Annotated in this window: 57 protein-coding genes (1 of these 57 cut by a window edge); 18 read left to right on the top strand and 39 right to left on the bottom strand. The window is 53.7% G+C overall.

All coding sequences use genetic code 11. The features are described 5' to 3' along the window. Together IDSA_RS00285 and IDSA_RS00280 are read left to right on the top strand one after the other, a co-directional pair. Positions 1–156, top strand: the final stretch of a protein-coding gene (locus tag IDSA_RS00285) for a DegQ family serine endoprotease (protein ID WP_415752589.1). The gene continues 1,191 nt to the left of window position 1, outside the view; the window shows 156 of its 1,347 coding nt (coding positions 1,192–1,347); its start codon lies off the left edge, out of view; the stop codon is at positions 154–156. Positions 157–265: 109 nt separating this feature from the next. Beyond that, positions 266–1,312, top strand: coding sequence for a trypsin-like peptidase domain-containing protein (locus IDSA_RS00280; RefSeq protein ID WP_034773351.1), 1,047 nt, complete (start codon positions 266–268; stop codon positions 1,310–1,312). A 13-nt stretch (positions 1,313–1,325) separates the two neighbouring features. On the opposite strand, the gene murA is transcribed toward IDSA_RS00280, so the two are convergent. Genes murA through IDSA_RS00245 form a run of 7 tightly spaced genes read right to left on the bottom strand, consistent with a single transcriptional unit; the run spans position 1,326 to position 5,984 of the window. Further along, complete coding sequence (gene murA / locus IDSA_RS00275) at positions 1,326–2,582, bottom strand: UDP-N-acetylglucosamine 1-carboxyvinyltransferase (RefSeq protein ID WP_034773349.1); 1,257 nt, start codon at positions 2,580–2,582, stop codon at positions 1,326–1,328. A gap of 54 nt (positions 2,583–2,636) precedes the next feature. Further along, complete coding sequence (locus IDSA_RS00270; RefSeq protein WP_034773347.1) at positions 2,637–2,894, bottom strand: BolA family protein; 258 nt, start codon at positions 2,892–2,894, stop codon at positions 2,637–2,639. 12 nt (positions 2,895–2,906) lie between these two features. Then, positions 2,907–3,212 (bottom strand): STAS domain-containing protein, encoded by a 306-nt coding sequence (locus IDSA_RS00265; RefSeq protein WP_034773345.1) that lies wholly within the window; start codon positions 3,210–3,212, stop codon positions 2,907–2,909. Beyond that, on the bottom strand, positions 3,209–3,895 hold the full coding sequence (locus IDSA_RS00260; RefSeq protein ID WP_034773342.1) for an MlaC/ttg2D family ABC transporter substrate-binding protein: 687 nt from the start codon (positions 3,893–3,895) through the stop codon (positions 3,209–3,211). Before IDSA_RS00260 ends, IDSA_RS00265 begins: the two co-directional genes overlap by 4 nt. A gap of 9 nt (positions 3,896–3,904) precedes the next feature. Then, the gene (gene mlaD / locus IDSA_RS00255; protein ID WP_034773340.1) at positions 3,905–4,372 is read right to left on the bottom strand and encodes an outer membrane lipid asymmetry maintenance protein MlaD; all 468 of its coding nucleotides are present in this window, start codon (positions 4,370–4,372) and stop codon (positions 3,905–3,907) included. A gap of 6 nt (positions 4,373–4,378) precedes the next feature. Continuing rightward, a complete protein-coding gene (gene mlaE, locus IDSA_RS00250) occupies positions 4,379–5,155 on the bottom strand; it encodes a lipid asymmetry maintenance ABC transporter permease subunit MlaE (RefSeq protein ID WP_034773337.1) in 777 nt (258 codons plus the stop codon). Beyond that, positions 5,148–5,984 (bottom strand): ATP-binding cassette domain-containing protein, encoded by an 837-nt coding sequence (locus IDSA_RS00245; protein WP_034773335.1) that lies wholly within the window; start codon positions 5,982–5,984, stop codon positions 5,148–5,150. The genes mlaE and IDSA_RS00245 overlap by 8 nt, the downstream gene beginning before the upstream one ends. A gap of 188 nt (positions 5,985–6,172) precedes the next feature. On the opposite strand from IDSA_RS00245, the gene IDSA_RS00240 reads away from it, so the two are divergent. The 11 genes from IDSA_RS00240 to mgtE all read left to right on the top strand — a co-directional run bounded on the left by IDSA_RS00240 (position 6,173) and on the right by mgtE (position 14,241). Next, positions 6,173–7,153: a KpsF/GutQ family sugar-phosphate isomerase gene (locus tag IDSA_RS00240; RefSeq protein WP_034773333.1), complete on the top strand. Its 981-nt coding sequence runs from the start codon at positions 6,173–6,175 to the stop codon at positions 7,151–7,153. Between the two features lie 2 nt (positions 7,154–7,155). After that, complete coding sequence (gene kdsC, locus IDSA_RS00235) at positions 7,156–7,719, top strand: 3-deoxy-manno-octulosonate-8-phosphatase KdsC (protein ID WP_034773330.1); 564 nt, start codon at positions 7,156–7,158, stop codon at positions 7,717–7,719. Further along, entirely contained in the window at positions 7,716–8,291 is a 576-nt protein-coding gene (lptC, locus tag IDSA_RS00230; RefSeq protein ID WP_034773328.1) for an LPS export ABC transporter periplasmic protein LptC, read from the top strand. Before kdsC ends, lptC begins: the two co-directional genes overlap by 4 nt. Continuing rightward, positions 8,248–8,778, top strand: coding sequence for a lipopolysaccharide transport periplasmic protein LptA (gene lptA / locus IDSA_RS00225; protein WP_034773326.1), 531 nt, complete (start codon positions 8,248–8,250; stop codon positions 8,776–8,778). The genes lptC and lptA overlap by 44 nt, the downstream gene beginning before the upstream one ends. Beyond that, on the top strand, positions 8,759–9,484 hold the full coding sequence (gene lptB / locus IDSA_RS00220) for an LPS export ABC transporter ATP-binding protein (RefSeq protein WP_034773324.1): 726 nt from the start codon (positions 8,759–8,761) through the stop codon (positions 9,482–9,484). The genes lptA and lptB overlap by 20 nt, the downstream gene beginning before the upstream one ends. A gap of 32 nt (positions 9,485–9,516) precedes the next feature. Beyond that, positions 9,517–10,890, top strand: coding sequence for an RNA polymerase factor sigma-54 (locus IDSA_RS00215; RefSeq protein ID WP_034773321.1), 1,374 nt, complete (start codon positions 9,517–9,519; stop codon positions 10,888–10,890). Between the two features lie 26 nt (positions 10,891–10,916). Next, positions 10,917–11,204: a ribosome hibernation promoting factor gene (hpf, locus tag IDSA_RS00210; RefSeq protein WP_034773317.1), complete on the top strand. Its 288-nt coding sequence runs from the start codon at positions 10,917–10,919 to the stop codon at positions 11,202–11,204. Between the two features lie 2 nt (positions 11,205–11,206). Then, a complete protein-coding gene (gene ptsN / locus IDSA_RS00205) occupies positions 11,207–11,665 on the top strand; it encodes a PTS IIA-like nitrogen regulatory protein PtsN (protein WP_034773314.1) in 459 nt (152 codons plus the stop codon). 9 nt (positions 11,666–11,674) lie between these two features. Next, on the top strand, positions 11,675–12,526 hold the full coding sequence (gene rapZ, locus IDSA_RS00200) for an RNase adapter RapZ (RefSeq protein ID WP_034773312.1): 852 nt from the start codon (positions 11,675–11,677) through the stop codon (positions 12,524–12,526). Then, positions 12,523–12,801 carry an HPr family phosphocarrier protein gene (locus IDSA_RS00195; RefSeq protein ID WP_034773311.1) on the top strand — a complete coding sequence of 93 codons (279 nt, stop codon included), beginning with the start codon at positions 12,523–12,525 and terminating at the stop codon, positions 12,799–12,801. The genes rapZ and IDSA_RS00195 overlap by 4 nt, the downstream gene beginning before the upstream one ends. Positions 12,802–12,879: 78 nt before the next feature. Further along, positions 12,880–14,241, top strand: coding sequence for a magnesium transporter (gene mgtE, locus IDSA_RS00190; RefSeq protein ID WP_034773308.1), 1,362 nt, complete (start codon positions 12,880–12,882; stop codon positions 14,239–14,241). Between the two features lie 23 nt (positions 14,242–14,264). Here the strand turns inward: mgtE and pmbA are convergent, their stop codons facing one another. Next, positions 14,265–15,614: a metalloprotease PmbA gene (gene pmbA / locus IDSA_RS00185; RefSeq protein WP_034773306.1), complete on the bottom strand. Its 1,350-nt coding sequence runs from the start codon at positions 15,612–15,614 to the stop codon at positions 14,265–14,267. Between the two features lie 130 nt (positions 15,615–15,744). On the opposite strand from pmbA, the gene yjgA reads away from it, so the two are divergent. After that, positions 15,745–16,251 carry a ribosome biogenesis factor YjgA gene (yjgA, locus tag IDSA_RS00180; RefSeq protein ID WP_034773304.1) on the top strand — a complete coding sequence of 169 codons (507 nt, stop codon included), beginning with the start codon at positions 15,745–15,747 and terminating at the stop codon, positions 16,249–16,251. On the opposite strand, the gene tldD is transcribed toward yjgA, so the two are convergent. From tldD to IDSA_RS00040, 28 genes are all read right to left on the bottom strand, one after another. Further along, positions 16,248–17,720, bottom strand: a complete 1,473-nt coding sequence (gene tldD / locus IDSA_RS00175) for a metalloprotease TldD (RefSeq protein WP_051985958.1) — start codon at positions 17,718–17,720, stop codon at positions 16,248–16,250. The two genes, yjgA and tldD, sit on opposite strands and share 4 nt — an antisense overlap. After that, on the bottom strand, positions 17,710–18,582 hold the full coding sequence (locus tag IDSA_RS00170; RefSeq protein WP_198024024.1) for a carbon-nitrogen hydrolase family protein: 873 nt from the start codon (positions 18,580–18,582) through the stop codon (positions 17,710–17,712). Before IDSA_RS00170 ends, tldD begins: the two co-directional genes overlap by 11 nt. Beyond that, positions 18,467–22,435, bottom strand: a complete 3,969-nt coding sequence (locus tag IDSA_RS00165) for a YhdP family protein (protein ID WP_034773300.1) — start codon at positions 22,433–22,435, stop codon at positions 18,467–18,469. Before IDSA_RS00165 ends, IDSA_RS00170 begins: the two co-directional genes overlap by 116 nt. Position 22,436: 1 nt before the next feature. Next, positions 22,437–23,906, bottom strand: a complete 1,470-nt coding sequence (gene rng / locus IDSA_RS00160; protein ID WP_034773298.1) for a ribonuclease G — start codon at positions 23,904–23,906, stop codon at positions 22,437–22,439. Continuing rightward, positions 23,896–24,474 (bottom strand): Maf family protein, encoded by a 579-nt coding sequence (locus tag IDSA_RS00155; protein WP_034773295.1) that lies wholly within the window; start codon positions 24,472–24,474, stop codon positions 23,896–23,898. Before IDSA_RS00155 ends, rng begins: the two co-directional genes overlap by 11 nt. A gap of 10 nt (positions 24,475–24,484) precedes the next feature. Continuing rightward, on the bottom strand, positions 24,485–24,967 hold the full coding sequence (mreD, locus tag IDSA_RS00150; protein ID WP_034773293.1) for a rod shape-determining protein MreD: 483 nt from the start codon (positions 24,965–24,967) through the stop codon (positions 24,485–24,487). Then, a complete protein-coding gene (gene mreC, locus IDSA_RS00145; protein ID WP_034773291.1) occupies positions 24,957–25,823 on the bottom strand; it encodes a rod shape-determining protein MreC in 867 nt (288 codons plus the stop codon). The genes mreD and mreC overlap by 11 nt, the downstream gene beginning before the upstream one ends. A gap of 8 nt (positions 25,824–25,831) precedes the next feature. Then, positions 25,832–26,875 (bottom strand): rod shape-determining protein, encoded by a 1,044-nt coding sequence (locus IDSA_RS00140; protein ID WP_034773288.1) that lies wholly within the window; start codon positions 26,873–26,875, stop codon positions 25,832–25,834. 138 nt (positions 26,876–27,013) lie between these two features. Beyond that, positions 27,014–29,971, bottom strand: a complete 2,958-nt coding sequence (locus tag IDSA_RS00135; protein WP_034773285.1) for a DUF6701 domain-containing protein — start codon at positions 29,969–29,971, stop codon at positions 27,014–27,016. Further along, positions 29,958–30,392, bottom strand: coding sequence for a hypothetical protein (locus IDSA_RS00130; protein ID WP_034773282.1), 435 nt, complete (start codon positions 30,390–30,392; stop codon positions 29,958–29,960). The genes IDSA_RS00135 and IDSA_RS00130 overlap by 14 nt, the downstream gene beginning before the upstream one ends. After that, the gene (locus tag IDSA_RS00125) at positions 30,376–31,188 is read right to left on the bottom strand and encodes a PilW family protein (protein WP_034773280.1); all 813 of its coding nucleotides are present in this window, start codon (positions 31,186–31,188) and stop codon (positions 30,376–30,378) included. Before IDSA_RS00125 ends, IDSA_RS00130 begins: the two co-directional genes overlap by 17 nt. Next, positions 31,188–31,715 (bottom strand): prepilin-type N-terminal cleavage/methylation domain-containing protein, encoded by a 528-nt coding sequence (locus tag IDSA_RS00120; RefSeq protein ID WP_034773278.1) that lies wholly within the window; start codon positions 31,713–31,715, stop codon positions 31,188–31,190. The genes IDSA_RS00125 and IDSA_RS00120 overlap by 1 nt, the downstream gene beginning before the upstream one ends. After that, positions 31,712–32,224: a type II secretion system protein gene (locus tag IDSA_RS12225; protein ID WP_051985957.1), complete on the bottom strand. Its 513-nt coding sequence runs from the start codon at positions 32,222–32,224 to the stop codon at positions 31,712–31,714. Before IDSA_RS12225 ends, IDSA_RS00120 begins: the two co-directional genes overlap by 4 nt. A 118-nt stretch (positions 32,225–32,342) precedes the next feature. Next, on the bottom strand, positions 32,343–32,837 hold the full coding sequence (locus IDSA_RS12220) for a type II secretion system protein (RefSeq protein ID WP_034773276.1): 495 nt from the start codon (positions 32,835–32,837) through the stop codon (positions 32,343–32,345). Positions 32,838–32,968: 131 nt separating this feature from the next. Beyond that, positions 32,969–33,484 (bottom strand): type II secretion system protein, encoded by a 516-nt coding sequence (locus tag IDSA_RS12215; protein ID WP_034773274.1) that lies wholly within the window; start codon positions 33,482–33,484, stop codon positions 32,969–32,971. 65 nt (positions 33,485–33,549) lie between these two features. Further along, positions 33,550–34,155 (bottom strand): prepilin-type N-terminal cleavage/methylation domain-containing protein, encoded by a 606-nt coding sequence (locus IDSA_RS00100; protein WP_034773272.1) that lies wholly within the window; start codon positions 34,153–34,155, stop codon positions 33,550–33,552. Positions 34,156–34,238: 83 nt separating this feature from the next. Further along, a complete protein-coding gene (locus IDSA_RS00095) occupies positions 34,239–35,459 on the bottom strand; it encodes a type II secretion system F family protein (RefSeq protein ID WP_034773270.1) in 1,221 nt (406 codons plus the stop codon). After that, entirely contained in the window at positions 35,452–37,227 is a 1,776-nt protein-coding gene (locus IDSA_RS00090; RefSeq protein ID WP_034773268.1) for a GspE/PulE family protein, read from the bottom strand. Before IDSA_RS00090 ends, IDSA_RS00095 begins: the two co-directional genes overlap by 8 nt. 1 nt (position 37,228) lies before the next feature. After that, entirely contained in the window at positions 37,229–38,356 is a 1,128-nt protein-coding gene (locus IDSA_RS00085; RefSeq protein ID WP_034773266.1) for a tetratricopeptide repeat protein, read from the bottom strand. Next, a complete protein-coding gene (locus IDSA_RS00080; protein WP_034773264.1) occupies positions 38,353–39,270 on the bottom strand; it encodes an ExeA family protein in 918 nt (305 codons plus the stop codon). The genes IDSA_RS00085 and IDSA_RS00080 overlap by 4 nt, the downstream gene beginning before the upstream one ends. Before the next feature lie 9 nt (positions 39,271–39,279). Beyond that, complete coding sequence (gene mshL, locus IDSA_RS00075) at positions 39,280–40,920, bottom strand: pilus (MSHA type) biogenesis protein MshL (protein WP_034773262.1); 1,641 nt, start codon at positions 40,918–40,920, stop codon at positions 39,280–39,282. Next, on the bottom strand, positions 40,917–41,261 hold the full coding sequence (locus tag IDSA_RS00070) for a hypothetical protein (protein ID WP_034773259.1): 345 nt from the start codon (positions 41,259–41,261) through the stop codon (positions 40,917–40,919). Before IDSA_RS00070 ends, mshL begins: the two co-directional genes overlap by 4 nt. Continuing rightward, positions 41,248–41,898 carry a hypothetical protein gene (locus IDSA_RS00065; RefSeq protein ID WP_034773257.1) on the bottom strand — a complete coding sequence of 217 codons (651 nt, stop codon included), beginning with the start codon at positions 41,896–41,898 and terminating at the stop codon, positions 41,248–41,250. Before IDSA_RS00065 ends, IDSA_RS00070 begins: the two co-directional genes overlap by 14 nt. Then, positions 41,898–42,509: a PilN domain-containing protein gene (locus IDSA_RS00060; RefSeq protein WP_034773254.1), complete on the bottom strand. Its 612-nt coding sequence runs from the start codon at positions 42,507–42,509 to the stop codon at positions 41,898–41,900. The genes IDSA_RS00065 and IDSA_RS00060 overlap by 1 nt, the downstream gene beginning before the upstream one ends. Next, entirely contained in the window at positions 42,506–43,438 is a 933-nt protein-coding gene (locus IDSA_RS00055; RefSeq protein WP_034773251.1) for a hypothetical protein, read from the bottom strand. Before IDSA_RS00055 ends, IDSA_RS00060 begins: the two co-directional genes overlap by 4 nt. A gap of 118 nt (positions 43,439–43,556) precedes the next feature. Next, positions 43,557–44,603: a dihydroorotase gene (gene pyrC / locus IDSA_RS00050; RefSeq protein WP_034773248.1), complete on the bottom strand. Its 1,047-nt coding sequence runs from the start codon at positions 44,601–44,603 to the stop codon at positions 43,557–43,559. A 61-nt stretch (positions 44,604–44,664) separates the two neighbouring features. Beyond that, positions 44,665–46,986, bottom strand: coding sequence for a sensor domain-containing diguanylate cyclase (locus IDSA_RS11770; protein ID WP_051985956.1), 2,322 nt, complete (start codon positions 46,984–46,986; stop codon positions 44,665–44,667). A gap of 101 nt (positions 46,987–47,087) precedes the next feature. After that, positions 47,088–47,669, bottom strand: a complete 582-nt coding sequence (locus IDSA_RS00040; protein WP_034773245.1) for a thymidine kinase — start codon at positions 47,667–47,669, stop codon at positions 47,088–47,090. A 116-nt stretch (positions 47,670–47,785) separates the two neighbouring features. Here IDSA_RS00040 and IDSA_RS00035 point away from each other — a divergent pair, with 116 nt between their 5' ends. Together IDSA_RS00035 and IDSA_RS00030 are read left to right on the top strand one after the other, a co-directional pair. Then, positions 47,786–49,018 carry an adenosine deaminase family protein gene (locus tag IDSA_RS00035; protein ID WP_034774857.1) on the top strand — a complete coding sequence of 411 codons (1,233 nt, stop codon included), beginning with the start codon at positions 47,786–47,788 and terminating at the stop codon, positions 49,016–49,018. Positions 49,019–49,086: 68 nt separating this feature from the next. Further along, positions 49,087–50,991: a S9 family peptidase gene (locus tag IDSA_RS00030; protein ID WP_034773244.1), complete on the top strand. Its 1,905-nt coding sequence runs from the start codon at positions 49,087–49,089 to the stop codon at positions 50,989–50,991. 54 nt (positions 50,992–51,045) lie between these two features. Here the strand turns inward: IDSA_RS00030 and IDSA_RS00025 are convergent, their stop codons facing one another. The 3 genes from IDSA_RS00025 to IDSA_RS00015 form a co-directional block, all read right to left on the bottom strand. After that, entirely contained in the window at positions 51,046–51,390 is a 345-nt protein-coding gene (locus IDSA_RS00025; protein ID WP_232221241.1) for a hexameric tyrosine-coordinated heme protein, read from the bottom strand. A 101-nt stretch (positions 51,391–51,491) separates the two neighbouring features. After that, entirely contained in the window at positions 51,492–52,025 is a 534-nt protein-coding gene (ssb, locus tag IDSA_RS00020; protein WP_034773242.1) for a single-stranded DNA-binding protein, read from the bottom strand. An 11-nt stretch (positions 52,026–52,036) separates the two neighbouring features. Continuing rightward, positions 52,037–53,428, bottom strand: coding sequence for an MFS transporter (locus IDSA_RS00015; RefSeq protein WP_034773240.1), 1,392 nt, complete (start codon positions 53,426–53,428; stop codon positions 52,037–52,039). A 115-nt stretch (positions 53,429–53,543) separates the two neighbouring features. Here IDSA_RS00015 and uvrA point away from each other — a divergent pair, with 115 nt between their 5' ends. Further along, positions 53,544–56,381, top strand: a complete 2,838-nt coding sequence (gene uvrA, locus IDSA_RS00010) for an excinuclease ABC subunit UvrA (protein WP_034773238.1) — start codon at positions 53,544–53,546, stop codon at positions 56,379–56,381. A 17-nt stretch (positions 56,382–56,398) separates the two neighbouring features. Further along, on the top strand, positions 56,399–57,355 hold the full coding sequence (glsA, locus tag IDSA_RS00005; protein WP_034773235.1) for a glutaminase A: 957 nt from the start codon (positions 56,399–56,401) through the stop codon (positions 57,353–57,355). The last annotated feature ends 24 nt before the right edge of the window (positions 57,356–57,379 follow it).

The following is a 57,379-nucleotide window of genomic DNA, read 5'->3' as shown; positions in this document are numbered from 1 at the left end:
GGCCTGCGGCAGGAGGATGTCATCCTTGCGGTTAACCGCCAGCCGGTAAATAATTTGACCGAGCTGCGCCAGGCACTGGATAACGCCGGCAATGTTATTGCACTGAATATCCGCCGCGGTAATTCATCCCTGTATCTGGTATTGCGGGGCAATTAATTTAGCCCGGCCGACGATACCGTACAAAGGCAGCCCAAGGGCTGCCTTCTTTTTTTAATCGGTGATATGCTTTAACCTATTCTTAAATCAACTCATTAACGGAATACTCATGACAATGCGCAGCTGGTTCTGGTTTATCGTCCGCTCAGCGCTGCTGGGGCTGATTGTTGCTGCTATCGTTATCTGGGTATTGCCACGTATTAACTTTCTTAACTTTCCCGCCATGAGCCCGGATGAACCTGTCAGTTTCGCGACAGCAGTTAACCGGGCGGCACCTGCAGTAGTCAACATCTACAGTATCGGCGAAGCACGCGGTTCCTATTACTCACGGCGCCCGAGTTCGGTATTCCGGCTCGGCTCCGGCGTTATCATGGACAACAACGGGCATATTCTTACGGCCTATCATGTGGTTTCAGATGTCAGCCAGATTCAGGTAGCCCTGCAGGATGGCCGTCAGTACAGCGGACAAGTGATCGGCCATGACCGGGTTACTGACCTCGCCGTGGTGCGTATTGAAGCGACAAACCTGCCGGTTATCCCACAAAATAACGACATGCGGACCCGCGCCGGGGACGTAGTATTAGCTATTGGCAATCCACTGAACCTCGGTCAGACCATCACTCAGGGTATTGTCAGTGCGACCGGCGGACGCATGGGCGTTATTCACTCCCATGCCGATTTAATCCAAATGGATGCGGTCATTAATGAAGGGGCCTCAGGCGGTGCGCTGGTCAACAGCGAGGGTTTTCTCATTGGCATCAATAATGCCCAGTTCCGCGGTCCGTCGGGCCAGGGTGTGGAAGGCATTTATTTTGCCGTGCCCTACCCACTGGCCAAACGCATCATGGACACCCTGATTCGTGAAGGCGAAGTAGTACGGGGTTATCTGGGGATTAATGTCAGCGACGGCCCGAATGCCAATCCCTATCAGCAACCTGGCATATTTATTTCGGCCGTGGATAACAATAGCCCGGCAGAAGAAGCCGGGCTGCAGGCAGATGATTATATTATTGAAATTGGCGGTCAGCCGGTATCGTCGGCGGCGGAAGGTTTGTCGCTGGTGGCTGAAACCCGGCCGGGTACTGAGCTGGAAATCCGGTTTTTCCGGGACTCGCAGGAACTCACTACCACAGTGACTATTGACAAGCTGCCATGAACAGCCAGCCTGGCTAGCCGACGCGGGTAATATCAGCGCCTAAGTCGCGAAGCTTCTGCTCAATCCGTTCGTAACCACGATCGATATGATAAATCCGCTCAATGGTTGTTTCACCAGCAGCAACCAGCCCCGCGATCACCAGCGACGCGGACGCACGCAAGTCGGTACACATCACCTGTGCACCCGTCAGTTGCTTCACACCTTTGCAAATTGCCGTATTGCCTTCCAGTTCGATCAAAGCGCCCATGCGATGCAATTCGGGCACATGCATAAAGCGATTTTCAAAGATGGTTTCACGGATCCAGCCAGTACCATCAGCGATGGCATTCAAGGCGCAGAACTGTGCCTGCATATCCGTGGGAAAAGCCGGGTGCGGTGCAGTAATCACGTTAACCGGGCGAGGCCGGCCATTGGCCTGCAGACGGATCCAGTCATCGCCGCGGGTGATGCTGGCCCCGGCTTCCGTAAGTTTTTTCAGCACCGCATCAAGCATTGCCGGATCAGTTTCGCGGCACGTCACATCACCGCCGGTAGCCAGGGCCGCGACCAGAAAGGTACCGGTTTCAATGCGGTCGGGCTGCACCCGGTAACGCCCACCTTGTAAGGTCTCAACGCCATGGATTTCAATTTTGTCACTGCCAGCGCCGCGTACATCTGCGCCCATGGCATTCAGAAATCTCGCCAGGTCAACCACTTCGGGTTCACGGGCAGCATTTTCAATAACGGTTATGCCATCAGCCAGGGTCGCCGCCGCCATCAGATTCTCGGTACCGGTAACGCTCACCATATCCATCAGGATATGCGTGCCTTTCAGGCGGCCGTTCACCTCGGCATTAATATAGCCGTTTTCCACAGTGATCTGGGCGCCCATCTGGCGCAGCCCTTCAATGTGCAGATTTACCGGGCGGGCGCCAATGGCGCAACCTCCGGGCAGGGAAACCTGCGCTTTTCCGTAACGCGCCAGCAACGGACCCAGCACCAGAATCGAAGCGCGCATGGTTTTAACCAGCTCGTAGCTGGCAATATGATGATGCAGTCCCTGCGGCTGAATACGGTAGCTGTTGCTATCCAGTTGTTCGGAGGTGACGCCAAGTTCAGCGAGCAATTTGAGGGTAGTACGAACATCCTGTAACGCAGGCACGTTATCAACAATGACATCATTTTGCGGCAGAATAGCGCCCATCAAAATAGGCAGGGCGGCGTTTTTTGCGCCGGATATTGTGACTTCACCCCGAAGCTTATTACCGCCTTTGATGACCAGTTTTTGCATGCGTAACTCGTTGTTATTTATTGAAGGAGATAGTACTACTTATCGGCTTGATGGTTAGCTTAACATACCCAGCTTTTTCTGCCGCTGCCACTCGACCGGCGTGTAGGTCTTAATCGATACGGCATGAAGTTCACCGCTGGTAATCATGGGCTTTAACGGCCCGTAGACAAGTTGTTGCTTCTTGACTCTGCTCATATCGGCAAAGCGCTCACTGACTGCGATAACAGACGCATGGCCGCCTTCCAGGCTGACGCGAACCTCAGCTAAATCAAGGGAATCTTGCACTAGTTGTTCGATCTCTTCAGAAGTCATATCCCAACCATTTTATTCAGAAAAATTCAGCAGCTCGGTCGCGCCACTGACATCGGCAATAGCCCGGAGTTGCTCGCTTGGGCTTTTAAGCTCAAGTTTCCGGTCCTTTTGCATCAGTTGCCGCTTGGTCTGCAAGAGCATGGCCACACCAGCCGAGTCAACATGGTCGAGACCAGACAGGTCGACCACCAATGCGTCGTCTGCCGATAACCAGTCCGCTCGTGACGCCCATAAACCCGGCACGGTATCACGGTTTAGTACGCCGGACAGAACTAAGGCATCGTCGCTGGTCTGCCAGTTAATCTCCGGCTTACTCATGACGAACTACTATCCGTTTTCAGATCCCCTGCACCTTCTTCGTATGGCTGCATAGGTTCGTTAGCTTTCTCACGTAACAGTTCAATGGTGCCGTCAATACCACGACTTCGGATCACGGACGAAATCTCTGCTTGCTTGCTGCTCAGCAGGCTGACGCCTTCTACCACCATGTCGTAGGCCTTCCAGAGGTTCTCATCGTCGTCATAACGCATTTTAAATTCAATGCGGATGGGCTCCCGGCCTTGCTCGATCAGACGGGTTTTAACTTCCACCATCTTGCTGTCGCCCTCAAAGCGACGCGCATCACCAAACTCAACGGTATGTTTGTCTTCATCATAGCGCGTAAAGGCGCGACCATAAGTAGCGATCAGATAATCGCGAAACACATTGTAAAACTCCTGCCGCTGCTCTTCGGTGGTATCTTTGAGATTGCGACCAAGCACACGTTTAGCGGCGTAGACATTGTCCACATAAGGCAGTAACTCTTCCCGGATGATTACCCGCAGGTAATCAAGATCTTTGTCAATCTTCTCGCGGTCAGCTTCGATCCGCTCAAAAGTATTCTTGGCGACTTTTTCCAGCAGAAAATAAGGGTTTTCTTCCCGGACAATTTCGGCCCGGGCTGTCGCCATCGTAGTCATCGCAAGCACTGCAACTACCAGCAGGCTGATCCAATTTTTCATAATGGCTCCTTAATCATTACCCTGACTAAACAGGAACTGACCGATTAAATCTTCCAGCACCAGTGCTGATTTCGTATCCTGGATATGATCGCCTTCATCGAGCATTTCGACGGTATCGTCAACAAATCCGGGGTTCAGCCCCAGATATTGCTCACCGAGTAATCCGGATGTCAGTACTGAGACCGACGATGTGTTAGGAAATTCATCATATTTTTTGCTAATTTGCATTTCTACCAGCGGTTCGTAGTATTCGCCGGACAAAGTGATTTTACTCACCCGGCCAACGACCACCCCACCAACTTTAACCGGCGAGCGTTCTTTTAAGCCGCCAATATTGTCAAATTTGGCATAGAGCTTATAGGTTTCACCAGCGGTAGCCCCGCCCATATTGGCGGCCTGCAGCGCGAGAAATACCAGAGCAATGAAGCCAATAATGACAAAGGCGCCTACTGCAAGTTGTACGTTTCTTGATTCCATAGTGAGTTACCCAAACATTAATGCTGTAAGAACAAAATCCAGACCCAGCACAGCCAGTGATGCGGTCACCACTGTCGATGTGGTGGCGCGGCTGATACCGACCGAGGTTGGTGTGCAACTGTAACCTTTATGCAAGGCAATCCAGGTGACGACAAAAGCAAAGACGACGCTCTTGATAATCCCGTTCAGAATATCTTCAGACCAGTCAACGCTGGACTGCATAACCGACCAGAAGGCACCTTCGTCGACGCCAAGCCAGCGCACACCGACCAGATAGCCGCCGTAAATACCCACGGCTGAAAAAATCAGCGCCAGCAATGGCATGCTGTAGAAGCCCGCCCAGAACCGCGGCGAAATAACCCGGCGCATCGGGTCGACAGCCATCATTTCCAGGCTCGACAACTGTTCAGTCGCCTTCATCAGACCAATTTCCGCGGTCAGCGACGAGCCGGCACGGCCGGCAAACAGCAGCGCCGTAACCACCGGACCCAATTCGCGCAGCAGTGACAAAGCGACCATAGGCCCCAGGCTCTGCTCGGCGCCGAAATCCACCAGAATGGTATAGCCCTGCAGGCCCAGTACCATGCCGATAAACAGACCACTGATAATAATAATAAGTAACGACAGTACCCCGACCGAGTACATTTGCTGCATCAGCAGCGGCCATGACTTACGGATATTCGGTTTACCAAATAAGGCGCGCACCAGCATCATCAGCGAGGCACCGGTGCCGGCAACGCTGTTCAGAACATAGCGGCCTAAAGCGGCTATATGATCAAGCATGATTTGCTCCTGCTGTCTGACCCAGAATGTCTTCTTCCATGCTGACACCCTTATAGTGGAAGGCGACTGGACCGTCAGCCTCACCTTTTAAGAACTGTTGCACCAGATCATCGTCTGAGTCTCTCAGTTCATCCGGCGAGCCCTGCCCGACGACCTTGCCGTCGGCAATAATATAAGCATAGTCCGCGATGCTCAGTACTTCCGAAATGTCATGGGTAACGACCACGCTGGTCAGCCCCAGTGATTCATTCAGCGACTTAATGAGCTTGACGATAATGCCCATTGAGATCGGATCCTGTCCGGCAAAAGGCTCATCATACATAATGAGCTCCGGATCCAGCGCGATCGACCGTGCCAGTGCCGCGCGCCGTGACATGCCGCCGGACAACTCTGCCGGCATCAGGTGCCGGGCGCCGCGCAAGCCGACCGCCTCAAGCTTCATCAGTACGATGGTCTCAATGATTTCTTCCGGCAACTGACTATGTTCCCGTATCGGAAAGGCAATATTGTCGTACAGGTTCATGTCGGTAAACAGCGCGCCGCTCTGAAATAACATACTCATGCGCTTGCGCAAGCGGTAAAGCTCGCTGCGCGATAACTCGGGTATATTATAGCCATCGAAACGAATGGTGCCCTGCTGTGGCTTCAGTTGGCCACCGATCAGTCGCAGCAAGGTGGTCTTACCCACGCCGCTAGGCCCCATAACAGCAGTGATTTTGCCGCGGGGAATCTTCAGTGATAGGCCGCTATAGATCTGATTGGCTCCATGCCCATGGGCAAAGTGGATATCATCAATCTCTACCAAATAGTCAGCATTGTCAGTTGTCATGGCTGGCTAGTTCCTTAATCTTAAGACCCGCTAGTTTACCTGAAAGCCGCCGTAATCCATAGGCTGGCCCGGTAAAATTTGTGACAAATCATGTGCTACAGACATTTTACGTCTGCAAATCGAAAATCGATCGGGTATTATCTGACTTTATACCGACTTATTCACAACGGCAGCGGAGCAGCATAGCTATGAGCAATCAGCAAACCGGTTCATTTCGCAGTCTGGGGCAGCAGGTGATCGAGGTTGAGGCCGCTGCCATTATCGGTCTGCAACGCTATCTCGACGAACATTTTGAACGGGCCTGTGAGATCTTACTGGCCTGTACCGGCCGGGTCATTGTGATCGGCATGGGCAAGTCCGGCCATATCGGCGGTAAAATTGCCGCCACCTTTGCCTCAACCGGCACGCCGGCTTTTTTCGTGCACCCGGGTGAAGCCAGTCACGGCGATCTGGGCATGATCACCGGCCAGGATGTGGTGGTCGCTATTTCCAATTCCGGCGAAACCAATGAAGTGTTGAGCATAGCTCCACTCATTAAACGCCGCGGCGTACCGCTGATTAGCATGACAGGTAACCCGAAGTCGACGCTGGCTGAATTATCTGATGTTCATGTTTGTATTGCCGTCGAGCAGGAAGCCTGCCCGCTGGGGCTGGCACCAACGTCGTCCACTACAGCTACTCTGGTGATGGGGGATGCCCTGGCAGTCGCTTTGCTGCACGCGCGAGGTTTTACCGCCGACGATTTTGCCTTGTCCCATCCGGGCGGCAGCCTTGGCCGGCGCTTGTTGCTGCATATCCATGACATCATGCACAGTGGTGAGCGCGTTCCTAAAGTACCAAGCACCGCCACCCTCAGCGAAGCCTTGCTGGAAATGTCCCGCAAAGGCCTGGGCATGACCGCGGTGGTAGATGACGACGATGACCTGCAGGGTATTTTCACTGACGGCGATTTACGGCGTATTCTCGATCAGCGGATTGACGTACATGCCACCGCGATTGCGCAGGTGATGACCAAAAAGCCGGTTACCATCGAGGCCGATGTGCTCGCGGCCCAGGGCCTGAAAGTTATGGAAGACCGTAAAATCAACGGCTTGTTCGTGGTCGATGACCGCAATAAGTTGATTGGCGCACTGAATATGCACGACTTGCTGAAAGCAGGAGTAATGTAAGCATGACCACAGCATCCACTGTAAGCACCTGGTACGGTGAAATCCCGGCACAGCTGCTGGACAGACTACAAAACATTAAGCTGGTTATTTTTGACGTCGACGGGGTATTTTCCGACGGCCGTATTTACCTTGGCAATCAGGGCGAAGAATTCAAAGCTTTCAATACCCGTGATGGTTTTGGCGTAAAAGGATTATTGAACAATCGTATTGAGGTTGCTGTCATAACAGGCAGACGTTCTGAGATTGTTGAGCAGCGCATGCAGGCGCTTGGAGTTAATCATATTTATCAGGGCATCGAAGATAAAATAAGCTGCTATGAAGAACTGAACCGTAACCTGCAGCTCACCGATGAACAGATCGCCTGCATGGGCGATGATGTCCCCGATGTGCAGATGATTCAGCGCGCCGGGGTTGGTGTCGCAGTCAATGATGCCCATCCCTGGGTGCAGCAGCAGGCTGATTATGTGACCAGTTTACGAGGCGGCTATGGTGCCGTCCGCGAACTGACTGACCTGATATTGCTTAGCCAGGGGCATCTGCAACTGCATGGTGGCGTCAGCTTATGAACCGCTATATCGGCTGGTTTCTTGCTATTCTGTTTGTGCTGGGCACGGTACTGATTTGGCGCCCGTTTGCCGATCCGGAGCAGATCGAAGCGACCGATCCATTTCGCGAAATTGAACCTGATTTTACCGCCACCGGCATGGTATTGAGCATCTACTCCGAAGACGGCGCGTTGGCGCACCGGATCGCAGCTGATACCATGACACATTATAGCCCCATCAGCCTGACTGAATTGGCTAATCCGGTTTATACTGTACGTAGCCGCGATCAACAAAGCATCTGGCAGGTTATTGCTGAGCAGGGCTCGTTTTATGACGACCAGACCCTGGTACTGGAGCGCGGGATCGAGATCACGAATCTGACCACCACAGATTTTCTGGAGCGCGTGGAAACCAGCTATCTGATCATTGATACCACAGAGGAAACTGTGGAAACTGATATGCCCGTGGTTATTTTCGGGCAACATTTCACTGTTCGTGGAGTAGGGTTACAGGGAAACCTCCGCGCACAAACACTGGAAATAAAAGAAAATGCACAAGCGATTTATACTGGTATCAATCAGCTTAACGATTAGTGCCCTGCTGGCTTCTTTCGATGCGTCGGCCCAGGGTAAAGAAGACTTTTCCAAGCCGATTGAGATCAATGCAGAAAATGACTTTTTTGACATCGCCAATAAAATAGCGGTGTTCGACACCAATGTGCAGATCCGTCAGGGGACGCTCGAGATTAACGCCGATCATCTGGAAGTCAGCCGGGATGGTGAGGGCATGAATGATCTCTTTATCGCCTCAGGCTCACCCGCAACCTATCAGCAGCGACTCGATGACGGCTCGCTGATCACCGCGGAAGCGGAACGGATTCGCTATGATCAGGAACAACAGACGATGACCCTCTCAGGGAATGTAGAGGTCTCGCAGAATAACAGTGTGATACAGGGTAACGAGATTGTTTATAACTTTGCTTCACAACAACTTAGTGCCCGTCGCGGCGACGATGAAAGCGACCGGGTAACGACGATTTTTCTACCCAAAAAGAGTGACAATGAGCCGACTAACCGCTGAACATCTGGCAAAATCCTACAAAAAGCGACAGGTTGTCAAAGATGTCAGCCTGACGGTCGAATCAGGCCAGGTGATCGGTTTGCTGGGCCCCAATGGTGCCGGCAAAACCACAACCTTTTATATGATCGTGGGTCTGGTAAATAACGACAAAGGCCGGATACTGCTTGATGACACCGACATTAGCTTGCTGCCGATGCATGAGCGGGCACGGCGTGGTATCGGCTACCTGCCGCAGGAGTCATCCATATTTCGCAAACTCACGGTGCGCGACAATATCATGGCCATTCTGGAAACCCGCAAAGAACTCGACGAAACCAGCCGCGAAGATAAACTCGATCAGTTGCTCGAAGAGTTTCATATCGGCCACATTGCCAACAGTCTGGGAATGAGCCTTTCCGGCGGTGAGCGGCGGCGGGTAGAAATTGCCAGAGCGCTGGCGGCGGAGCCAGCTTTTATTCTGCTGGATGAACCTTTTGCCGGGGTCGACCCGATCTCGGTCATTGATATCAAGAAAATTATCGAACATTTACGTAAACGCGGCATCGGTGTTCTGATTACCGACCATAACGTGCGCGAAACCCTGTCAGTCTGTGAGCAGGCTTATATTGTCAGCCATGGTGAACTCATTGCTTACGGAGATGCGCAAAGTATTCTGTCCAACCAGCAGGTCAAAGACGTCTATCTCGGTGAACAGTTCACCCTGTAGCTGTATGCGGGTCATTCAGGCCAGGTGATTTGATGAAACAAGGTTTGCAGCTTAAATTCGGTCAGCAGTTGTCGATGACTCCACAGCTGCAGCAGGCTATCCGGTTGTTGCAGCTTTCTTCGCTGGAGTTACAACAGGAGATTCAGCAGGCGCTGGATGAAAACCCGCTGCTGGAAGTGGCCGACGAGGATGCCGCCGGCGAAGTCAGCGAACACACAGATGACTGGGATGACACGCCCTGCTCCGCCGCCCTGAGCAGCGCCAGCGCCAGCAGTTTTGACGACGATAACACTATCTATCAGGGAGCCACCGAACAAAGCCTGCAGGACTACCTGTTCTGGCAGATGCGCCTGTCTCATTTCAGCCCTACCGATGAACTCATTGCCACCACCATTATCGACAGCATCAGTGACAGTGGCTACCTGACCTGTGATCTCGACGACATTCTCGAGGCGGTACAACTGCAGGGTGAAGATGACATTCAGGCCGACGAAGTCGCTGTGGTGCTAAAACGCATCCAGCAATTTGAACCCTTAGGCGTCGGTGCCCGCAATGTTCGTGAGTGCTTACTTATTCAGTTAGAACGGGGCGCCATCGACCCCTTCTGGCGCGACAAAGCCATCAGCGCCGTAAGCGATCATCTGGAATTATTGGGCAGCCGGGACTACCGTACCCTGGCCCGTAAGCTCAGACTGAATGAAGATCAGTTGACCAGTGTGGTGGGCCTGATCCAGCAGCTCAATCCACGCCCCGGTGATAGCTTCCGGCCTGAAACCGATGACTATGTGATCCCCGATGTGCTGGTACGGAAAAAAAATGGTCGGTGGATTGTTGAACTAAATCCGCAAAATTTGCCTAAACTTAAAGTGAACCAAACTTATGCCGCGTTATGTAGCGGCGCAGCCCAAAGTGAGGATATGCAGTATATTCGACAGCAAACGCAGGAAGCGAAATGGTTTATTCGCAGTCTCGAAAGCCGCAGCGATACCTTGTTGCGGGTAGCCAGCGCCATTGTTCAGCGCCAGCAGGGATTCTTCGAATATGGCGCCGAAGCCATGAAGCCTATGGTGCTTGCCGATATCGCCGACACTGTCGATATGCATGAATCAACAATTTCCCGGGTAACCACACAAAAGTATATGCACACGCCCCGTGGTATGTTTGAATTGAAGTACTTCTTCTCCAGTCAGCTTGCGACTGATAATGGTGGAGAGTGTTCGTCAACAGCCATTCGGGCGTTGCTGAAGAAGCTGGTCACGGCGGAAAGCCCGAAAAAGCCTCTGAGCGATAGTAAGCTCGCTCAGCTGATGGCTGACCAGGGCATCCAAGTGGCACGACGGACGATAGCGAAGTATCGGGAGGCTCTCAATATACCGCCCTCGAGTCAGCGCAAACGTCTTATCTGATTCTCGCACAACAGAAGGAAGATGCTATGCAGATTAATTTGACTGGCCATCATGTAGAAATTACCCCCCCCCTGCGCGACTATGTAGATGAAAAATTCGCTAAGCTGGAGCGGCACTTCGATAACATTACCAATGTGCATGTGATTTTAAAGGTTGAAAAGTTAGTGCAAAAAGCCGAAGCTACGGTGCATCTTAGCGGTGGCGAGATTTACGCTGACTCTGCGGAGGAAGATATGTATGCGGCCATCGACGCGCTGATTAATAAACTTGATCGGCAGGTTATTAAACATAAAGAAAAGATAAATCGTCACTAATCATGGACCTATCCACGCTCTTAAGCCCCGACTGCACGCGTCGTGCAGTCGACGGCTCAAGCAAGAAGAAAGTTTTAGAATTGATCGGCCAGCTGGCCGCGCCCCGCCTGTCGGGAACCACTAGCTTTGATGTTTTTGAAAGCCTGCTGAACCGGGAACGTCTGGGCAGTACCGGTATCGGGCTTGGCGTTGCCATTCCGCACGGCCGGCTGGGCAGCGCCAATAAACCGGTCGCGGTATTGCTTACCCTTGCCGATCCCGTGGATTTTGACGCTATTGATAATCAGCCGGTCGATATCATTTTTGCTCTGCTGGTACCTGAAGATGAGCACGAAGAGCATCTGCAAACGCTGGCGGCGGTTGCCCAACGCCTGAATGATAAGAGCTGTACCCGGGCATTGCGCGATGCGGACAGCGACAAAGAATTGTTTAAACTATTTACTCAGGGCGATAATGCTTAAGGAGTAGCTGTGCAGCTTATCATCGTCAGCGGTCGTTCCGGTTCAGGCAAAACCATCGCCCTGCGGGTACTTGAAGATCTAGGCTTTTACTGCGTCGACAACCTTCCGATTACCCTGCTACCAACCCTGGTTCATGCGGTTATTGACCAATACGATAAAGTTGCTGTAAGTATTGATGTCCGTAATTTACCTGAGCGTCAGGATGACCTGACCGATGCTCTGGATTTTCTTCCAGACAAGATTAAACCCGAAATTCTTTATATTGATTCCTCAGAAGCAATTTTATTGCGGCGGTTTGGCGAAACCCGCCGGCTGCACCCGCTTTCTAAAAACGAATTGCCCTTATCGGATGCGCTGCTGGCCGAGAGCCGCTTACTGGAGCCGCTAGCTGAACGCGCGACCTGGCGCATCGACAGCAGTGATCTAAGCGTACATCAGCTCAGCGAGTATGTCAGTGAGCGGGTACTTGGCAAAGCCGCCTCACGGTTGATTGTGGTATTTCAGTCGTTTGGCTATAAATATGGCCTGCCGCCCGATCTCGACTATGCCTTTGATGCGCGTATTTTGCCGAACCCGCACTGGGAGCCCGAGCTGAAAGCACTGATTGGCTCTGATCCGGCGGTACAGCACTTTTTCTCTCAGCAGCCGCTGGTAACTAAGTTTGTTTATCAGCTGGAAGTATTTCTGGAAACCTGGCTGCCCTATTTTCAGCGTAGCAATCGCAGTTACCTTACCATCGGAATTGGCTGCACAGGTGGCCAGCACCGCTCGGTCTATATTGCTGAACAACTTGCCCAACGTTTTTCGGGCCAGCAGTTTAAAGTGCAGGTACGCCATCGTGAAGCAGGCCGACACAAATGACTGATACCGCCCGTCGTAGCGTAACTATCCGTAATAAGTTGGGGCTTCATGCCCGGGCTGCCACGAAACTGGCAAAGCTAACTCAGCAGTTCGACGCCCGGGTGCAGGTGGTTCAGGACGGCCGCGAAGTCGATGCCTCCAGTGTCATGTGTTTACTGCTCCTTGCCAGCGGCCAGGGCAAGCAGATCGATGTGATTGCCACCGGTAGCGATGCCGAAGAAGCTGTCGCTGCAGTCGCCGCACTGATAGAAGCCCGCTTTGACGAAGACCAATAGCCCACGCTCGCCTGTTATTGCTAGCTGACGCCTTCTTTCAAATAAGATAAACTCCTCATATCAATAGGAGTTTTTAGCATGCTCGCAGAAGTCGCCGACAAAGAATTCGCTGAACAGCGCTTACAGGAAGTCACCGAGGCACTGGTGGGCGGCATGTATGTGCAGGCGCGCCGGTATCTGCATAATTTGCCTGCCTGGGACGTCGCCCTGCTATTGGAATCGTCGCCGCCCAAGGCGCGTGCCATTATGTGGCAACTGGTTGACGCCGAAGAGCACGGCGACATCCTCGAAGAACTCTCCGAAGAAGTACAAAAATCCATTATCCGCCAGATGGCGCCGGAAAAGCTTGCCGCCGCCACCGAAGGCATGGACACCGACGACCTGGCCTACGTATTACGTGGTCTGCCAGAGCCTGTTTATCAGGAAGTGCTCAAGTCGATGGACGAGCAAGACCGCCATCGCGCCGAGCAAGCCTTATCCTACGAGGACGAAACCGCCGGTAGTATCATGAACACCGATACCATCACGCTGCGGCCTGATGTCACTATCGATGTGGTACTGCGGTATCTGCGCCTCAAGGGCGAGCTCCCTGAGGCCACGGACAAACTCTATGTGGTTAACCGGGATGACAAATTCATCGGCGAGATCGGCATCTCCCGGCTATTGACCGTGGACCCTGCCCGGCTGGTCAGTGAGGTCATGGCTTCGGACGTACAGGGTATTCCGATTGATATGGATGAAACGGAAGTCGCCAAGCTGTTCGAACGCCAGGACTGGATCTCGGCCCCGGTAGTCGACAGCGAGAACCGGCTGCTGGGCCGGATCACCATCGATGACGTGGTGGATATTATCCGCGAAGAGGCCCAGCACTCGATGTTGAGTATGGCCGGTCTTGACGATGACGAGGATACTTTTGCGCCGGTATTAAAAAGTACCCGCCGGCGAACCATCTGGCTTGCGGTCAATCTGGTCACCGCGCTACTGGCGGCCATGGTGAGCTCCCTGTTTGAACCTATTTTAGCGCAGATGGCGGTACTAGCGATCCTCAATACCATAGTGCCGAGTATGGGCGGCATCGCTGGCTCGCAGACGCTGACGCTGGTTATCCGCGGTATGGCGCTTGGCCATATAGGCGCCAGCAACCAACGCTGGCTGATCGGTAAGGAACTGGCGATCGGCGCATTAAACGGCGTGATCTGGGCGGTTCTGATTGCTGCTGTGGTGGCCTTGTGGAAGCAGGATTTACTGATTGGTTTTATTATCGCCTTCGCGATGATGGCCAACCTGCTGGCTGCAGGTCTGGCCGGCGTAACCATTCCGCTGATTCTGAAACGTTACAATATTGACCCGGCCCTCGCGGGCGGGGTCATTCTGACCACAGTCACTGATGTGGTCGGTATCTTTGCCTTCTTAGGCACCGCAACACTGCTGATACTTTAGCGCCAGCCCGGGCGGCCGGGAACTCAGGTTCCGGCAATCCGCAGGCTTTCAACCAGCACTGAACCGGTTCGTACGCCATGGCGCAAATCCACGTCATTGCCAATGGCGACGATATTACAAAGCATCTCTTTCAGGTTACCGGCAATGGTGATTTCTTCTACCGGATACTGAATTTCACCCTGCTCCACCCAGAAGCCGGCAGCGCCGCGTGAATAGTCTCCGTTAACCATATTCACGCCTTGTCCCATAAGTTCGGTTACCAGCAGGCCGGTGCCCATTTCTTTGCACAACTGCTGCAGGCTCTTATCCTGGTGGGTGACTTCCCAGTTATGAATGCCGCCGGCGTGACCCGTTGGTTGCATGTCCATTTTGCGCGCCGAGTAGCTGGTCAGCAGATAGGTCTGCAGTACGCCATCGGCAACGATATCCCGCGCCTGAGTGGCAACACCTTCCTGATCAAACGGGCTACTGGCAAGACCGCCGCGCAGATGAGGCCGTTCACTGATAGTCAGCCATTCTGGTAGCACTTGTTTACCCAGGTGATCCAGCAGGAAGCTGGATTTACGGTAGAGGTTGCCGCCGCTGATAGCACTAACTAAGTGACCGAACAATGAATTGGCAACATCAGCGCGAAATAGCACCGGCACTTTGGCGGTGGCAATTTTCCGTGAGTCCAGCCGGGCCAGGGTTGATTGTGCCGCGTCTTCCGCAACCTGTTCCGGCGTCCATAGTTCTTCCCGGCGCCGGCCAACGGTATAGCTGTAATCGCGTTGCATGGCTTCGCCACTGCGGGCAATAAGTGCACAGCTCAGACTATGCCGTGACTGCAGATAACCAGCCAGAAAGCCGTGGCTGTTACCGTAGACCCGGTAGCCCACATGACTGCTATAGCCGGCACCGTCTGAGTTGACAATGCGCTCATCCTGTTTCAGCGCGTGGCGCTCGCACTGAAGCGCCTGTTCCAGCGCGAATTCAGCACTTTGATCGGCCGGATGACACAAATCCAGATCGGGGATATCCGTTGCCATCAATTCAGCCGGAGCCAGCCCCGCATGGGGATCAGCCGAGGTATAGCGGGCGATATCATTTGCTTTTTCGACCGCGGCGCGAATTGCCGCCGGCGTCAGATCGGTAGTGGATGACGAGCCTTTATGCTGGCCCCGGTACAGGGTAATTCCCAGCGCACCGTCCTGGTTAAATTCAACCGTTTCGACTTCACCTAAACGGGTACCGACGTTGATACCACGGCTACGGCTAATGGCACATTCGACCGCCGAACTGCCCAGTTTACCGGCATAGTCGAGGGCTTCGGCTACCGCCTGCTCTACATCTTTCATCTCGCGGTTTAATTCATTTATATCAGGGGTCACCATTGGCTCCGTATTCGAAAACTGAAGCTGAAGTTTAACATGAATAGCAGTGTTGATTCATCGCCTTCACTGCTAAACTATCGTCATATGAAGCCCGGTAGCGCTAAGCAGAACATTTTAAGGAACCCGCTGCATGAACGATTTTGATAACAATGACGACCAGCCGCCTAGTAAATCGCAGCTTAAACGGGATGCTGATGCGCAACAGGCGCTGGGAGAACAACTGGTTGACCTGTCTGACGGCAAGTTAGCTAAAATTCCGGTTGATGAGGCGTTGCTCGACGCGATCCGCCTGGCACAACGTATCCGCAATACCCGTGAAGGGTTTCGCCGGCAACTGCAGTTAATCGGCAAGATGATGCGCGACCGGGATACCACGGAAATTGAGCAGGCGCTGTCTGAGATAGAACACAGCCACCATGAGCAAAATGCACTATTTCACCAGCTCGAGAAACATCGCGATTTAATACTCGCCGAAGGGGATCCGGCCATTCAGGGCTTTATCGATGCCTATCCGGATGCGGATCGGCAGAAACTACGTCAGTTGTACCGTCAGGCGCTCAAGCAGCAGCAACAGAACAAGCCTCCTGCTGCTGCCCGCGAACTCTTTAAATACCTGCGCCAGGTGGCGAGCGCTTAAGCGGTCCCACCCACCGTCAGGGCGTCGAGTTTCAGAGTCGGCTGGCCAACACCAACCGGCAGACTCTGACCATCTTTGCCACAAACGCCGATACCCGAATCCAGTTCAAGGTCGTTGCCGACCATGGATACCTGCGCCATAGCGTCCGGGCCATTGCCGATGAGGGTGGCACCTTTCACTGGGGCGGTGATGCGACCATCTTCAATCAGATAAGCTTCAGACGCGGAGAACACAAATTTGCCGGAGGTAATATCAACCTGCCCACCGGAAAAGTGTGGCGCGTAAATGCCTTTTTTAACGCTGCTGATGATATCGGCCGGATCATGTTCACCTGCCAGCATATAGGTATTGGTCATCCGCGGCATCGGCAAATGGGCGTAGGACTCGCGGCGGCCGTTACCGGTAGGTTCAACACCCATCAGCCGGGCATTTAATTTATCCTGCATATAGCCAACCAGACGGCCTTTTTCAATCAGCACGTTATAGCCGGCGGGGGTGCCTTCATCGTCTACGCTCAGTGAGCCGCGCAAATTCGATAAGGTGCCGTCATCAACAATCGTGCAGTGCTCTGAGGCGACCATTTCACCAATCTTGCCAGCATACGCCGAGGCGCCTTTGCGATTAAAGTCGCCTTCCAGACCATGCCCTACTGCTTCATGCAGCAGCACTCCCGGCCAGCCAGCGCCCAGAATAACCGGCATAGTACCGGCCGGTGCTTCACGGGCATCAAGGTTGACCAAGGCCTGCCGAACCGCTTCTTTGGCGTAGGTTTGCCAGCGCGGCAGCTCATTAATGGGGTCACTGAAATAGCTGTAGCCAACGCGCGCACCGCCGCCCGAGCTACCGCGCTCGCGACGACCGTTCTGTTCAACCAGTACCGTACAATTAACCCGAACTAATGGTCGGATATCACTGGCCAGAGTACCGTCGGTGGCGGCCACCAGAATTTCATCATAGCTACCGCTGATACTGGCGATGACTTCAACTACCCGCGGGTCCAGGCTACGGGCAAAGGCGTCGATTTCGCGCAGCAAGTCAATTTTGGCCGCCTCATCAAGGCTCGGCAGTGGGTTCAGCGGTTGATAGCGCTCGCTCTGGCTGCGCACCTGCAGCGCCTGCATGGTGGCCTGGGCGCCGTCATTGGCGATACCTCGCGCAGCAGCTGAAGCCTGACGCAGCGCCGCCGGGGTTATCGCGTCGGCATAGGCAAAACCGGTTTTTTCACCGTGGATAGCCCGTACACCCAGCCCGCTTTCAATATGGAAGCTACCGTCTTTAACGATGCCATCTTCCAGTACCCAGGACTCATTCACGCTACTTTGCAGGTAAATATCAGCAAAATCGATAGCACCGCTGTAGATACTCTGCAGTGACTGCTGCAGCGCATCGATATCGAGTTCATGTTGGTGCAACAGGTTTGCTTCGACCTGTTGGTTTAGCTGTTGATTTGACTGTAATTTACTGCTCATGAAAAACCTTTTTACTACTTGAGAAATGGGTTAGCACCGGGATGTCGCGGCGAATTTGCTGAAGTGCTGAGATATCGATAGCCGCTGTGGCCAGTCCGGGTGACGCGGTCTCAACACAGGCTTTAACTTCGCCCCAGCCGTCAATTATCAGGCCGTGACCATAGGTTTGCCGGCCATTGGCATGTTCGCCTACCTGTGTGCCGGCTACCAGTATGCACTGCTGCTCAATGGCACGGGCCCGGGTCAATACCTGCCAGTGCGCCTTGCCGGTTACCTGGGTAAATGCCGAGGGCAGTACCAGGATATCAGCGCCCTGCAGCCGCAGCGCACGAAACAGTTCAGGAAAGCGCACATCATAACATACCGCTAAACCCAGCGTGCCAAATTCAGTTTCAACGGTAACAACCTGCGAGCCTGGCGAGGTCGCGGCCGACTCCCGGTAGCTCCGGGTATTATCGGCCACATCAACGTCGAACATTGATACCTTATTGTAGCGGGCCACGCGCTCACCGGCAGGATTAAATACCAGGCAAGCAGCGCTGAACTTATCACTGTCGGGTTGCTCGATCAGGGGGATGGTGCCGGCCACCAGCCAGACACCAAAATCACGCGCCAGCGCTGCCAGCCCATCCTGCATCGGCCCTTCACCGGCCACTTCCGCAAGTTCGCGCTGCCGTTTATCCCCGGCACCAAAGCACAAGCAGGCTTCGGGCAGCACGACCAGTTGCGGTCGGGCGTCGGGTAAATCAGCGAACAGCTGACGCAGGGTCGCCAGATTTTCCTGTGGATCCGGACTGCTGGTCAGCTGAACTGCCGTCATCTGCACTTGAGGGTGACTGGTTTTCTGTTGGTTCTGACTCATCAGGGATCTCCTGTTCAGGTGCCGGAATAGTCACTTCGCGGCTGGACCGGCTCACTTCCTCGACCACGGGGTTATCAAGGGTACCCGAAATGCGGTACTCGAGGCGGCTGATTACTTGCGCATCATGCAACATACGGTCGATCAGCAGCGCCGCCAGCCCTGAGGGTGGATTAACCATCCACGCCAGAATAACCGGCAGGCTTGAGGTGACCTTGGGAATATAATACAACTGGTAGTTGATCTCTTCATCGACCAGGTTGGTCACACCGCTGATTTCCATATCACCGGCAGAACCGCTTAACGTGGTGTTATCGGTGCGTACGCGACCATCTTCTATATTAAATTCACCGCCAAACTGCGTGAAAAACAAGCCGTTGGCAAATACGTCACGAAAATCAAAACGTAGCTTGCGCACGATGCTCTCCAGGCTCAGCAGCGAAAATATCCGTGCCGCGCCGTCGCTGACTTCGCTCAGATAACCCTGCCCAAGCGCCCATTCCACGGTGCCATTCAGGCTTTCATGATTGTACTGAAATGGCGCGCCCTGCCAACTGAGCTCAAATTTAAAATCAGCCGGGCTATCCTGCACCATGGTACTGATATCGTAGTCGCGCAGAAAGGCACCTAAATCGGCGCTGGAAAAGTTACCGGTAAAGGTTGTACGCTGCTGCTCAGCGGTTTCACCTACTCGCCAGGTACCGCTGGCATCCAACTGATGCTGCCCCTGCTGGATGCGCAGGCTACTGACTTCAATACCTTCTTCAACGGGCGCCAGGTCGAGCTCGAGCGCCCCCAGATCGTAGCCCGCATAGCTACAGCGCTTACAACGCAGGATCAGTGCTGGCACCTGACTCAAATCCGGTTGTTCAATCAGTGCATCGTCAACCGCCAGCGGTTGCGCCAATTCGATATAGTCCGCGTCTACGGTCAGTTGCAGAGTACCGGTATCTGGCTGATCAGCAGTAGCCCCATCAGCGTAACCGATCGATGCCACCAACGAGGTCTGATCCGCCTGTAACCGCATGCGCCAGTCGCTATCTTCCGGCCAGCCCACCGCCGACACTTCCGTTAGCTGATGGCCCAGCAATAGCAGTTCATCGGCTGTCAGCTGGACCAGATCCGGTCGCACCACCTGAAAAACCGAAGCCGATGCATTTGTCTCTGGCTCGCTTCTGAAGCCATCTACCAGTAACTGGACAGAATCCAACCATTGTTGGAAATCAAAACGCTCTACATGGACTTCGACCGGAAACCGGGCATTCACCCGCGTTACGTTTGGATTTGGCACCGCCGGTTGCTGCTCACCGATACGCATAAAACCTTGTTGCAAGGCGCTGCCATTGCCATTGAGTTGCAGTTCGGCCATGGCAACATCACCTAAACGCCCATTAATTAAAATGCTGTCTTCACTGCCGGAAACCTGCAACTGCGACGGCCAGCTTTGTCCTGTGGGCTTTTGTAGCGGAGCTGGTAAGTTCAGCGCGAGCTGATCGAGATCAGACTCCTGGCGCCAGTGGAATGAGTAGCCGCCCTCTGCAGCCAGTACCAGTTCCAGTTCGGCGTTCCAGTCAAAGGTGCCGCCAATTAACCCGGCTTCGGATAGCTGCGCTGCATTATCGAGATCCCAGTCTCCGGACATAGTAACGCTGACCTTATAGCCTTCGCCTTCGGCATCACTAATCAGGGTGGCCGCTACCGGCAAATCGTACCAGCGCAGCGTCAGGTCGTTACTCTCAATATACTGATTACGGAAACTAATCCGCCCGTCGACCGCAGAAAACTGCTGCGACAACATGTTGATCGCCAGCTGATTATTATCAAGCTCGGCGTACCCTTCGGCCACCACTTCAGCGCCTTGCTGAAGTGGAATAGTTAGTTCGAGCTGGCCCTGCATAGGACCGCTCAGTTGCAGTTCAGTGAGAGTCTGGCCAAGGCTTTCCGCCAGTGGGCTTGCGTTAAATACAGGTTGCAGCGCAGCGGAGTCGCTGATAATTTCGCTGTCGATTTTAAGCATCACATCAGCGGCTGATAAATCAGGAATGACGGTATTAATCACGGGCAATCTGACGTCACCCAACCTGCCATCGCGGGCCTGAATATGCATCCGCTCGTTGCTGAAGTTTACCCGGGCAGCCGTGTCGTAAAGCGGTTGCCAGTCGGGCCGGAACTTAAAACGCAGATCGTTGATGTTCGCCTGCGCCGCAAACTGTCCCTGATAATTCTTATAAGGAAATTCATCAAACCAGCCCCGCCAGACCAGCGCCAGTGATTCTGCGGCGCCGTCATGTAAAGCCGTTACCAGATAGTCCTGCAAATTGGCGCCCAAAACAGCAGGTAGGTACTGCCGCAATACACCCGCCGGCACTGGCTGCTCATTCAGGCCGATAATCCGGCCGCTAAGCGCTAGTCGGCCCGCCTCATTGTTCAACCGGACAGCCACCGACAATGGTAAATCCTGCAGGCGTACCTGACTGCCTTCGGCAATAGTCAGCTGCCAGTTACTATCCCGCCACTGCCAGTCGCCCTTAAGGCTCAGTTCATCAAGCTGCCAGGCTCTTTCGGTATCGAGTTGCTCGCTGCGCAGAGCGACGTCACGACCTTGAAGCTGCCAGTTCGCGTCGACTCCCTCGCCATAAATCTCAATATTTACGGCATCGACCCCCGGCGCTGATGCTGAATGCTGCCAGCGTAACTGCTGGCCATTTACCAACCAACGCAGCCCCTGCTCCAAATCCTGTGCCATGCGCAGTGACACTTGTCCTGCGGTTTCACGGCCGGCTAACTCAGTATATATAGCCGCGCCGGAACTGCCCGTAACAGTAAGCACCTCCAGCAGCGGACTCAGCGGAGCGGCATCGATGCTAAAACTAAAGCCGCTAGCTTGCTGGCGCCAGCTAAAGCCAGGCAACTGCCAGGTGTTACCGTCCTGTTCAACAGTAAGTGGTGCGCTGTTTACCAGCCAACCTTCGTCCCGCGGGCGTAGCTTGAGAACGCCTTCAGGGATCCTGATCTGGTGCTGTTGATCATCGATCTGCCAGCCAAGAGAATTCTCACCGAGCTGCAATACGCCATTATTAAACGTACTGTCGGCAAAGTTCAGCCACAAGGTAAAGTTCAGCTCGGCGTGCTCAACTTCTGAATCCACTACCTGCTGCTGTAACCACGGCGCCACATCCAAATTGGCGGCATTGACGTAGATCTGTCCGTCGAGGGCACCAGGATCCTGACCGTTAATATCAATAACCATATCGAGTGCGTTGGTATTCAGGTCGGCAATGCGAAACTTACCAATGCCCTGATGGCGGGAGCCACGGTTCATCCAGCTCAACCGCTCGATATCAATACGACGCTTCACCCCGAGCAAATTAATCAGCTCAACAGCACTGTTCTCGATCACCACATAGTCGAGCTGGTTGAGGAAAAAGCGTGGTATCGCGTCAGGAAAATCCGTGCCGGCCACTTCCCTGGCCTCGCGCAGATCATACTCAATCCGCGCCTGCTCTAAAGTGACCCGTTCAAACTGCAGTGACCAGCTCTGTACACTTTGCCAGAGATCAAAATGAATACGGGCTTCGGCTATATCAACCTGGGTGGTTTCACCGCCCTCGGGTTGGACACTGACATCATGTAATATTAGTTGAGGTCCGGCGGTACTCCAGTCAGCACTCAGCTCGCTAATGTTGGTTTCCAGCTGATACTGATTGGCGACAAATTGTTCAACCTGCGCGGTAACGTCCGGCAACATGGGCAACAGATAACGCAGGATCGACAACACCACCGCGAGCAGTACCAGCAGGCTGGCCACAGTGTAGAGAATGCCCCGATAAGCTACTTTCAGCGATATCCGCCACATATTACATCATCACCACGTCGAACTGTTCCTGGTGGTACAGGGGCTCAGTTAATACCTTAACCTGCTTACCGATGAAAACCTCAAGTTCCGCCAGGGCATGTGACTCTTCATTCAATAAGGTCTCTGCAACCGCCGCCGAGGCGTAGATAACAAAATGATCCGCAGCATAGGCCCGGTTAACGCGAACAATCTCCCGCATCACTTCATAACAGACGGTATCAACGGTTTTCATGGTGCCACGGCCACTACATACCGGGCATTCCGAACAAAGCACATGCTCAAGACTTTCGCGTGTGCGCTTGCGCGTCATTTCCACCAGCCCGAGGGTGGTAAAGCCGTTGATGGAATTTTTCGCGCGATCTTTTGCCAGTGCCTGTTCCAGACTATGCAAAACACGGCGCCGGTGGTCGTTGCTCTGCATATCGATAAAATCAATTATAATAATCCCCCCAAGGTTACGCAGGCGCAGTTGCCGGGCGATAGCCTGGGTCGCTTCAATATTGGTATTGAAGATGGTTTCTTCGAGATTGCGGTGCCCGACAAAACCACCGGTATTAATATCTATGGTTGTCATTGCCTCGGTCTGATCAATGATAATCGAGCCGCCGGATTTCAGATCCACCTTGCGGTCCAGGGCCCGCTGCACTTCATTCTCAACATCAAAAAGATCAAATATCGGGCGCTCGCCCACATAATATTCCAGCGCTGACGATAGCTCCGGAATAAATTCACCCACAAATTCACTTAGTAAATCATAGGTCAGTTTGGAATCAACGCGAATCCGCTCAATCTGGTCGCCGACAAAATCACGGAGGATCCGGCACGACAGGTTCAGATCTTCATAAACCAGGCCGATCTTGCGCATGCCTTTACGGCGTTTCTGAATGGTGTCCCACAACCGCCGCAAAAAGGCCGCGTCGTGCTGCAGTTCGTCATCGCTTGCACCTTCAGCCGCCGTGCGCACGATAAAACCGCCATCAGCGTCACAGTATGGCTCCGCAGCTCGCTTAAGCCGCTCCCGCTCAGCCTCACCTTCGATGCGCTGAGAAATACCCACATGGGGTGATTGCGGCATCAGCACCATATAACGCGACGGAATGGTAATGTCTGTGGTCAGCCGGGCGCCTTTTGTGCCCAGCGGATCTTTGACCACCTGCACCAGGATTTGCTGACCGGGCCGCACCAGCCTGGCAATATCGGTCGCCGGTACCGAGCGCGCAGTAATTTCTTCCACTTGCTCAATGTGAGTGACAATGTCCGAAGCATGCAAAAATGCGGCTTTATCCAGGCCGATGTCAATAAAAGCTGCCTGCATCCCCGGCAGCACCCGCGATACCTTGCCCACATAAATATTGCCCACCAGGCCACGCTTGGCCTGGCGCTCAATGTGGATCTCCTGCAGAATGCCATTTTCAATCAGCGCGACCCGGGTTTCCGTCGGCGTCACGTTCATCAGTATTTCAGCGCTCATTCGCGTCGCCTTCTGCCTGCCGGATTAATTGCTCGGTTTCATATAAAGGTAAACCCACCACCGCCAGATAGCTGCCTTCAACCTTAGTCACGAACTTTGCTGCGCGCCCCTGTATACCATAACCGCCGGCTTTGTCAGCCGGCTCGCCGCTGGCCCAGTAGGCACGAATTTCTTCGGCGGTTAATGATTTAAAGGTCACAGTGGCCAGCGCTGTTGTCACCCGGGTGCGCTGCTGGTAATGCAAGGCAATGGCAGTAATGGCTTGATGAGAGCGACCGGAAAGTAGTTCCATCATAGTGACAAAGTGATTTTCATCAGCGGGCTTCTCGAGTACCTGATGGTCACATACCACTATGGTATCGGCGCCCAACACCATGGCGTCATCGCCGGCAAGCCTGGCACCCGCTTCGGCCTTCTGGGCAGCCAGACGCTGCACGTAGCCCATGGGAGTTTCTCTGGCCGAACGTTGTTCGGGGATATTGGGCCGCACCACAGTGAAGGGGCGATCCAGAAGCTGTAATAATTCATATCGCCGGGGCGAACCCGACGCAAGGACTAATGCTGTCATGTCATAAAACCTAACGTATCAGGTGGCGGCGCCGGTACTTGCGCATAACCAGATAGATCCACGGCCAGATAATCGCCGAGGAGATTACCGGGTATAAGTATGGCAAAAGAAACACGGCATCGTTCAATACATGTTCGAGTTCATACACCACCGCCCGCTTCACCAGCACCAGAAGACCAACAATCAAGGCCTGCTGGGTCAGTGAGTAATTACGTATGCGTTGGTAATGCCGAACCGTCGGATAGGCGATAAGCAGTAGCGCAATTGCGTAAATACCAAATACTGACCCCATCAGGATATCGGCCAGTAAACCCAGGATCAGCACCGTACCAAAACCAACCCTATGCGGTATTGCCAGCAGCCAGTAAATGATAACCAACGACAACCAGTCGGGCCGCCAGGGCTCCAGAAATGCCGGTAGCGGCATCACCATCAGCACCATCGCCAGCACGTAACTCAGCAGTAAGGGGAATAAACCAGCTTTAATCCACATCCGGCACCTCATCATCATAGACTGGCTCTTCGCTGGCATTCGCCGGCCATAGCAGCAGCAGTGTGCGGACGCGATCGAGCTCAGCAAAAGGCCGCACCAGCACCTTGGCATAAGGGCGGTCTTCATCGCGGTCAATGGAGTCGATCATAGCGACCGGATAACCTTCTGGGAACACGCCGCCAAGACCGGACGACAGCAGGATATCGCCTTCGATAAGTTCGGTACTGTGGGGAATGTAGAGTAATTCAAGCAACGCCAGATCGCCGGTGCCTTTTGCCAGTACGCGAATATCATTACGCTCGGCCCGCAATAAAACGGCGTGACTTTGATCGGATATGAGCAGGACGCGGGCAGTGTTGTGGCCAACACTGGTGATCTGGCCGACAATGCCGCGATTGTCCAGCACCGGCTGGCCATCGTAAACACCGTTGGCTGAGCCTTTATTAATCACCAGTTGGTGCGAAAACGGATCCGTAGCGACGGCGACGACTTCAGCGACCATGCGGCGGCTGGCCTGGCGCACTTCAGATCCCAGTAACTGGCGTAACCGATCATTCTCGTTTTCGAGAAAATTCAGCCGCTGCACCGCCATTTCCAGCTCCAGCAGTTCCTCCTGTAACCGGTAGTTCTCTTCCCTGAGGGCTGTACGGGTGGTCGACAGATAAACCAGCCGATCTAACAGCTCTTCAGGCAATATGGCCAGGTACTGGATAGGCGCGACCAGGGAGGTCATAAAGGAACGCACCGGCTGCATGGTATTGAGCCGGTGGTCTAAAAATAACAGCGAGCCAGCAATGGCTAGTGACAGCACCAGCCGGGTACGTAATGAAGGCCCGCGTTCAAATAGCGACTGCATAGCGTCGCTTACTCATAACTAAAGAGGTCACCGCCGTGAACGTCGATCATCTCCAGAGCTTTACCACCACCACGAGCAACGCAGGTTAGCGGGTCATCGGCAATAATAACCGGGATGCCGGTCTCTTCCATCAGCAGCCGGTCGATATCCCGTAACAAGGCACCACCGCCGGTCAATACCATACCGCGCTCAGAGATATCTGACGCCAGCTCAGGCGGGGATTGCTCAAGGGCTACCATAACCGCGCTGACGATACCCATCAGGGGCTCCTGCAAAGCTTCCAGAATTTCGTTGCTGTTCAGGATGAACGAACGTGGCACCCCTTCGGCAAGATTACGGCCGCGTACTTCGATTTCGCGCACTTCATCGCCAGGGAAAGCAGAGCCGATTTCATGTTTAATTCGCTCAGCGGTCGCTTCACCAATCAGTGACCCGAAATTACGGCGAATGTAATTAACGATGGCTTCATCGAACTTATCGCCACCGATTCGTACTGATGATGAATAAACCACGCCGTTTAACGAGATAATGGCAACTTCAGTGGTACCGCCACCGATATCAACCACCATGGAGCCCGTCGCTTCGGATACCGGCAGGCCAGCGCCGATAGCCGCTGCCATCGGTTCATCAATCAGGTAAACTTCGCGCGCGCCGGCACCAAGGGCCGACTCGCGGATAGCCCGGCGTTCGACCTGAGTTGAACCACAAGGCACACAGACCAGTACCCGCGGACTCGGCCGGAAATAATGGCTGTCGTGTACTTGCTTAATAAAGTGCTGCAGCATTTTCTCGGTGACATAAAAGTCGGCGATAACGCCATCTTTCATCGGCCGGATGGCCTTGATGTTACCCGGTGTACGACCGAGCATCTGTTTGGCGGCATGGCCTACGGCAGCGACACTCTTAGGTCCACCAGAGCGCTCCTGGCGAATCGCTACCACGGATGGTTCGTTAAGAACTATGCCTTCGTCTTTTACATAAATCAGCGTATTCGCTGTCCCCAAATCGATAGACAGATCGTTTGAGAAGATACCCCGGAGTTTTTTAAACATGGACTGGCCAATCCCTACAAAAATTAGTCTCGCGTTCAACGCGTATGAAGATCATCACACTTTAGCAACGCGCTCCTGCCACGGCAAGGCGCTTCGCCGATATCTTACCATGTATTTACTTTTTGATTACCACGCATATTACCAACCTGTTTCGCGCTGGTAAATTATTCGATCATTACCCCGAAACAAGCCAAAAACTAATGGCGCACAGGGGTTAAACTGTGGATCCGTGGCCGGACTGCACTCATCATCCCACTGATACTGCAGCCATGGCAGGCCAATGTCATTCAGATTCAGGTCCCAGTTAAAGCTACCGCTTAGCCCCGGTGTTACTGATTGCCCCAGCAATAATGGCTGGCTAACCTGCCGTTGGCCAGCAAGCACCGGCGTTGGCATCAGGGGCTCGGCTGCCAGTTCGGCCGCAGTCAGGCCTTCATTTGATACGAAATCAGCAAAGCGGGTGCCCTCGGGTGTAGTCCAGTTATCACTGTATTGGGTACTGTTGTCCCGGCCATTGGTGATAAACAAAGTACCGTCGAAGTATTCGACCAGAAATTCGAGATCCAGCACGTCGTTGCTTGCCCCGTAGGCCGGCAGTAACAGGATACGGCCGTCAAGCAGCTCGGTACCTTCGATTGGGGCAAAGCTATAGTCAAGGCAGGAGCCTCCGGGGGTATTCTGTACGCAAACACCATCGCTGTCGGTAAGGGCTGCGGCGGGAACGGTGAGTTCAGCGCAGCTGGCAAAAGGCGCCGTTGCTGTGGCGGGATCCTGAACGTAACGCAAGCCATCCTCTGCAGGCAGTGACACCGTGAAATCAGGTGCGGTATCGGTATCATTGCCGGTATTTAATGACGCATTGCTGGTGCCGTCAAAGGCCAGCGGGAAAGGTCCCTGACCGTCACAGCTGGTGACATGAGTGTAGCTGCGATTACTCCAGTCCGAAGCATACTTGAAAAAAGCATCGCGGTAATTCACCACTGTCATGCCCTGCAGGTTTTTAGGCGCAAAATTCAGCTGTGGATAGTCGCCGGAGAAAACGAGCGGCTGCCCAAGGTAGCTGAAGTCGTCCTGGGCATGCTGGAATAGCGGCGCAACCGGCTCCCCTGCGGTAAAGTAAGCGGGATAAAAGCGTCCGAGGCTGTCACTTTGCCCGGTCACATCACTGGTTCCCAGATATGCATTGCCAAACTGGTTCGCCAGCAGGCTAATCACGCCGACATCGGTGTAGGACACATCTGTTGAAGAATAGGCACCGCTACCGCTGCCGTCGAACGCCAGCGGGCTATTTAAAACGATCGTACCGCCCGAGCCTGTTGGTGCCACATAATCGGGCGTGGTCACCAGTACCGGGCGCTGCTGGGTGCTTTCATTACCATAATTCCCGGTCACATTGCCCTGCTGATTGACCGCAGTAACCGTTACGCCAAAGCTCTCTCCCGCCTGGCGGAACAGCGGTGCCTGCCCATAATCACTGCTGTAAGAAGCAGCCGTAGAAGTTGGATTGGTACTGATAACAAAGGCATAAGGCCGCACCACCACGTCACTGCCTAGCGCGCCGGCGAGGTTGGCGCCGGTGGCTACGGTCTTCTGCGCGTTAAAACTGATGGCACCTGCGTCGGGATAAGTAACAGACAGATTCGCAGTGCCGTTGGTGCCGAAATCAGCACTCACTGACGCAAACGTCGGCGACTCGGTAATACTTACCCCGCCGAAAGTGGCTGTTTGTAAGCAGGCGGCCGGGTCGGTACAACTCATTGCCAGATCAATATCCTGTTGCCCGTTTAACGCGGCTTCACAGGCGCCGGTGTTATTATCCGTACGTACCGCCTGCACAGTCAGAGTAAAGGCCACGCCGGCCTGGGCTTCGCCCGGCGCGCTGAGCAAAAATCCGGTATCGGCGAAACTGATATTGCAGTCGTCGACGCCGTTCAGATCGCACTGGGCAGGATTGAGCGCTACATCCGAGGTTGAGAGGCTCAGGGTATAGGTATCCGCAACAGGCACCGACAGATTTGTGCTGAACGCACCGGTACCATCGAAATTGCCGCTGGTGGAAAATGAGTTTGAGCCTGAAGCCGCGGTCAGGGTAAAAGAGCCGGTAAGCGACACTAAGCTTGAACAGGTTGAATCGGCACAGGGCCGCAGCGTGATGGTTTCAGCCTGGCAGGTGAGGCCCTGCCCATCATGTACGATCTCAAAAAAATCTAAATCCGCGTCATCGCCTAAACAAGGATCTTCTTCGTTTACGCCGTAATCGCAGCTTTCTCCGGCGTCACCGTAATCACTGCCTTCGGGGGCATTCACATAACCATCCACGGTGCCGTTGTTGTCAACTAAACAGCCGGAGTTCAGGTTTCCCGTTATTTCGCCATTATTGGTGGTGGTTTCACCGCTCTCACATAGCACCTGGACATCACCGTCCACAGTACCCTCATTGACGAAGGTGCCGGTACCCGTTATGTCTCCAGTTACGGTGGAGTTATTGCCCGAAATTGTAATATCGTTACCGGTTATATCCCCTGTGACGGTATTATTCTGGCCGAGGTAAATATTGTTGGCGTCAATATTACCAGTGATATTGACGTTCTCGCCGGTATCTAAATTACCATCGACATTCACATTACCCTGAATATCGCTGTTATTCCCCAGCGATACGTCACCGGTGATATTGAGATCGCCTGAGAAACTAGTGTTATTCTCGGCAAGTATCGAACCGGTTACCTCTACGTTGGCAATCACTGTATTACCGCTATTGCCGGTGATTAAGTCAGCACCTACGTTAATGTACATGTCGTCAGCAACACCACCGACGTTAACATCAGTGCCCGCCAGGTCCAGATCACCCGCTATGTTCAGAATTACCGGTGTTGTGATATCAACAAAGTTGTTATTCCCGTTGTACAGCGTGATATCTCCCGGGCAGTCAATTACCTGATAGCTGGTGGAGTTGATTATTTGCGTACCGTTTAGCGAGCAGCTCTGAAAGGGGTCGCCGTTAGCTCCTACATCTGCCGGCAGGGTCGAGGTTTTCGCCTGGATAACCTGAGAGGACAGCAGCAGAATTATCAAAAACAGCCATTTAATTATTGGCATCGGTGGCCTCCGTCAGTAACTGGCGGGAGTAGGCTTCGGTACCGATTTCGCAACTACCGCTGGCCTGCAGCCGGTAATGGGTTGCATCCAGTTCATCCAGGTTAAAACTGGTACAGGTCACTTCGCCACTACAATTAGCCAGCCCGGGCTGGCTGAACGATACCGTGGTCGTTGAGCAATCGGCTGCACCGCCGTCCACCGGGAAGAGTTTGAGCAAGGCCTCCTCCACTGAACTTTTCGCAGCAAAATTGGCACGCGCACCACCCACATTGGCAACCGTAGCGCTGCTGGAACTGCTGAACAGGCCAAACAGCGCCGTAGCCAGCAGGCTTAGCACCACAATAATAAACACGGCCACTACCAGCGCGCTGCCGCGCTGGCGGTGAGCACTATGATGCTTGCTGTCAGGGTAAGTTAACAATGGTCACCCCATGATGCATGGTTAAGGTTTCATCGGTGCGGGCACTGCCCAATAACATTACCAGTTCTACTGTCGTGCGTCGCACATCTGAATCCGCAATAGCAAAGGGCCGTTCCGCCGCGACATTAATATCATTGCTGATGTTAGTAGCCATTAAATTCTGCACGCCTGACCCCGGTAGTGTATTCAGATCGGGCTGGTTAGTAAGCCAGCCATAGTCGCTGAAACGCAAAAGTTGCTGCCCCGCAGTCAGACACCAGCTGACCGGCAGGCCAAGCACATAATAGCGCCGGGCCGGACTCTCGCGCTGGTAACGATCACCATCGGCCGGATTCAGGTTAAATTCGCTATAACCTGGTTCAGGAGTGTCAAAGTCGACGCTATCCAGACGCTTGACCCGGCGGGTCGAGCCGTAGACCTGGCTTTCGGTAATGGCATAGACCGCAACCCGCTGGTCGGGCCCGAAGCTATAGTCGGCCGGCGTAATGCCACGCAAGGGGCCGGTGTAGTTGGCACGCGGCAGCCGGGTGTACAGGCTGCCGGCAATGATCGGTACGTATTCAATGCAGCGATAATCACCGCTGATACGCACACTGGCCGGTAGTGCGCCGGCAATTTCACGGGTCATCCGCTCAAGAATAAACCTGCCATTGCTGACCTGCACATCACGGGCCAGCGCGTCAGTGTATATACGGGTACCGAAGCCCAGAAAGTTGAAGGTCGAAATACCGATCACACCCAGCAGCACGATCACAATAATGAGTTCAACTAAGGTGAAGCCACGCTGCCGGTTCATTAAATATTCCCCCGGTAAGCGCTGAATGTGATGATCAGATCGTTTGGCGTTATCACCTGCGTTTCGACTTTTTTATAGTTGGTAATATTATTGGTACAGGTGCCGCTAACCGAAGTTGTATAACAGACACTGACGCTGACCGTAAAATTTCTATATAACTCGCTGATAGTGGCACCGGTAAGCAGGTCACCGCTGGTGCTGAAGCCATTAAAATCATCAACGTCGTTATAATCCTCACGGCTTTCGCCGCCTTCCGGCCCCAGATTCGCGGGATCTGTGCAAACCCGCGGCGGCGAGTCACTACAGCGATTATCACCGCCTGCCTGGTTATTCCTTTGATCAAAACTCAGCGAAACAATTTCAGTCAGCAAGGATTGTCCCAGTTCGGTAGCACGCACCTGATAAATCGGATCAACAGAGCGCTGAGCCTGCGGAAACAGCGTTGCGGAAAGCCCGACCAGGGCAATCGCCAGCACCACGATGCCAATAACAATTTCAATCAGCGTAAACCCGCGGGTGGGCATCATGGGCAGCTCCCGGTCGTCACGTAGCCCTGATTGGTGACGCAGACCTGCAGCGCACTCTGGCCGCTTAAGGTGATCTGATGATTCACGCCGGCTTCGCAGTCGGCGGGCGCCGCAACCGGACAACCCAGGGCGTTAAAAGGAATGTTGTAGGGAACTGACGCGGCACTGCTGGACAAGGTCACACCGGCATCCTGTGCTTCGTCGGCCGCGATACCGCTGCCGGGATCAGTTAAGGGATCGCTGATACTGCTGGCGTTACAATCGTCAACCGCGGCAAAACGATTGCTTTCGATCCGCACCGCGTAGCAGTTTATTGTGTCCTGCATGGCGCGTTGCTGCTGCAGCCGCAACACACTTTGCAGCCGCGCCTGGAACAAATATTCATCTACGCCGTCGCGCCCCAAAAAAACCGGCGCGGCAGATACTGCCAGGATGCCGATAATCACCATCACCACGACCAGTTCAATAATCGTGAAGCCTTTGGCTTTTGGTGATTTTTGTGGGGACATCAGAGCTTTCCATCTGTTTTTGTACGCTTATCTGACTATACTGTGTCGCCTGATTGGCAGCAAATAAAAAAGGCGCAACCTGCGTTGCGCCTTTTATTACACCAAGTTCGCTATCCTTTTAACAGCCAGTAGTAACCACGGAGATGGCCGGGAAGTTCCCGGCAGTCGTCACATCAATGTACTCCACATAACACTCTGTGATAGTCGTATGATCTGTAGTCGTAATACTATCGTTAATTCCTGCGGGCGAAAATCTGGCCGTATTTGCGGTAGAGCCCGGATCGCTGTTATCGGTATAGGCAATATCCCAGTCGGCTGTTTCAATCTGCAAGGCAGCGGTAATACCCGCCGCCAGCGCAGTAGGATAACCGTATACTGTCTCCACACCACTGACTGTCACGTAGCTACTTGAGTCTTCCTCACCCTGGATTGCGGCTTTTGCATATACCGAACGGGCAGCGCCATTCATAGCGCCTTTAAGACCATCAAGCGTTGCTTCGCGTGCATCGCCGGAGAAGTTGATAAATTGTGGTGCCGCACTCACGGCCAGAATACCCAGTACGACAATCACAATAATTAACTCGATTAAAGTAAAGCCTTTGTGCGCTTTCATTTCGCATTATCCTTCTAAGTTACATCAAGGCCAGCAGGCTGACCCAACATTAAAATGTACGTTGCTAGTGAGTGCCCAAAAAAATGGCGCGCGCAGCGACAACGCCGCCCAGAGGCGGCTGCTCTTTCAAATTAGCAGTTCGTATTGTCAACCGTAATAGTCGGTGGAGCAGTCGCTGTTGCCTCTGCATAGGAAACAAAACAATCAGTAATGTCGGCAAAATTGGTATTAGGGCTATTAAGACCCGCCGGCGAGAACTTCACTGTACCAGGAGTAGTTACATCCGTTTCATTTTCATAGCGGATATCCCAGTCACCTGTAGTGATCTCCAATACCTCGACGATGCCGTCCACGGTTGCCGCAGGGTAGCCATAAACGATTTCGACCGCGGTACTGTCAACGGTAACCGTCTGATAGTCAGGAGTGCCGGCACCATCGTCGGCGTCGTCTTCCTTACCAGCTATAGAGGCTTTCGCATAGACTGCTGTGCCGGCACCATTCATCGCCCCTTTCAAACCATCCAGAGTTGATTCTCGGGCATCACCTGAAAAGTTAACAAACTGAGGTGCCGCAGTAACTGCCAGGATCCCGAGCACCACGATAACGATGATGAGTTCGATTAGAGTAAAACCTTTTTGTGTTTTCATAACGCACTTCCTCTATAAGGCGGGGCTATCCCCGTTAAGTTCAAAATTAGCTGTAACTGTTATTATTAATTGTTGCTAAAAATGCTTATGCCACCGGTCCGGGGGTTATAAACAAATACATTTCCTACGCTGAGATAATCGGTACCCGAGGGAGCCGAAGTTAAGTTTTTAATCGTATTCGCCAGGTAATAAACACAGATATCATTGGTGCCGTTGCTTTCCCGCGACACGTAATAACGGTTTTCACCCAGTAACGCAAAATTGGTCGTCGCCGTCGGTGACCCTTGCAGTATGGCTTGCATCAGGGTGCGACAATCTTCGGCGGTCATATTCTGATCATGGGCATCGGGATTGTTGTTGCCGCTGACCGGATAGCCCGTGCTGCCATCCACGTTGACTGTAACTCCGTCCATGACGACGATAGCGCCGGCGCCGTCTGAATTACCCTGAGGCCGGCCCCGTAACTCCCACTCACCACGCACCAGCCCAACTGCGCTGGCAAAACCTCCGGCTACACCTTCTAAAGCGGCGTCTTCAGCTTCTGCGGTGACGCTGGTAAAACGAGGCAACGCCGACGCGGCCAACAATCCGAGAATGACGATTACAATAATCAGTTCAATCAGCGTAAAACCCCGCTGGCTGTTATTTCGCACTACTGTCACCTCACTCATATCCTGCTTTCCCGATTATGTTGGTTGCTTTATTAATATGCAAATAATATAGGTCTAACTAACTTGTTAGGCATTTGTTAGACCTAACCACCCTGATAGGCACTCATCATGTCCCACATCGGCATAAATATACCCAGTGCCATCACCGCAATCATTGCCGCGACAATGACCAACATGATGGGTTCGATACGGGCGGTCAGGCTCTTGAGATCATACTCAACTTCGCGCTCATAGTAATCCGCGACCTCATGCAGTAACTCATCAACCCGGCCTGTTTCTTCCCCTACCGCGATCATCTGCAGCACCAGCGGTGTAAACAGCTGGCTGTGACGGGTGGCGCGGGTGAGGCTCTCTCCCCGCTCAACACTGCGGCGCATGTCGTTAATACGTTTCCCCATCCAGCTATTGTCAACCGCTTCGGCAACCAGGCTCAAAGCCTGCGTTAGTGGCACCCCTGCACGCAACATCACCGCGAAGCTACGGGAAAACCGCGACAGCAAAGAACGTAGTACAATGTCGCCGAACAGTGGCAGCCGAATCTTCAGGTAATCCCAGCGCAGTCGCCCGGCCTCGGAGCGAACGTAGCGCCTGATAAACACAAAACCGAGAACCCCGCCAAGCAGCATCACCGGCCACCAGGCCACAAAGAAATCCGAGGTGCCGATCAAGACGCGCGTTGCCAGAGGCAGCTCCACATCAAAACGCTTAAACATACTGGCAAAAGTCGGAATAACAAAAATATTCAGCACAAACATCGCAACGACCAGCGCGATCGATATAAACATCGGATAGCGCAGCGCAGTTTTTACTTGCTTGCGGGTTTCCTGCTCCCTTGCCAGATATTCTGATAATTGCTCAAAAGCTTGCTCCAGCTGGCCCGTATTTTCGCCAACGTGGACAATAGAAACCAATAAGCGAGGAAATACGTCAGGGTGAGCTGCCATGGCTGTGGATAACTCGCGGCCCCGTTCCAGGCTATCAACCACATCATGCAGTACCGCCGACAGCCGCTTATTGCTGGTATTGTCGGCAAGCCCTTCAATGGCGCGCAGCAAAGGTATTCCGGCTTTGGTCAGTGCATACATCTGCCGCGTAAAAACGATCAGATCATCGCTACCCACTTTCGGCTTAAAGAGTTGCAGCTGAATACCAGCCGGAGCTTTCGCTGGTGCCAGATTAATGTCCAACGGTGTAACGCCGCGACGCAACAGAGTATCGGCGGCAGCGCCTTCGTTCGCCGCCTCGATGCTGCCAGAGGTCAGTTGCCCCTCAGCATCCCGACCGCGATAGCGAAAGTCAGCCACGGTCTTCTTCCTCGTTACCGCTGTCACCCTCCGCCGGGGCTTTAATGCGCAGCTCTTCTTCCTCGACGGTCTCCGCCAGGTACAGCACTTCTTCGATCGAGGTTATGCCCTGCTTAGCATAATCAAGAGCAACTGCGGCTAGCGGTCGGAATCCTGGCGATGAACGGGCGGCGTGGGCAAACTCGCGCATGTTGGCATCGCGCAACGCATCGATCATTTTTTCGTTCATTTCGAGCAGCTCAAATACACCGACCCGGCCCTTATACCCTGTGTGGTTACAGTTACGACAACCACTACCCTGCACGAAGCCGGCGCCCTCAGCCGGAATATCGGGGTCCATCTGCCGCAGCACCTGAAGTTCAGCAGCTTCAGGATCCTGTGGCTTTTTACAGTTATCGCATACGCGCCGGATCAGACGCTGGGCCAGCACCCCGCGCAACGCCGCACCCACCAGATAAGGCGCAGCACCCATATCAATCAGCCGCAAGGCGCTGGTAATGGAATCGTTGGTATGCAGCGTGGTTAATACAAGGTGACCGGTAATAGCACCGCGCAGGCCGATTTCGACGGTTTCCTGATCGCGCATCTCACCGACCATGATAATGTCCGGATCCTGCCGCAAGCTGGTCCGTAGTACGCTGGAGAAGGTTAAGCCTATGCGCGCGTTCACCTGCACCTGCGAAATCCTTGGTAGCCGGTATTCCACCGGGTCTTCCACGGTAATGATTTTCTTCTCGGCCTGATTAAGTTCAGTCAGCGCACCATAGAGTGTGGTGGTTTTACCCGAGCCCGTGGGCCCCGTGACAATCAGCATGCCGTAAGGTTTATGAATCAGACGCCGCACGCGCTTCAGAATGTCATCAGGCATACCGGTCTGTTCAAGATTCAGTAAGCCAGCGGACTGATCGAGTAAGCGCATCACGCAGGATTCACCATATTGCACCGGCATAGTGGAAACCCGCACATCAATACTGTGGTCGCGCACTTTGATATGAAAACGCCCATCCTGTGGCATCCGCTTTTCAGAGATATCCAGCCCGGCCATTAGCTTGAGGCGTAATAATAAGGCGCTGGCGATGGTGGTTTCGTTCAGGATATTTTCCTGCAACACGCCGTCAACCCGCATGCGGATCCGTAGCGCCCGTTCATCGGGCTCAATATGAATATCCGAGGCCCGCACCTGCACAGCGTCAGCAAAAATCGACTGCAGCAGCTTGGCAACGGTGGCGTCATCGTCATCTTCATCAAGGGTCAGCGCACCGAGATCAAACTCCTCACCTTCGTCGTACTCCGTTTGCAACTGGCTGGCAAAATCAGCGATATCTTTGGTACGCCGGTAGAGATTATCAAAAGCTTCCAGCAGCTGCTGATCCGGCACCACGGCAAGCTTGAGTTCGCGTGGCTGCAAGTACTTGCTGATGGCATCGACTGCCTCCAGATCCGCCGGATCGCTCATCGCAATTAGCGCTTCATCTTTGGTCGCTTCGACCACCAGCGCGCGATGGCGGCGGGCCTGAACCTCAGGAACGAGGTTCACCACATCCTGCGGAATCTTGCGTTCACTCAGGTCAATCAACGGGATATTCAACTGGCGGGACAAAAAGTCCAGTAGGTCATGTTCGCTGATAAATCCTAAATCCGTAAGGGTGGCACCCAGCTTACGGCCCGTTTCGCGTTGTTCTTCAAGCGCTTTCTCGAGTTGCTTTTCGGTGATCATGCCTTCCTGAACCAGCAGGTCACCCAGGCGCATTTTCAAACGAGGTCGCATGTTATTGTCCCCCCAGAGCCTGCAGGCGTTGCTGCGCATAGCTACGCCCTTCGCGTGCCAAATCCGCAGACTCGACGGCTTGCTGATAGGAGCGTATCGCTGCGGGAATATTGCCGGCATCCTCAAAAGCCGCCGCCGCCGCCAGCCACCAGCGGCCGCGTGGCTGCTCTACCGCCAGCGCGGCATAATCAGCCGCAGCCTGATCAAAATACCCCAGCTGGTTAGCAGCCATAGCGCGTAACTGTAGCAATTCAGGAAACTCTTCAGCGTCCGGGTCGATACTACGTAAACTGCCGTAAACATCTTCGATATTTCCGGTCTGCTCAAGAATGCGGGCATGCAGTAACTGCCACTGACTTTGCATCGGCTGGCGTTCCAGCCCGTTTCGCAGCAGGGCAATAGCACGGGTTACCTGGCCGCGACCAAACCAATAGGCCGCTAGCTCACTGCGTACTGCCACATGATCCGGCATAACGATCAGTGCTTTTTCGAGTAGACCCTGGGCTTTCTCGCGCTCGCCTTTGCGCAGTGCGACGCGGGCTTTCTCCAGATTGTTTTCGGCTAGCTCCCGCGGTGTTAACTGCACCGACTTTTTCTCAAAGCTGGACAGGCTCGCGTCAGTTTGTTCTGGTTCCGGTTTTGACTCTGATTCGGGCTTTGGTTTTGATTCTGATTTTATTTCGGCTGATGCTGGTTCGGTTTCTGTTTCGCTGTCATCAGCTGATTGTTCTGATAATTCAGCTACAACCGGTGCTTCGGGTTCGGGGGTTGCACGACTTACTTCCGCTGCAGACAGGTCGCCTGCCGACCGGTTTTCTGCCGCCGGTTGCTCGGTGTTCTGTTGTTGGCCGTCCTGGTCCTCTCGCACCGTTATAGTCTGTTCAGCCAGCTGTTGCACCGGCTCAACCGCCGGCATGGTGCGCGCTGTGTCCGCTGACACTGCGGTAGTATTGATCCACCACCAGATCAGCAGTGCCACGATAATCAGCGTCGCGGTGCCCAATGCGACTGCCAGTAGCCATGCCCAGTGCAGCGGCTGCGGCGCGCTGGCCGCTGGTGTATAGCTCGAGCCACCCGGATTATGCTGACGCTGATCCAGGTCCCGCAACATGCGGTTAATGACGCTCATCGCAGGTACCCTGTCAGCCAGCCCTGGTAATAGCTAAGGCCGACGACCGCGGCAATAACAATGATACAGGCGGCAGCCACCCAGCCCCAGCGGCTGCGGGCCAGTTCGACATCTTCGGTATCAGCTACCGCCGCGCGAACCTGCTTTGGGGTGACGGCATAAACGCCTTCGCCATAACATAGCAGCAGGACCTTATGGCAAAGTACGTTTGCCAGGCGTGGAATGCCCCGGCTCGCTTCATGAAGTTGCTGCACCACCCGTCCGGAAAAAATTGGCGGCCCTTTATAACCAGCCACATACAGCCGGTGAGAAATGTAATGAGCCAGTTCATGCATCGTCATCGCTTTGAGGTTGTAACTAAATGCAATACGTTGCCGCAGCTGCCGGTGCTCGCGCTGAGCCAGGCGCTCGTTAAGTTCGGGTTGGCCGAACAGCACAATGTGCAGCAGCTTCCTGGTTTCCGTTTCCAGGTTGGATATAAGCCGCAGCGCTTCCAGGCTATCAGATGGCAGGGCCTGTGCTTCATCCAACACGATGACCACTGTCTTGCCGTCTTTGTTTATGTCCATCAACCGCTGCTGAATGGCTTGAGTAAGCAACTGCTGGTTATCAAGTTCTGCGGTATCAATCTGCAGCTCGCGGCCAATCTGACTGCGCAGTTCATCAGGGGTTAAGTGAGGATTAGGGATGTAAGCAGAAACAAACTGGTCAGGAAGCTCATTCAGTAGTTTACGGCATAGCAGGGTTTTGCCGGTGCCGACCTCTCCGACGACTTTAATGAAGCCCTCGCCAGTTTCCAGCGCGGTCAGCAACACTTCCAGTGCGGAACGGTGACCTTCGAGGTCGCAGTAAAAACTCGTGTTCGGCGTTAACGTAAAAGGCAGTTCGCGCAGACCATAATGTTTCTGATACATCGGCGTACCTTAGTTCCCATACCAACGCTTCAGCAGGTCACTGGAGCGTTCGAGTTCGTCTTGCCAGGTGTCGGCACCCACCACTACCGGTCGGATCAGGATAACCAGCTCCTTTTTCTGCTCGGTGCGCCGGGTGTTCTTAAACAGGTTACCGAGCAGCGGGATATCACCAAGTAGCGGCGCTTTTGACTCCCGTTCGGTGAAGCTGCTTTGCATTAATCCACCGAGTACTACAATTTCGCCATTGCGCGCGCTGACTATGGTGTCGCTCTCGCGAATGTTGCTCTGTGCCAGCGGCAGCACAAAAGATTCATCGTTGAGCTGAATGACTTTTTCCTGCTCGCTGGTTTCGACCACCGACGGATGCACATGCAGGATCACATCACCATTGGCGCTGATTTGCGGTGTGATATCCAGCGAGATTCCGGAAAAAAATGGTGTCAGCTGAATATTGGGCGTGGTCGTGGTAGCGGTACCGGTGACCGTTGTTGTCGATACATCGGTTACAAAATACTGATCTTCACCAATTTTAATAACGGCTTTCTGGTTGTTCGAGGCGCTAACGCGGGGGTTAGATAACACCTGCACGTTACCCTGGGTCTGCAACAGGTTCAGCACCCCGGTAAAATCACCCACGTTGAGGGTCATACCAAAGACACCTGCATTTCCCGATACCCCTGAACCACTAAAGCTAATCTCGCCGGTACTTTTACCCAGGCTGAACAGATCGCTCCAGTTGATGCCCTGCTGGTAGTCATCATTCAGGGCCACTTCAACAATCCGCGCTTCCAGAATCACCTGGCGCTGTAGTCGCTTTTCCGCTGTCTTGAGAAACTCGCGCGCCGCGCGCAGTTCATCAGGAAACGCGGTAATAGTTACCAGTCCGGCCTGGGGCGAAACCGCCACCCGGCGGCCATCACCGGTGCCGATAACGCCTTCAATCATTTCCTGCAGATCGCGCCACAAATCAGTTTCTGACTGGCTGCTGATTGAAGAACCATTACTATTCATCGCGCCCTGCATGGCACCGGCGCGCCTTGAAGCACCACCTTCGCCGCCAAGAATGCGATCATTGGTAGCCGGGTTAACACCAGCGGCGTTATTCATATTATTATTATTACGGTCATTATCTTTTACGCCACCCGAACTAACGCTGGTCTGGGACATCCCCATGCGCCGCAGGGCCAGATAATCAAGGGTGATGGTCTCACTGCGCAGTCCGGACGGGTAAACCCTGATCATGCGATCTTCACGGCGGACGTCAAAGCCGTAGATTTCACTGACTACATCCAGTGTTTCGGTCAGCGTCACGTCTTTTAAACTGACGGTTATGTCACCACTGACATCGGGATGGATCACAATGTTATAAGGTGAATCCGTCGCCAGGCCGGCAAAAAATTCGCTGGCCGGAACCTGGTTGGCAGACAGGGAAAAGCGTGGCTCGGCCAGTAACTGAGAGCTGGCGGCCCGTAAATCTTTATCTTCGCTGCGCAGGCTTTCGCGAACCGAATCCGGCAGCGGCGGACGCACGGTGGTGACCAGCGGTTGCTGGTGCCGGAGCGCTTCGCGCGCATCATCGGGCTGGCGGTCTGGCTGATATGCACATCCTGCCATTAAGAGACCGGTCAGAATGATACTAATGATTCTCATGACCTATTCCCTTTTGGCTCAGACAGCTGCTTCACTTTGGCAAACATTGCCAGCGTCAGCTGCTCGTTCGTCCTGATATTTAACAACGTCACTTGATCCATTCCAATCGACTGAATTTTATAGTTATTATAGGTATCGCCTTCTCTGAGACGTTCGCCGTTAATTCGCGCTACCCGAAGATTCTCGGTCCACTGAATAGACTCTAACCTTAAACTGGTCTGCGGGGCTACCTTTGTCCCCTGTTCTAATACGCGGGGCGGCTCAGTCGGATCACTAAGCTGCTGGGCAGAAGCAGAAGCTGCCACTAACATGCCCATGATCAGCGCCTTAGCTTGCCACATAGCCGCGCTCCAGACTCAGAGTATAAATTTCCAGCATTACTTCAGCCTGTGGGTGGCTGGTTACCCGATAATCTAAACGCTGCCAGTAAAAGCTCCAGGGCAGCTCCTCAAGTGCTGCAAAATAGCGTTGCACATCAAAGTAACTACCAACAACAACCAGTTGCAGCCGGTGTTTGTAAATGCCAGTTTTTTCATCTTCCGGATCCTGATAGACCTGCTCTGCCGGGAGTGCCTGTGCTGATTTTACTTTAATGCCAGCCGCGGTCGTGAGCAATGCTTTGAGTAAGGCTTTATTCTCTGAGGCGCTGATATATTGCGTTTCGTTGGACAGCTGCTCGTTGACTTGTTCCAGCCGCTTGGTCAGTTGCTCTCGCTGGCGCTTGAGCGGTGCTTTAGGGTCACCCTGCAAACGTTGCTCTATAGCTGCCAGCTCTTGCTGCAACGCATTTTTCTGAACCTGTTGCGCGCGCTCTTGTTCACTTAGCTGCTGATAACGCTCTGTCAGTGGCGTCAGCGCCAGCCACACTCCGACATAAAGTATCATCGCCGCAGTCAGGATTAGCCAGAAGCGCCGCCTGCCAGCAGGTAGCTGCAGAAACTTCTGTTGCCACTGGTGCCAGCGCTGTTGCAATATCATTACTGGCCTCCTGTCGCGGGCGCGCTGCGATAACCGGCGCTGCCAACAGTAAAGTCGAGTGCGCCCGCTGCTTCATCGCGTAACTCGAATACCGCAAACTGGCGACCCTGCAAGGTACCGTGGGCGGTAAAGCTGGCCAGCCAGGTTGGCAGGGCGCTGGCTTCAATGGTCCGTCCCTGGAGGGTAAGCTGGCCGCTCTCAATAATAATGCGTTGCAGCCAGATCTGATCATTATCCACCTGCGCAATATCGCGCAGCAGGCGCGCAAAGCTGGATTCCGTCATCGCGATTAATTGCAGCATCTGTTGCAGCAAGCGTTGCTGGCGTGCAATTTTTTGTTCCAGCTGACTGATTTCGTTTTGCAGGCTGGTATCTTTCAATGCTTCATTTAATTGCTGCCGGCGGCTTTTAACTTGTTCTTCTAAGTCACTGACCTGCCGGCTGACTTGCTGTACTTCTTCCTGCTGTTGCGCGTTCAGATAACTGCCGACCGCCAAGGTAATGAAAATCAAAACAACAAGCCCGGCGCTTACGCTGGCGAGCAAATTCAGGGTGAGCCGCTCACGATTCGGCTGCAGTTCGGCAAGATACAGGTTGGCCAGCTGCTTCATTGGTCACCTGCCTTTAGCTCATGGCCAATCAGAGCCCCGCCAAAAGCCGGGAAGTCGATATAATCGCCGGTCGCCAGTTCGTGCGTCCAGTCAGGATATTTTGCCCAGCGAATATCAACGCCTAAATCTTCAGTTAACTGATCGGTCACCAATTTTTTGGGCTGGGTGCTTAACGCCAGAACAACTTCCTTCACCGGGCGCTGCCGCAACTGCCGCTCGAAGTAATCAATAGAGCGCTGAATTTCGACGCTTAACGGCTGCAATGCGCCCATATTCATCTCTTCAGAGCTAAGCGCACTCAGCTTCTCAAGAGCGGCGACGGAGCGGTTAACCTGTAACTTACCGTCGCGGTAGACCTGTAATAAGGCTGGTTCCTGTTGCGACTGGTAGACCACCACCGCCGGGCTCAGTTGATCCTCAAACAGTCGCGCCACGGCCTGTTCTTCCGCGATTACCGCCAGTATATTATCGCTGGTACTCTGTAGCGCTTCGATGATCGGCGTCAGCAGTTTGCGATCGGCAACCACCGCGTTGATCTTGTTCTGCCCGGGAAGCTGCACCGGTAACTCATAATAATCAGCAATAATATTGGCTGGCGGTAACGAAACTAAATCGCGCAAGCTATAACGCAAGCCTGCAGCAATCTCCTCATCGGGTAGCTTGGGGCGCTCCAGCGCAACGCTTTGATAGAGTGATGGCGCCAGCACCAATATGATGCCGGGATCGCCGCGGCTGTAGCGAGAATATTTCGTCAGGAGTTCATTAATGACATCAGCAAATTGACGGTCATCTTTGCCAGATGAATCAGAAACAATGAGCTCAGGCGTATCGCGGTTATTTTGGGTGATTACCACGCCCACCGACTCGTTGCTAAGCGCAAACGTCAGTACGATATCGCTGGTTTTTTTTGCCCATAACCACTTTAACAAAGCGCCATTCCCTGCTGGTCGTTATCATTTTTATTATATTTACAGTATGCCGAGTAAAAGCGTCTGTAGCCAGCCTTCAGACGCTTTTTTACACAACTATAATTCAGAACCAAACGTTTTATTTTTGTTGCGCTATCTGCCAGTTCAAGAGCTCCCCGGCCCAGTACGGAACGACCGGCCCCACAGCGGTTTGAATAATGGCTGGTACCTGCCAGGGCTTGCGCTCAAGCGTCATGGTTTCGGCCGCGCGGGGGAAGCCATAAAAGTCAGCGCCAAAGCCGCTGGCAAAGTCTGCTAGCTTATCCAGCGCATCCATTTGCTCGAAAAACTCGGCATAGAGCTGGATCGCAGCTGGCGCGGAATAACAGCCCGCACAACCGCAAGCGGCTTCTTTACGCGACTGCGCGTGGGGCGCTGAATCGGTGCCGAGGAAAAATTTCGGATTACCGGACACGGCAATTTCGCGCAACGCCTGCTGATGCTCGCGACGCTTAAGGATAGGCAAACAGTAATTATGGGGCCGGATGCCACCAACCAGCATATCGTTACGGTTCATCAGCAAATGCTGGGGAGTGATAGTGGCCGCCACATTATCGCTGGCTGAACACACAAATTCGACGGCATCTTTAGTGGTGATATGCTCAAGAACCAGTTTCAAATCGGGATGGCGCTTCAGTAAAGGCCGTAGATGCCTGTCGATAAAAACCTTTTCGCGATCAAATATATCAATATCCGCGGTGGTCACTTCGCCGTGAACTAACAGGGGCACCCGCTCGGCGGCCATAGCAGCGAAGACATCATCCAGCGCGTCAATATCGGTAACGCCAGCGGCTGAATTGGTCGTTGCACCGGAGGGATACAGCTTGAAACCGATTATTTCATCGTTAGCCGCGGCTGCTTTTACCGTCTCCGGCGTGGTTTTCTGCGTCAGATAGAGCGCCATCAACGGACGAAAAGACGAGCCTTCCGGCCGTTGGGCAAGAATACGGTCGCGATAGTCCATCGCCTGCTCAACAGTGGTCACCGGCGGCACCAGGTTTGGCATAATGACAGCCCGGCCAAACACCTCAGCCGAAGCAGGCACTGTAGTAGGCAGCAGCTCAGCATCGCGAAGATGAAGGTGCCAGTCGTCAGGGGTGGGTAAAGTAAGCTGTGTCGGTGTCATTGCATCCCTCTGCTTGTTACTATCTGTTTGCTACTACATGAGTGGTTGCCGTTAATTATACCTACTTTGCGACGACAGAGCGATTACGGCCGGAATCTTTTGCCTCATATAAGGCTGCATCGGCGCGCGCAATCCAGCGATCCACATCAGTGTCGCCTGCCCGTAATTGTGCAACGCCAGCACTTATGGTTAAGTTAATATCTTCACCATCCAAACTCAACGGGTGCTCAGCAATCGCCTGGCGGATCCGCTCTGTAGCCTGGAAGGCATCGGCCTCGCTGGTATAGGGAAACAATATAGCAAACTCCTCACCACCCATGCGACCCAGCAGATCAGGTTCCCTGAGCTTACTCTCGGCGATATCGGTAAATTGCCTCAACACCTCATCCCCAGCGGCATGCCCGTAGGTATCATTGATGCGTTTGAAAAAATCCAGGTCGATAACGGCCAGACTAACGGGAACATCATAACGTTGCTGTTCGTCAAAGCGCTGACTACAAACCTCAAGGAAAACCCGACGATTAACCACCCCGGTGAGTTCATCGATCGTTGCCATCCGGCGCAATTCTTCTACCGCAGACTGGCGTTCTTCGTCTACGCGGCGCATATGCATGAGGGTGCCCAGGGTGTTCAGGATCGGTTCCAGTAACGTCAGCAGACTTTGCTCATAACCATTTGGCCGGTTGCCGAGCACCATACAGCCAACCACTTCACCGCGAAAATATATAGGTAACAAGAAGGCATTGTGGAGGCTTGGCATAATAGCAGGGGTAAACTGCGCTTGTTCATTGCAGACTTCACCGTAACAAATTTCCGGCTTACCCTCTCGCAGCACACGTTCTATAGCCGAGCCCTGCAGCTCAATTTCAAGCCCCTGTTCCACCAGCCGTTGGCGGTCTGCCTGACTTTCTTTATCTGTGTTATTGCGCAGCCCTTGTACCAATAGCATATTGGATTCACGGGCGCTGGCACGTAACTCACCGATGAACCCGGTTTCACTTTCGGTCAGGCTCATCAGCTCCGGCAGGGCAATATCACAGACCTCACTAAAGTTTTTCACCAGTAAAAATTCATGTTGTACTGTACTAACCAGTTCCAGCACTTTATTTTGCTGGCGCCGCTGCCGCTCGTTGCGGACTTCAGTGCTGATATCCCGATGGATACCCACTACCCGCACAGCCCGGCCATCCTGGTCGCGCTCAATTACGCGCCCGACACTATGCAGCCAGATATATTCACCGTCGGCACGGCGCAGCCTGAAGTTCGTCTCAAATCGCTCCTTGAGACCTTTCAGATGTTCCTTAAGTTTTTCTCTGGCGACAGCTTGATCGTCCGGGTGAACAAGTTCCCGCCAGTCCGCATCCTGATCAAAATGACGCTCGAAGCCAAGCAGTTCAATCCAGGTATGACTTACCTTGATACGGTTGGTTTCCAGGTTCCAGTCCCAGGTCGAAAGCTCGCCTGCGGTAAGGGCCAGATCGAAGCTCTGATTGGCTTCGCGCAACTCAAGTTCCAGTGCCTTACGTTTCGTATCGTCAAGCAGATAGCCGCGGACACGCAATAATACCCCGGACGCGTCAATATCCGCCCTGGCAAAATGGTGGACCCAGCGCAGATCGCCGGCAGGAGTCAGTACCCGGTAATCCATTTCCAGATAATCTTCTTTGCCGTCAATCAGCTTGTGCATGCGCTCTAATAACTCATCCCGGTCATCCGGATGCACGATAGATTCATACCTGACATCGGGATCAAGCAAATGCTCTGAGGGGTAACCGAGGATCCGCTGTGAGTTTTCAGCGACATAAATCAAATGGACTTCAGGTTCAACCTGCCAGACCACAGTCGCCACCGGGCCGCGGGCAAGTATGTCGCGCTCGGCCTGCCAGTTCTTGCGTTCATGCCGGGCGGTAATTTCACTGGTAATCCACTTCGCCAACATTTCCAGTAAGCGTTGCTGGTCATTACTAAACGTGCGGGGAGCGCTGTCAATCAGGCACAAGGTGCCCAGGTGGAACTCATTCTGAACGGTCAGCGGCGCGCCAGCATAAAAGCGGACGCCACCGTCGGCAGTAACATAGGGATTGTCGGTAAAACGTTGGTCCAGCGCCGCATTTTCGATAACAGTGGTTTCGCCACTGGCGACCACATGGCCGCAAAATGATACGTCGCGCGGTGTTTCTGCCTCGCCGAAACCAATTTTGGCTTTAAACCATTGCCGCTTCTCATCAACAAGCGTGATCAGCGCCGCATCAACACCAAAGAGCTCACGGGCGAATGCCGTGATCTCATCAAGAATTTCATCTGTCTCGGTGTCAAGAATTTCCAGCTCATGTAAAACGGCAAGCCGTTCTTGCTCGTTAGCCGGAATCGGTGCTGGCTTCATTACGACCCCATGGTTACATTAACTAATGTAATAGTAGCAGATATCTGAAAAAACCGATTAACTCAATTAGTTAATTGAACTATCTGCCGCTGTGAAGTCATCTAAAAACGGCCCAGCTGTTCCTTCCAGTGCTTACGGCAACAGGACACATAGTGTTCATTGCCGCCAATCGCGATCTGCGTACCTTCGGTGATGGCTTTTCCTTCCGCGTCGATACGCAGGTTCATCGTGGCTTTGCGGCCACAGTGGCAGATGGTTTTCATCTCAGCGATCTTATCGGCCACGCCCAGCAGGATGGCGCTGCCGGGAAATGCCTTACCAAATGCGTCGGTGCGGATGCCGTAACACATCACCGGAATATCGACCCGATCCACGATATCCGTCAGCTGCCAAACCTGAGCTTCCGAAAGAAACTGGGCTTCGTCGATAAGCACACAATCTATTTTGCGCTGCTGATGCCGGGCTTCGATAAGGGCCGCAAGATCCGTAGTGTTGGAAAACGCCAGTGCCTGCCGGTCAATACCCAGGCGGGAGGCGATTTTGCCATGCCCGGCGCGATCGTCGATAGCTGGTGTTAACAACAACACCTGCTGTTCGCGTTCCTCATAGTTGTGCGCGACCTGCAGCAACGAGGTACTTTTTCCGGCGTTCATCGCCGAATAGGTGAAATAAAGTGAAGCCATAATGAATGATCGTCTGGTGGTTATTATTCGTTATTGTTCTGAGGTTTATACTGAGTTTGCGCGGTGAATGCAAAGCTGAATTTTGTTATAGTCAGTTCAACAAAAAAGGAGAAGCCATGACTGCCCCCAACTATTCCCGTGAATTTCTGCAAGCAATGCCCAAAGCTGATTTGCACCTGCATCTTGATGGCAGTCTGCGCCCCACCGGCCTGATTGAGATGGCAAAACGCAGCAAAATTGAACTGCCATCCTATACCGTTGATGGCCTGTATGACCAGGTATTTAAAGAATCCTACCAGAATCTGGGCGAGTACCTGAATGGTTTCCAGTATACCTGTGCGGTACTGCGGGATATGGAAAACCTGGAACAGGCAGCCTACGAACTGGCAGTGGATAATCAGGCGGAAGGCGTTAACTATATTGAGGTGCGATTTGCCCCGCAGTTGCTGATGGATCTGGCCCGCGGCATCGACTTTGACCGGGTGATGCACACCACCAATCAGGGTCTGAAACGCGCTAAAGATGAATATAACAATAGTGACGCAGTGAGCAGTGGGGATAAGCCGCCGTTCGACTACGGCATTATCAACTGTGCCATGCGCATGTTCGGCAAGAAGGGCTTTTCTCCCTACTACAGCGACCTGTTCCGCATGCTCAGTCATTTTGAGCCCAAGCAGGTTATTAAAACCGCGGCCATGGAACTAGTGCGGGCCAGCGTACGCCTGCGCGATGAAGAAGGCCTGCCAATCGTCGGTCTTGATATCGCCGGTCAGGAGATGGGCTACCCTGCCCATGAATTCAAAGAAGTCTATGAATACGCGCATCAGAATTTTCTGCTGAAGACCGTGCATGCCGGCGAAGCCTACGGGGCCGAGAGCATATTTGAAGCACTTACGCAGTGCTACGCCGACCGGTTAGGTCACGGTTACTCACTGTTTTCACCGGATATGATTCAGGATGACAAGATTACCGACCGCGAGGCCTATGTGCGCCAACTGGCCTCCTTTATCGGTGACCGCCGCATCGCTATTGAAGTTTGTATCACCAGTAATCTGCAGACTAACCCGGCTATCGGCTCAGTAGACAATCATAATTTCAGACATATGTATGACAATCGCCTGGCGACTGTGATCTGTACCGACAACCGGCTGGTATCCCGCACCACAGTCACCGATGAGTACGCACTGGCCCTGAGTGCTGTTGATGTCCCGCTAAAACGACTGAAAGATATGGTAGCTTACGGCTTTAAGAAGAATTTCTTTCCCGGCGATTACGTATCTAAACGGGCCTATGCCAAGCAGGTACTGGAATATTTCGACAAGGTGGCGGCACAACACAAGCTGGTATAGCTTATTTTTTGACTTGAGGTAAACTCTTTGTGGATTGCATTAGCAATTCTACTTTGAAGGGTGAACTCATGAAAAAAATAACAACATGGCTGGTCGTCAGTGCGCTGGCACTGACGATCACTGCCTGCAATAAGGCTCCTGAAGTCGCAGAGCAAACCACTCCGGATATTCCAAAATACAGCGCCACCACCTTTTTTGACACAACCTCTATTGGTGGTTCGTCAATCAGCCACGACGGTCAGGCCGTGCTGGTTACCAGCGATGCCACCGGGGTATTTAATGTGTACCGCTATCCGGTAGATGGCAGCCCGCAGACCCAACTGACAAATTCAACCACCAACGCTATTCGCGGCGTCAGCTGGTTCCCGGCGGATGATCGCTTCCTGTACACCTCCGATCAGGGCGGTAATGAACTGGATCACCTCTATGTCATGGAGATTGACGGCAGGGTTCGTGATCTGACGCCCGGCGAAAACCTGAAAGCTTATTTTTCCGGCTGGCACGATGACGATACGCATTTCTTCGTCGCCACCAATGAGCGTGACCCACAGGCCTTTGATTTGTATCTGTACAGCACTGAGGATTACAGCCGCGAACTGATGTTTGAAAATAACGCAGGCTGGAGCCTGAGCAGCATCAGTGGCGATGGTCGCTGGCTGGCGATGACCAAGGTTCACAGTAACGCCGATAACGATATCTGGCTGGCCGATCTGAGCGCTGCTGAGGCTGAGCTTATCCACGTGACCCCGCATACGGGTAACGTCAGCCATAACGTTTATACCTTTTCACCGGATAACACCCGGCTGATATACGGTACCGACGCTCACAGCGAGTTTGTGCAGGCATGGTCGTACGAAATCAGCAGCGGCGAAGCCAGTGAAGAGTATATCTCGGACTGGGATGTCGCTTTTCTCTACTACTCACCGGACGGCCGCTATCAGGTTACCGGTATTAATGCCGATGCCCAGACCGAGCTTCATATTATCGATCGGACCAATGATGAAATCGTTCAGCTGCCGTCCCTGCCGCCGGCAACTGTCAGTGGCGTGAGTTTTTCTGACGATGAAAACCTGATGGTGTTTTACCTGAGTTCCGACACCGCCCCCGCTAACCTGTATTCATGGGCTATTGGCAGCGACGAAGCACTTAAGCTATCGGATACCCTGAGCGATGACATCGATCCGGCACACCTGGTATCCAGCACCGTTGAACGGTATCCGAGCTTCGATGAACTGATGATCCCCGGCCTGCTGTTTCAGCCGCATACTGCCAGCGCGACCAATAAAGTGCCGGCGGTGATCTATATCCACGGCGGACCAGGTGGCCAGACCCGCAAAGGCTACAGCCCTATGGTGCAGCATCTGGTGAACCACGGGTATGCCATGTTCGGCGTTAATAACCGCGGCTCATCAGGCTATGGCAAAACCTTCTTCCATCTGGATGATAAGCGCCATGGTGAAGATGACCTGCAGGATATTGTCTATGCGAAGAAATACCTGCAATCGCTGGACTGGGTTGATGGCGATCGTATTGCGGTGATGGGTGGCAGCTACGGCGGCTATCTGACCATGGCAGCGATGGCCTTTACTGACGAGTTTGATGCCGGTATTAATATTTTCGGTGTTACCAACTGGGTACGTACGCTGGAAAGTATCCCACCCTGGTGGGAGGCGCAGCGCCAGGCGCTTTATGATGAACTGGGTGACCCGGCCACCGAGCGCGAGCGGTTAGAGCGTATTTCGCCGCTGTTCTATGCGCATCAGATCCAGCAACCCGTGCTAGTGGTGCAAGGCGCTAACGACCCGCGCGTACTGCAAGTTGAGAGCGATGAAATGGTCGAGGCCATCGAAGCGAACGGCGTACCGGTCGAATACGTTTTATTTGAAGATGAAGGCCACGGCTTCCGCAAGAAAGCCAACCGCATCGTGGCTCAGGAAGCTTACCTGGAGTTCCTGAACACCCAACTTAAATAAGCATTACCGGAAAGAAGCAGGCCCGGCTTTCATGTGAAGGCCGGGCTTTTTTTATCAGTCGCGCCAGTAATTATTGGCGGCGGCAACCGTCTGGAAATGGACTGCGATCACTTGGGAAACATGAATAAGGCTATCAGGATCCCGGGCATAGTCGGGACGCAAATCCTTGCGGACTTCAGCATCCGGCTGGGTCTTTGCAACCCCTTTCTGAGAGAGTGTTATCGCCAGTGCAAAACCTTCCTGGGGCGTTTCAGTAATCAGGCTCGGCAGCCAGGGTTCAGCGCCATCACCACCTTTGTGCTCATCCGCAAGCACAGTGTTACTCGTCATGATGGAAACACTCATCAGAACGGCTACTAGCAGTTTGTATGAAACGAGAATTTGGAAAATCTTTGCCATGACGGTCTCCTAATTTTAAAGATATAAAAAATATGCATCTTTAAGATTAGTCGACCGTCATGGGCCGTCAACTATTTATACTTTGACCGCACGGGCGTGCATCAAAACGGGATATCGTCGTCAAAGTCCTGATCCGGTACGAACGGCTCAGGTTGCTGGGCCGGAGGCGCCTGACGCTGACCGCCGGTTTGCGGAGCGCGCGCTGGCTGTTGGCCGCCGCTCTGGCCACTGCCCTGACTGCTCTGCGAGCCCTGTGACGCGCCGCTCTGATAGCCACCACCCTGACCAGAGCCCGGACGACCGTCCAGCATCTGCAGGTCGTTGATGACGATCTCGGTAGTGTAACGCTCTACACCATCCTGCCCCGCCCATTTACGGGTTTGCAGACGGCCTTCAACATACACCTTAGAGCCTTTTTTCAGATACTCACCGGCAATTTCTGCCAGGCGGCGATAAGCGACACAACGGTGCCACTCGGTCTGCTCGCGCGGTTCACCGGTTTGCTTATCTTTCCAGGTTTCGCTGGTGGCAATCGATAAATTGGCTATCGCCGTGCTGTTCTGGGTATAGCGTACTTCAGGGTCGGCGCCCAGGTTGCCGATAAGAATAACTTTGTTAATACCGCGACTGGCCATGCCGGTCTCCTTTAATGGTTGTTCTGATAGGGCGCCAGCTGCGCCTTTATAGCTTGTTCATTGTAATCCGTTTTATGCACTTTTAAATAGGCAGTTTGCTCTGCCGGCACAATCCGGACTTCCTCCACACCGTTGACTTCAGCGAGGGCCGCAGCCAGCTGCTCAACCTGTTGATGATCTAAAGTGCGCAGAGTAAAACTAATATTTTTCCATTGCGGCGGCGGCTGCATACCGGCCGTTATCAGGAACCAGCATAGTAGCAGTACCACGCAGAAAATCCCAATGCCCATTAGCCCGAAATACTGCAGCATCAGCCCGCCGGAAATGCCGCCCACAAAAGCACCCATAAACTGCGCCGTGGCATAGATACCACTGGCGCTGCCCTTGCGGCCAGCGGGGGCAAAGCGAGTCAGCGACGACGGCAGGTTGGCTTCAAGAAAATTAAATCCGGTAAAGAATACGACAATGGCTGCCACCAGGTACAGCCAGTGCGACGGACCAAATCCGATAACGACGACAGCGGCAATAAGCAGCGCGATCGCCACGCGAAAATAGAACGGCTGCTGGCGTTTTTTCTCGGCCCGGATCAGCATAGGTATCATCAGCGCGAACGAAGCCAGCAGCGCTGGCAGATACAACCAGGCATGTTGCTCAGCGGCTAGTCCACCAGCCACCAGTTGTACCGGGACCACCACAAAAAACGCCGTAAGTATGCAGTGCAGCACAAAGACTCCGGCATTCAGCCGGGCCAGCTGACCATGCCGCAGCAGGCTCTTCAGTTCACCGCGCAGCGGCAGCACATCGCCTTTGGCGGTGCGGGCTTTGACGTCGGGCACCGCAACCAGCAATACCAGAATCCCGGCCACCGCACTGACCGCAGTAAAAACAAACAGCCCCGATAAACCGATGTACTGTCCCAATAAGGGCCCAAGCACCAGCGCAATGGCAAAGGACAGACCAATGCACATGCCAATCAGGGCCATTACTTTGGGGCGTTGGGAATCGCGGGTCACATCAGCGGCTAGCGCCAGAATAGCGGCGGCAATTGCCCCGGTACCCTGCAATGCGCGGCCAATCACCACGCCGGTCAGGGTATCAGCCGCGGCCGCCACCAGACTCCCCACAGCAAACACCAGCAAACCGCCGATAATCACCGGACGCCGGCCAATCCGGTCCGATAGCATCCCCAGCGGGATCTGCAGCAGCGCCTGGGTCAGGCCGTAAGCACCTATTGCCAGACCCACTAAGACTGGCGTGTAGTCCGGGTAGCTTCTACCATAAATAGCTATAACCGGCATGATCAAAAACAGCCCTAACATCCGTAATCCGAAGACCGCCGCTAAGGCACCTGAGGCGCGGCGTTCAATTGGGGTCAGGCGATGTTCGCTGGGTGGTGATGACATGTTCATTCCATGGCCAATAGTGAAAATCGCCGCTGATTGTACCAGAAGGTACCGCCTGTGCGATAATGCTCGTTTGGTTTGATGTTGATTTAGCAACCGGAGTCGAAAGTTTACTATGGATAAAATTGAAGTACGCGGAGCCCGCACCCATAATCTTAAAAACCTGCAACTGACGATTCCCCGCGACAAGCTCATCGTGATCACCGGCCTGTCTGGTTCCGGTAAGTCTTCCCTGGCGTTTGATACGCTTTACGCTGAGGGACAGCGTCGTTATGTTGAGTCCCTCTCGGCCTATGCGCGTCAGTTTTTGTCACTGATGGAAAAGCCTGATGTCGACAGCATCGAAGGCCTGTCGCCGGCAATCTCCATTGAGCAGAAATCAACATCCCATAACCCACGCTCAACCGTGGGCACCATTACCGAGATCTACGATTACCTGCGGCTAATGTTCGCCCGGGTTGGCGAGCCGCGCTGCCCTACGCATAACGTTACGCTGGCGGCACAGACGGTATCACAGATGGTCGACCATGTGCTGGAACTGCCCGAAGGCGAAAAACTGATGTTGCTGGCGCCTATCATCCAGGAGCGTAAGGGTGAGCATAATAAGGTGCTTGAAAACCTCGCGGCGCAGGGCTTTATCCGGGCGCGGATTGATGGGCAGCTATGCGATTTGAGCGATCCTCCTACGCTCGAACTGCAGAAAAAACATACTATCGAAGTGGTTGTCGATCGTATTAAAGTGCGCGAGGGCCTTGAGCTGCGCCTGGCAGAATCCTTCGAGACCGCGCTGGAACTCAGCGGCGGCACGGCGTTGATCGCGCCAATGGATCATGACTCGAATCTCGAAACCATGATTTTCTCCGCCAACTTTGCCTGTCCGCATTGTGGCTACAGCGTACAGGAGCTTGAGCCAAGGCTGTTCTCCTTTAATAATCCCGCCGGTGCCTGTCCCTCGTGTGACGGCCTGGGCATTGAGCAGTTCTTTGATCCCGACCGGGTAGTGGCCAACCCCGATCTTAGTCTGACCGGTGGGGCTATCCGCGGCTGGGATAAACGCAATTTCTACTATTATCAGATGCTGCAGTCGCTGGCTAAACATTATGGTTTTGAGCTGAACAAGCCCTTTATTTCACTCAGCCAGGATCACCGGGATAAGCTGCTGTACGGCAGCGGCGACGAGAAAATTGAGTTCGTCTACCTCAATGACCGCGGCGACCGGGTTGTGCGCAAACATCCGTTCGAAGGCATTATTCCGAACATGCAGCGGCGTTATCGCGAAACCGACTCACAGGCGGTGCGCGATGAGCTGGCTAAATATCTGGCCGCGCAACCCTGTAAAAGCTGTGGCGGTGCCCGCTTGCGGCAGGAAGCGCGCTATGTATTCGTTAGCGGTACAACCCTGCCGCAGATCGTCGAGCAATCCATTGGTGATGCGCTGGAGTTTTTCCAGCAACTGGAACTGGAAGGCCAGCGCGCCCAGATCGCCGAAAAAATTCTTAAAGAGATAAACGACCGGCTGGGCTTTCTGGTGAACGTTGGCCTGAATTACCTGAGCTTGTCGCGCAGCGCCGAAACCCTGTCCGGTGGTGAGGCCCAGCGTATCCGGCTGGCCAGCCAGATCGGTGCAGGCCTGGTGGGTGTTATGTACGTGCTCGACGAGCCTTCCATTGGCTTGCATCAGCGTGATAATGAGCGGCTGCTGGGTACCCTCACCCATCTGCGCGATCTTGGTAACACGGTGATTGTGGTTGAGCATGATGAAGAGGCTATCCGCGCTGCGGATCATGTCATCGATATCGGCCCCGGCGCTGGTATTCATGGCGGCGAAGTCGTGGCTCAGGGTACTTACGAAGAGATCCTCGACTGTGAGCGCTCACTTACCGCGGATTATCTGTCCGGTCGCAAGAGAATCGAAGTACCGGCGAAACGCAATAAGCCAGGTAAACACTGGTTAAAACTGACTGGTGCCAGCGGCAATAACCTGAAAGACGTCGACCTTGAGTTGCCGGTAGGCCTGATGAGCTGTGTCACGGGCGTGTCCGGCTCAGGTAAGTCGACGCTGATCAACGATACCCTGTTCCGCATCGCCCACCGCGATCTCAATAAAGCGACGGTAGTGGAGCCTGCTCCGCACCGGGAAATCGATGGCATGCAGTATCTGGATAAAGTGGTGGATATCGACCAAAGCCCGATCGGCCGTACGCCGCGCTCGAATCCGGCTACCTACACCGGTATCTTTACGCCTATCCGGGAATTATTCGCCGGCACAGAAGAAGCTCGGTCGCGTGGCTATAAAGTCGGTCGCTTCAGCTTTAATGTGCGGGGCGGCCGCTGCGAAGCCTGTCAGGGCGACGGCATGATAAAGGTTGAGATGCACTTCCTGCCTGATGTGTATGTACCTTGCGATATCTGTAAAGGCAAACGCTATAACCGCGAAACCCTGGAGATTAAGTACAAAGGCAAGAGCATTCATGAAGTGCTGGATATGACGGTCGAAGATGCCCACGTTTTTTTCGCACCGGTGCCGGCTATTGCCCGCAAGTTACAGACGCTGATGGACGTTGGTCTGAGCTATATCCGGCTGGGACAATCCGCCACCACCCTCTCAGGCGGGGAAGCGCAACGGGTTAAATTGTCCCGTGAGCTGTCCAAACGGGACACTGGTAAGACTTTATACATATTGGACGAGCCTACTACTGGTTTGCACTTTCACGACATCCAGCAGCTGCTGACGGTACTCCACCGCTTGCGCGATCATGGGAATACCATAGTGATTATTGAACACAACCTGGATGTCATTAAGACCGTTGACTGGATTGTCGACCTGGGTCCTGAAGGCGGATCGGGCGGTGGCGAAATTCTGGCCTCAGGCACCCCGGAAGAAATCGTTAAGTGTGAGCGTTCACACACGGCACGTTTCCTGGCACCTATGCTGAAGAAGCAGAAGAGCTGAACCAGCGGAGCAATCATATGACCCAGGATGTCATCAGCGGTGGCCAGTCGATTCAGGCTCCCGAGGATCTTAAACCCCTACTGGAAGAAATCCTGCAGGACGCGTTGACGATCACTGACGGTAAAGTCGCAGACTATATCCCGGCACTTGCTGAAGTGGACCGCGAGCACTGTGCGCTTACCGTCGCCACCCTCGACGGTAAGATCACCTCAGTTGGTGACTCAACCACGGTGTACTCCATTCAGTCAATTTCCAAAATTTTTGGTCTGATGATGGCGATGGAACGGATTGGTGATGAATTATGGCAACGGGTGCAGATGGAGCCGTCGGGACAGCCCTTTAACTCCATCGTGCAGTTGGAGTGGGAAAAGGGAATACCACGCAATCCCATGATCAATGCCGGCGCTATCCTGGTCAGCGACGTGTTGGTCAGTCATTACTCCACCAGCAAGTCGGCTTTGCTCAATATGGTACGCTCGCTATGCAACAATGAGGGTATTCTGGCTGATTCGCGGGTACATGAATCCGAGAAATCCCACGGCAGCCGTAATTCTGCCCTCGCCTACCTGATGAAAAGCTTCGGTAATATCAACAGCGACGTGACCGAAGTCCTGGATCATTACTTCTGGCAATGTTCGCTGACGCTGTCCACGGAAGATTTAGCGCGCGGCCTGGCGTTTCTGGCCAACCGCGGCGTGTGTCCGCGCAGCGGTGAGAAAATCACCTCTCATCGCGATGCGCAGCGCATCAATGCCTTGCTGAGCACCAGTGGTATGTATGATCAGTCGGGAGAGTTCGCCTTCACCGTTGGCCTGCCGGCGAAAAGCGGTGTTGGTGGTGGTATGGTGGCAATTGTTCCTGATTACGGCGTAATTAGTGCCTGGAGTCCGCCGCTGAATAGCTATGGGAATCCCGCCCGGGCGATGGCCATGATCCGCAATTTTGCTAACCGGCTGGGATTGTCAGTCTACTAGTAGCCCGTGGTTCTACCACGGGTA

It is taken from the genome of Pseudidiomarina salinarum, from assembly GCF_000753715.1.
GTDB classification, from domain to species: domain Bacteria; phylum Pseudomonadota; class Gammaproteobacteria; order Enterobacterales; family Alteromonadaceae; genus Pseudidiomarina; species Pseudidiomarina salinarum.
The sequence above is the reverse complement of the archived record's forward strand: the minus strand, read 5'-3'. Positions and strand labels throughout refer to the sequence as shown.

What these genes read in the sequence shown, in the direction of transcription:
- IDSA_RS00035 (WP_034774857.1), top strand. Translation starts at nt 47,786, where the DNA reads ATGACTGCCCCCAACTATTCCCGTGAATTTCTGCAAGCAATGCCCAAA.
- IDSA_RS00060 (WP_034773254.1), bottom strand. Translation starts at nt 42,509, where the DNA reads ATGAAGCAGCTGGCCAACCTGTATCTTGCCGAACTGCAGCCGAATCGT.
- IDSA_RS11770 (WP_051985956.1), bottom strand. Translation starts at nt 46,986, where the DNA reads ATGAAGCCAGCACCGATTCCGGCTAACGAGCAAGAACGGCTTGCCGTT.
- IDSA_RS00015 (WP_034773240.1), bottom strand. Translation starts at nt 53,428, where the DNA reads ATGTCATCACCACCCAGCGAACATCGCCTGACCCCAATTGAACGCCGC.
- hpf (WP_034773317.1), top strand. Translation starts at nt 10,917, where the DNA reads ATGCAGATTAATTTGACTGGCCATCATGTAGAAATTACCCCCCCCCTG.
- IDSA_RS00085 (WP_034773266.1), bottom strand. Translation starts at nt 38,356, where the DNA reads ATGAGCGTCATTAACCGCATGTTGCGGGACCTGGATCAGCGTCAGCAT.
- rng (WP_034773298.1), bottom strand. Translation starts at nt 23,906, where the DNA reads ATGAGCGCTGAAATACTGATGAACGTGACGCCGACGGAAACCCGGGTC.
- IDSA_RS00260 (WP_034773342.1), bottom strand. Translation starts at nt 3,895, where the DNA reads ATGAAAAATTGGATCAGCCTGCTGGTAGTTGCAGTGCTTGCGATGACT.
- IDSA_RS00090 (WP_034773268.1), bottom strand. Translation starts at nt 37,227, where the DNA reads ATGCGACCTCGTTTGAAAATGCGCCTGGGTGACCTGCTGGTTCAGGAA.
- IDSA_RS00240 (WP_034773333.1), top strand. Translation starts at nt 6,173, where the DNA reads ATGAGCAATCAGCAAACCGGTTCATTTCGCAGTCTGGGGCAGCAGGTG.
- IDSA_RS00040 (WP_034773245.1), bottom strand. Translation starts at nt 47,669, where the DNA reads ATGGCTTCACTTTATTTCACCTATTCGGCGATGAACGCCGGAAAAAGT.
- lptC (WP_034773328.1), top strand. Translation starts at nt 7,716, where the DNA reads ATGAACCGCTATATCGGCTGGTTTCTTGCTATTCTGTTTGTGCTGGGC.
- mgtE (WP_034773308.1), top strand. Translation starts at nt 12,880, where the DNA reads ATGCTCGCAGAAGTCGCCGACAAAGAATTCGCTGAACAGCGCTTACAG.
- IDSA_RS00030 (WP_034773244.1), top strand. Translation starts at nt 49,087, where the DNA reads ATGAAAAAAATAACAACATGGCTGGTCGTCAGTGCGCTGGCACTGACG.
- IDSA_RS00125 (WP_034773280.1), bottom strand. Translation starts at nt 31,188, where the DNA reads ATGAACCGGCAGCGTGGCTTCACCTTAGTTGAACTCATTATTGTGATC.
- IDSA_RS00065 (WP_034773257.1), bottom strand. Translation starts at nt 41,898, where the DNA reads ATGATATTGCAACAGCGCTGGCACCAGTGGCAACAGAAGTTTCTGCAG.
- IDSA_RS00070 (WP_034773259.1), bottom strand. Translation starts at nt 41,261, where the DNA reads ATGTGGCAAGCTAAGGCGCTGATCATGGGCATGTTAGTGGCAGCTTCT.
- IDSA_RS00140 (WP_034773288.1), bottom strand. Translation starts at nt 26,875, where the DNA reads ATGTTTAAAAAACTCCGGGGTATCTTCTCAAACGATCTGTCTATCGAT.
- tldD (WP_051985958.1), bottom strand. Translation starts at nt 17,720, where the DNA reads ATGAGCAGTAAATTACAGTCAAATCAACAGCTAAACCAACAGGTCGAA.
- IDSA_RS00215 (WP_034773321.1), top strand. Translation starts at nt 9,517, where the DNA reads ATGAAACAAGGTTTGCAGCTTAAATTCGGTCAGCAGTTGTCGATGACT.
- IDSA_RS00270 (WP_034773347.1), bottom strand. Translation starts at nt 2,894, where the DNA reads ATGACTTCTGAAGAGATCGAACAACTAGTGCAAGATTCCCTTGATTTA.
- IDSA_RS00245 (WP_034773335.1), bottom strand. Translation starts at nt 5,984, where the DNA reads ATGACAACTGACAATGCTGACTATTTGGTAGAGATTGATGATATCCAC.
- kdsC (WP_034773330.1), top strand. Translation starts at nt 7,156, where the DNA reads ATGACCACAGCATCCACTGTAAGCACCTGGTACGGTGAAATCCCGGCA.
- mshL (WP_034773262.1), bottom strand. Translation starts at nt 40,920, where the DNA reads ATGAGAATCATTAGTATCATTCTGACCGGTCTCTTAATGGCAGGATGT.
- pyrC (WP_034773248.1), bottom strand. Translation starts at nt 44,603, where the DNA reads ATGACACCGACACAGCTTACTTTACCCACCCCTGACGACTGGCACCTT.
- IDSA_RS00195 (WP_034773311.1), top strand. Translation starts at nt 12,523, where the DNA reads ATGACTGATACCGCCCGTCGTAGCGTAACTATCCGTAATAAGTTGGGG.
- IDSA_RS00170 (WP_198024024.1), bottom strand. Translation starts at nt 18,582, where the DNA reads ATGAGTCAGAACCAACAGAAAACCAGTCACCCTCAAGTGCAGATGACG.
- IDSA_RS00100 (WP_034773272.1), bottom strand. Translation starts at nt 34,155, where the DNA reads ATGAGTGAGGTGACAGTAGTGCGAAATAACAGCCAGCGGGGTTTTACG.
- murA (WP_034773349.1), bottom strand. Translation starts at nt 2,582, where the DNA reads ATGCAAAAACTGGTCATCAAAGGCGGTAATAAGCTTCGGGGTGAAGTC.
- glsA (WP_034773235.1), top strand. Translation starts at nt 56,399, where the DNA reads ATGACCCAGGATGTCATCAGCGGTGGCCAGTCGATTCAGGCTCCCGAG.
- IDSA_RS12225 (WP_051985957.1), bottom strand. Translation starts at nt 32,224, where the DNA reads ATGTCCCCACAAAAATCACCAAAAGCCAAAGGCTTCACGATTATTGAA.
- mreD (WP_034773293.1), bottom strand. Translation starts at nt 24,967, where the DNA reads ATGTGGATTAAAGCTGGTTTATTCCCCTTACTGCTGAGTTACGTGCTG.
- IDSA_RS12220 (WP_034773276.1), bottom strand. Translation starts at nt 32,837, where the DNA reads ATGAAAGCGCACAAAGGCTTTACTTTAATCGAGTTAATTATTGTGATT.
- mlaE (WP_034773337.1), bottom strand. Translation starts at nt 5,155, where the DNA reads ATGCTTGATCATATAGCCGCTTTAGGCCGCTATGTTCTGAACAGCGTT.
- IDSA_RS12215 (WP_034773274.1), bottom strand. Translation starts at nt 33,484, where the DNA reads ATGAAAACACAAAAAGGTTTTACTCTAATCGAACTCATCATCGTTATC.
- pmbA (WP_034773306.1), bottom strand. Translation starts at nt 15,614, where the DNA reads ATGGTGACCCCTGATATAAATGAATTAAACCGCGAGATGAAAGATGTA.
- yjgA (WP_034773304.1), top strand. Translation starts at nt 15,745, where the DNA reads ATGAACGATTTTGATAACAATGACGACCAGCCGCCTAGTAAATCGCAG.
- IDSA_RS00165 (WP_034773300.1), bottom strand. Translation starts at nt 22,435, where the DNA reads ATGTGGCGGATATCGCTGAAAGTAGCTTATCGGGGCATTCTCTACACT.
- ssb (WP_034773242.1), bottom strand. Translation starts at nt 52,025, where the DNA reads ATGGCCAGTCGCGGTATTAACAAAGTTATTCTTATCGGCAACCTGGGC.
- mlaD (WP_034773340.1), bottom strand. Translation starts at nt 4,372, where the DNA reads ATGGAATCAAGAAACGTACAACTTGCAGTAGGCGCCTTTGTCATTATT.
- uvrA (WP_034773238.1), top strand. Translation starts at nt 53,544, where the DNA reads ATGGATAAAATTGAAGTACGCGGAGCCCGCACCCATAATCTTAAAAAC.
- IDSA_RS00120 (WP_034773278.1), bottom strand. Translation starts at nt 31,715, where the DNA reads ATGATGCCCACCCGCGGGTTTACGCTGATTGAAATTGTTATTGGCATC.
- IDSA_RS00265 (WP_034773345.1), bottom strand. Translation starts at nt 3,212, where the DNA reads ATGAGTAAGCCGGAGATTAACTGGCAGACCAGCGACGATGCCTTAGTT.
- ptsN (WP_034773314.1), top strand. Translation starts at nt 11,207, where the DNA reads ATGGACCTATCCACGCTCTTAAGCCCCGACTGCACGCGTCGTGCAGTC.
- IDSA_RS00025 (WP_232221241.1), bottom strand. Translation starts at nt 51,390, where the DNA reads ATGGCAAAGATTTTCCAAATTCTCGTTTCATACAAACTGCTAGTAGCC.
- lptA (WP_034773326.1), top strand. Translation starts at nt 8,248, where the DNA reads ATGCACAAGCGATTTATACTGGTATCAATCAGCTTAACGATTAGTGCC.
- IDSA_RS00135 (WP_034773285.1), bottom strand. Translation starts at nt 29,971, where the DNA reads ATGCCAATAATTAAATGGCTGTTTTTGATAATTCTGCTGCTGTCCTCT.
- mreC (WP_034773291.1), bottom strand. Translation starts at nt 25,823, where the DNA reads ATGCAGTCGCTATTTGAACGCGGGCCTTCATTACGTACCCGGCTGGTG.
- IDSA_RS00280 (WP_034773351.1), top strand. Translation starts at nt 266, where the DNA reads ATGACAATGCGCAGCTGGTTCTGGTTTATCGTCCGCTCAGCGCTGCTG.
- IDSA_RS00080 (WP_034773264.1), bottom strand. Translation starts at nt 39,270, where the DNA reads ATGTATCAGAAACATTATGGTCTGCGCGAACTGCCTTTTACGTTAACG.
- IDSA_RS00155 (WP_034773295.1), bottom strand. Translation starts at nt 24,474, where the DNA reads ATGACAGCATTAGTCCTTGCGTCGGGTTCGCCCCGGCGATATGAATTA.
- lptB (WP_034773324.1), top strand. Translation starts at nt 8,759, where the DNA reads ATGAGCCGACTAACCGCTGAACATCTGGCAAAATCCTACAAAAAGCGA.